This is a genomic window from Mesobacillus zeae, from assembly GCF_003570705.1.
In the GTDB taxonomy this organism is placed as follows: Bacteria; Bacillota; Bacilli; order Bacillales; family Cytobacillaceae; genus Mesobacillus_C; species Mesobacillus_C zeae.
On record NZ_QWVT01000024.1, the window covers coordinates 172551 to 230221 of the forward strand.

At 44.2% G+C, this 57671-nt stretch carries 63 protein-coding genes and 2 pseudogenes (2 of these 65 cut by a window edge); 59 read left to right on the top strand and 6 right to left on the bottom strand.

Annotated features, from left to right (window positions below; genetic code table 11):
• The 5 genes from D1970_RS14895 to D1970_RS14920 all read left to right on the top strand — a co-directional run.
• Positions 1-509 carry the final stretch of a M24 family metallopeptidase gene (locus D1970_RS14895; protein WP_119113657.1) on the top strand. The gene continues 553 nt to the left of window position 1, outside the view, so only the last 509 of its 1062 coding nucleotides appear in the window; its start codon lies beyond the left edge, outside the window; the stop codon is at positions 507-509.
• 20 nt (positions 510-529) lie between these two features.
• Positions 530-1087, top strand: coding sequence for an elongation factor P (gene efp, locus D1970_RS14900; RefSeq protein ID WP_119113658.1), 558 nt, complete (start codon positions 530-532; stop codon positions 1085-1087).
• 147 nt (positions 1088-1234) lie between these two features.
• Positions 1235-1729, top strand: a complete 495-nt coding sequence (locus D1970_RS14905; RefSeq protein WP_119113659.1) for a DUF6803 family protein — start codon at positions 1235-1237, stop codon at positions 1727-1729.
• Positions 1730-1829: 100 nt separating this feature from the next.
• Positions 1830-2282: a PCYCGC motif-containing (lipo)protein gene (locus D1970_RS23435; protein WP_374978556.1), complete on the top strand. Its 453-nt coding sequence runs from the start codon at positions 1830-1832 to the stop codon at positions 2280-2282.
• Between the two features lie 9 nt (positions 2283-2291).
• Positions 2292-3029: a c-type cytochrome gene (locus tag D1970_RS14920; RefSeq protein WP_119113662.1), complete on the top strand. Its 738-nt coding sequence runs from the start codon at positions 2292-2294 to the stop codon at positions 3027-3029.
• A gap of 26 nt (positions 3030-3055) precedes the next feature.
• On the opposite strand, the gene D1970_RS14925 is transcribed toward D1970_RS14920, so the two are convergent.
• The gene (locus tag D1970_RS14925) at positions 3056-3418 is read right to left on the bottom strand and encodes a rhodanese-like domain-containing protein (RefSeq protein ID WP_119113663.1); all 363 of its coding nucleotides are present in this window, start codon (positions 3416-3418) and stop codon (positions 3056-3058) included.
• Between the two features lie 311 nt (positions 3419-3729).
• Between D1970_RS14925 and D1970_RS14930 the strand changes: the two genes are divergently transcribed.
• The 11 genes from D1970_RS14930 to D1970_RS14980 are packed head-to-tail and all read left to right on the top strand — an operon-like array spanning position 3730 to position 12008.
• Complete coding sequence (locus tag D1970_RS14930; protein ID WP_119113664.1) at positions 3730-4758, top strand: hypothetical protein; 1029 nt, start codon at positions 3730-3732, stop codon at positions 4756-4758.
• 13 nt (positions 4759-4771) lie between these two features.
• Positions 4772-5245: a cytochrome c maturation protein CcmE gene (locus tag D1970_RS14935; protein WP_119113665.1), complete on the top strand. Its 474-nt coding sequence runs from the start codon at positions 4772-4774 to the stop codon at positions 5243-5245.
• Positions 5246-5280: 35 nt separating this feature from the next.
• On the top strand, positions 5281-7263 hold the full coding sequence (locus D1970_RS14940; protein ID WP_119113666.1) for a heme lyase CcmF/NrfE family subunit: 1983 nt from the start codon (positions 5281-5283) through the stop codon (positions 7261-7263).
• Between the two features lies 1 nt (position 7264).
• A complete protein-coding gene (locus D1970_RS14945; protein WP_119113667.1) occupies positions 7265-7780 on the top strand; it encodes a cytochrome c-type biogenesis protein in 516 nt (171 codons plus the stop codon).
• Between the two features lie 12 nt (positions 7781-7792).
• Positions 7793-8167, top strand: a complete 375-nt coding sequence (locus tag D1970_RS14950; protein WP_119113668.1) for a hypothetical protein — start codon at positions 7793-7795, stop codon at positions 8165-8167.
• A 1-nt stretch (position 8168) separates the two neighbouring features.
• Complete coding sequence (locus D1970_RS14955) at positions 8169-9161, top strand: hypothetical protein (RefSeq protein WP_119113669.1); 993 nt, start codon at positions 8169-8171, stop codon at positions 9159-9161.
• Positions 9162-9172: 11 nt separating this feature from the next.
• Positions 9173-9880, top strand: a complete 708-nt coding sequence (gene ccmA / locus D1970_RS14960; RefSeq protein ID WP_119113670.1) for a heme ABC exporter ATP-binding protein CcmA — start codon at positions 9173-9175, stop codon at positions 9878-9880.
• The gene (locus tag D1970_RS14965) at positions 9877-10560 is read left to right on the top strand and encodes a heme exporter protein CcmB (protein WP_119113671.1); all 684 of its coding nucleotides are present in this window, start codon (positions 9877-9879) and stop codon (positions 10558-10560) included. The genes ccmA and D1970_RS14965 overlap by 4 nt, the downstream gene beginning before the upstream one ends.
• Positions 10561-10563: 3 nt before the next feature.
• On the top strand, positions 10564-11310 hold the full coding sequence (locus tag D1970_RS14970; RefSeq protein ID WP_119113672.1) for a cytochrome c biogenesis protein: 747 nt from the start codon (positions 10564-10566) through the stop codon (positions 11308-11310).
• 12 nt (positions 11311-11322) lie between these two features.
• A complete protein-coding gene (locus D1970_RS14975) occupies positions 11323-11454 on the top strand; it encodes a CcmD family protein (protein ID WP_119113673.1) in 132 nt (43 codons plus the stop codon).
• A gap of 47 nt (positions 11455-11501) precedes the next feature.
• On the top strand, positions 11502-12008 hold the full coding sequence (locus tag D1970_RS14980) for a TlpA family protein disulfide reductase (RefSeq protein WP_181213209.1): 507 nt from the start codon (positions 11502-11504) through the stop codon (positions 12006-12008).
• A gap of 49 nt (positions 12009-12057) precedes the next feature.
• Here the strand turns inward: D1970_RS14980 and D1970_RS14985 are convergent, their stop codons facing one another.
• Together D1970_RS14985 and D1970_RS14990 are read right to left on the bottom strand one after the other, a co-directional pair.
• On the bottom strand, positions 12058-12693 hold the full coding sequence (locus D1970_RS14985) for an SIMPL domain-containing protein (RefSeq protein ID WP_119113675.1): 636 nt from the start codon (positions 12691-12693) through the stop codon (positions 12058-12060).
• A 72-nt stretch (positions 12694-12765) separates the two neighbouring features.
• Entirely contained in the window at positions 12766-13002 is a 237-nt protein-coding gene (locus D1970_RS14990) for a hypothetical protein (RefSeq protein WP_119113676.1), read from the bottom strand.
• Between the two features lie 102 nt (positions 13003-13104).
• On the opposite strand from D1970_RS14990, the gene spoIIIAA reads away from it, so the two are divergent.
• From spoIIIAA to D1970_RS23070, 25 genes and pseudogenes are all read left to right on the top strand, one after another.
• Positions 13105-14037 carry a stage III sporulation protein AA gene (gene spoIIIAA / locus D1970_RS14995; protein ID WP_119113677.1) on the top strand — a complete coding sequence of 311 codons (933 nt, stop codon included), beginning with the start codon at positions 13105-13107 and terminating at the stop codon, positions 14035-14037.
• Entirely contained in the window at positions 14034-14549 is a 516-nt protein-coding gene (spoIIIAB, locus tag D1970_RS15000) for a stage III sporulation protein SpoIIIAB (protein WP_119113678.1), read from the top strand. Before spoIIIAA ends, spoIIIAB begins: the two co-directional genes overlap by 4 nt.
• 19 nt (positions 14550-14568) lie before the next feature.
• Positions 14569-14775: a stage III sporulation protein AC gene (spoIIIAC, locus tag D1970_RS15005; protein WP_119113679.1), complete on the top strand. Its 207-nt coding sequence runs from the start codon at positions 14569-14571 to the stop codon at positions 14773-14775.
• Positions 14776-14798: 23 nt separating this feature from the next.
• Positions 14799-15179 (top strand): stage III sporulation protein AD, encoded by a 381-nt coding sequence (gene spoIIIAD, locus D1970_RS15010; protein WP_259339681.1) that lies wholly within the window; start codon positions 14799-14801, stop codon positions 15177-15179.
• Between the two features lie 34 nt (positions 15180-15213).
• On the top strand, positions 15214-16413 hold the full coding sequence (spoIIIAE, locus tag D1970_RS15015; protein ID WP_119113681.1) for a stage III sporulation protein AE: 1200 nt from the start codon (positions 15214-15216) through the stop codon (positions 16411-16413).
• A gap of 10 nt (positions 16414-16423) precedes the next feature.
• The gene (spoIIIAF, locus tag D1970_RS15020) at positions 16424-17053 is read left to right on the top strand and encodes a stage III sporulation protein AF (protein WP_119113682.1); all 630 of its coding nucleotides are present in this window, start codon (positions 16424-16426) and stop codon (positions 17051-17053) included.
• A complete protein-coding gene (gene spoIIIAG, locus D1970_RS15025; protein ID WP_119113683.1) occupies positions 17050-17709 on the top strand; it encodes a stage III sporulation protein AG in 660 nt (219 codons plus the stop codon). The genes spoIIIAF and spoIIIAG overlap by 4 nt, the downstream gene beginning before the upstream one ends.
• A 3-nt stretch (positions 17710-17712) precedes the next feature.
• A complete protein-coding gene (locus D1970_RS15030) occupies positions 17713-18276 on the top strand; it encodes a SpoIIIAH-like family protein (RefSeq protein ID WP_119113684.1) in 564 nt (187 codons plus the stop codon).
• A gap of 279 nt (positions 18277-18555) precedes the next feature.
• Positions 18556-19062 carry an acetyl-CoA carboxylase biotin carboxyl carrier protein gene (gene accB, locus D1970_RS15035; protein WP_119113685.1) on the top strand — a complete coding sequence of 169 codons (507 nt, stop codon included), beginning with the start codon at positions 18556-18558 and terminating at the stop codon, positions 19060-19062.
• Between the two features lie 12 nt (positions 19063-19074).
• The gene (gene accC / locus D1970_RS15040; protein WP_119113686.1) at positions 19075-20430 is read left to right on the top strand and encodes an acetyl-CoA carboxylase biotin carboxylase subunit; all 1356 of its coding nucleotides are present in this window, start codon (positions 19075-19077) and stop codon (positions 20428-20430) included.
• 15 nt (positions 20431-20445) lie between these two features.
• A complete protein-coding gene (locus D1970_RS15045) occupies positions 20446-20853 on the top strand; it encodes an Asp23/Gls24 family envelope stress response protein (protein WP_119113687.1) in 408 nt (135 codons plus the stop codon).
• 196 nt (positions 20854-21049) lie between these two features.
• On the top strand, positions 21050-21442 hold the full coding sequence (nusB, locus tag D1970_RS15050; protein ID WP_119113688.1) for a transcription antitermination factor NusB: 393 nt from the start codon (positions 21050-21052) through the stop codon (positions 21440-21442).
• Positions 21443-21490: 48 nt separating this feature from the next.
• Complete coding sequence (gene folD / locus D1970_RS15055) at positions 21491-22363, top strand: bifunctional methylenetetrahydrofolate dehydrogenase/methenyltetrahydrofolate cyclohydrolase FolD (protein WP_119113689.1); 873 nt, start codon at positions 21491-21493, stop codon at positions 22361-22363.
• Positions 22364-22535: 172 nt separating this feature from the next.
• Positions 22536-23882: an exodeoxyribonuclease VII large subunit gene (xseA, locus tag D1970_RS15060; RefSeq protein WP_119113690.1), complete on the top strand. Its 1347-nt coding sequence runs from the start codon at positions 22536-22538 to the stop codon at positions 23880-23882.
• A gap of 1 nt (position 23883) precedes the next feature.
• Complete coding sequence (locus D1970_RS15065) at positions 23884-24114, top strand: exodeoxyribonuclease VII small subunit (protein ID WP_119113691.1); 231 nt, start codon at positions 23884-23886, stop codon at positions 24112-24114.
• A 3-nt stretch (positions 24115-24117) separates the two neighbouring features.
• Positions 24118-25011: a polyprenyl synthetase family protein gene (locus tag D1970_RS15070; protein WP_259339677.1), complete on the top strand. Its 894-nt coding sequence runs from the start codon at positions 24118-24120 to the stop codon at positions 25009-25011.
• A 202-nt stretch (positions 25012-25213) separates the two neighbouring features.
• Positions 25214-27106 (top strand): 1-deoxy-D-xylulose-5-phosphate synthase, encoded by a 1893-nt coding sequence (gene dxs, locus D1970_RS15075; protein ID WP_119113692.1) that lies wholly within the window; start codon positions 25214-25216, stop codon positions 27104-27106.
• Between the two features lie 3 nt (positions 27107-27109).
• Positions 27110-27952, top strand: coding sequence for a TlyA family RNA methyltransferase (locus tag D1970_RS15080; protein ID WP_119113693.1), 843 nt, complete (start codon positions 27110-27112; stop codon positions 27950-27952).
• Positions 27953-28130: 178 nt separating this feature from the next.
• Positions 28131-28580 carry a transcriptional regulator AhrC/ArgR gene (gene ahrC, locus D1970_RS15085; protein WP_119113694.1) on the top strand — a complete coding sequence of 150 codons (450 nt, stop codon included), beginning with the start codon at positions 28131-28133 and terminating at the stop codon, positions 28578-28580.
• A 15-nt stretch (positions 28581-28595) separates the two neighbouring features.
• A complete protein-coding gene (gene recN, locus D1970_RS15090; protein WP_119113695.1) occupies positions 28596-30287 on the top strand; it encodes a DNA repair protein RecN in 1692 nt (563 codons plus the stop codon).
• 118 nt (positions 30288-30405) lie between these two features.
• Positions 30406-31704 carry a SpoIVB peptidase gene (gene spoIVB / locus D1970_RS15095; RefSeq protein ID WP_374978557.1) on the top strand — a complete coding sequence of 433 codons (1299 nt, stop codon included), beginning with the start codon at positions 30406-30408 and terminating at the stop codon, positions 31702-31704.
• Positions 31705-32097: 393 nt separating this feature from the next.
• Positions 32098-32892, top strand: a pseudogene (spo0A, locus tag D1970_RS15105) (sporulation transcription factor Spo0A).
• 155 nt (positions 32893-33047) lie between these two features.
• The gene (locus D1970_RS15110) at positions 33048-34025 is read left to right on the top strand and encodes a tyrosine-type recombinase/integrase (protein WP_119113698.1); all 978 of its coding nucleotides are present in this window, start codon (positions 33048-33050) and stop codon (positions 34023-34025) included.
• 169 nt (positions 34026-34194) lie between these two features.
• The gene (locus D1970_RS23065; protein WP_246369980.1) at positions 34195-34470 is read left to right on the top strand and encodes a hypothetical protein; all 276 of its coding nucleotides are present in this window, start codon (positions 34195-34197) and stop codon (positions 34468-34470) included.
• A 125-nt stretch (positions 34471-34595) separates the two neighbouring features.
• Positions 34596-35030 carry a hypothetical protein gene (locus D1970_RS23070; protein ID WP_246369982.1) on the top strand — a complete coding sequence of 145 codons (435 nt, stop codon included), beginning with the start codon at positions 34596-34598 and terminating at the stop codon, positions 35028-35030.
• Between the two features lie 75 nt (positions 35031-35105).
• On the opposite strand, the gene D1970_RS15120 is transcribed toward D1970_RS23070, so the two are convergent.
• The gene (locus tag D1970_RS15120; RefSeq protein ID WP_119113699.1) at positions 35106-35630 is read right to left on the bottom strand and encodes a hypothetical protein; all 525 of its coding nucleotides are present in this window, start codon (positions 35628-35630) and stop codon (positions 35106-35108) included.
• Between the two features lie 30 nt (positions 35631-35660).
• Positions 35661-35909, bottom strand: a complete 249-nt coding sequence (locus D1970_RS15125) for a hypothetical protein (RefSeq protein ID WP_119113700.1) — start codon at positions 35907-35909, stop codon at positions 35661-35663.
• Between the two features lie 883 nt (positions 35910-36792).
• Here D1970_RS15125 and D1970_RS15130 point away from each other — a divergent pair.
• From D1970_RS15130 to D1970_RS15145, 4 genes and pseudogenes are all read left to right on the top strand, one after another.
• On the top strand, positions 36793-37509 hold the full coding sequence (locus D1970_RS15130) for an Ltp family lipoprotein (protein WP_119113701.1): 717 nt from the start codon (positions 36793-36795) through the stop codon (positions 37507-37509).
• 182 nt (positions 37510-37691) lie between these two features.
• On the top strand, positions 37692-38195 hold the full coding sequence (locus D1970_RS15135) for a helix-turn-helix domain-containing protein (RefSeq protein WP_119113702.1): 504 nt from the start codon (positions 37692-37694) through the stop codon (positions 38193-38195).
• Between the two features lie 85 nt (positions 38196-38280).
• Positions 38281-38349 (top strand): annotated as a pseudogene (locus D1970_RS15140) (sporulation initiation factor Spo0A C-terminal domain-containing protein); the annotation flags it as partial.
• Between the two features lie 560 nt (positions 38350-38909).
• Positions 38910-39647 (top strand): glycerophosphodiester phosphodiesterase, encoded by a 738-nt coding sequence (locus tag D1970_RS15145; RefSeq protein WP_119113703.1) that lies wholly within the window; start codon positions 38910-38912, stop codon positions 39645-39647.
• 20 nt (positions 39648-39667) lie between these two features.
• On the opposite strand, the gene D1970_RS15150 is transcribed toward D1970_RS15145, so the two are convergent.
• Positions 39668-39928 carry a DUF2627 domain-containing protein gene (locus tag D1970_RS15150; protein WP_119113704.1) on the bottom strand — a complete coding sequence of 87 codons (261 nt, stop codon included), beginning with the start codon at positions 39926-39928 and terminating at the stop codon, positions 39668-39670.
• A gap of 160 nt (positions 39929-40088) precedes the next feature.
• On the opposite strand from D1970_RS15150, the gene D1970_RS15155 reads away from it, so the two are divergent.
• The 14 genes from D1970_RS15155 to D1970_RS15220 all read left to right on the top strand — a co-directional run.
• Positions 40089-42146, top strand: coding sequence for a sigma-54 interaction domain-containing protein (locus D1970_RS15155; protein ID WP_119113705.1), 2058 nt, complete (start codon positions 40089-40091; stop codon positions 42144-42146).
• Positions 42147-42281: 135 nt separating this feature from the next.
• On the top strand, positions 42282-43184 hold the full coding sequence (gene yqiS / locus D1970_RS15160; RefSeq protein WP_119113706.1) for a phosphate butyryltransferase: 903 nt from the start codon (positions 42282-42284) through the stop codon (positions 43182-43184).
• Between the two features lie 25 nt (positions 43185-43209).
• Complete coding sequence (gene bcd, locus D1970_RS15165; RefSeq protein ID WP_119113707.1) at positions 43210-44304, top strand: branched-chain amino acid dehydrogenase; 1095 nt, start codon at positions 43210-43212, stop codon at positions 44302-44304.
• A 113-nt stretch (positions 44305-44417) separates the two neighbouring features.
• The gene (buk, locus tag D1970_RS15170; RefSeq protein ID WP_119113708.1) at positions 44418-45506 is read left to right on the top strand and encodes a butyrate kinase; all 1089 of its coding nucleotides are present in this window, start codon (positions 44418-44420) and stop codon (positions 45504-45506) included.
• 28 nt (positions 45507-45534) lie between these two features.
• Positions 45535-46956, top strand: coding sequence for a dihydrolipoyl dehydrogenase (gene lpdA, locus D1970_RS15175; protein ID WP_119113709.1), 1422 nt, complete (start codon positions 45535-45537; stop codon positions 46954-46956).
• A gap of 44 nt (positions 46957-47000) precedes the next feature.
• A complete protein-coding gene (locus D1970_RS15180; RefSeq protein ID WP_119113710.1) occupies positions 47001-47996 on the top strand; it encodes a thiamine pyrophosphate-dependent dehydrogenase E1 component subunit alpha in 996 nt (331 codons plus the stop codon).
• Between the two features lie 12 nt (positions 47997-48008).
• Positions 48009-48992, top strand: coding sequence for an alpha-ketoacid dehydrogenase subunit beta (locus tag D1970_RS15185; RefSeq protein WP_119113711.1), 984 nt, complete (start codon positions 48009-48011; stop codon positions 48990-48992).
• 54 nt (positions 48993-49046) lie between these two features.
• Positions 49047-50375 carry a dihydrolipoamide acetyltransferase family protein gene (locus D1970_RS15190; RefSeq protein ID WP_119113712.1) on the top strand — a complete coding sequence of 443 codons (1329 nt, stop codon included), beginning with the start codon at positions 49047-49049 and terminating at the stop codon, positions 50373-50375.
• Positions 50376-50525: 150 nt separating this feature from the next.
• A complete protein-coding gene (locus D1970_RS15195) occupies positions 50526-52508 on the top strand; it encodes a methylmalonyl-CoA mutase family protein (protein WP_181213211.1) in 1983 nt (660 codons plus the stop codon).
• The gene (gene scpA, locus D1970_RS15200) at positions 52495-54687 is read left to right on the top strand and encodes a methylmalonyl-CoA mutase (RefSeq protein ID WP_119113714.1); all 2193 of its coding nucleotides are present in this window, start codon (positions 52495-52497) and stop codon (positions 54685-54687) included. The genes D1970_RS15195 and scpA overlap by 14 nt, the downstream gene beginning before the upstream one ends.
• Positions 54688-55818: a methylmalonyl Co-A mutase-associated GTPase MeaB gene (meaB, locus tag D1970_RS15205; protein ID WP_119113715.1), complete on the top strand. Its 1131-nt coding sequence runs from the start codon at positions 54688-54690 to the stop codon at positions 55816-55818.
• 218 nt (positions 55819-56036) lie between these two features.
• Positions 56037-56474 carry a BrxA/BrxB family bacilliredoxin gene (locus D1970_RS15210; protein ID WP_119113716.1) on the top strand — a complete coding sequence of 146 codons (438 nt, stop codon included), beginning with the start codon at positions 56037-56039 and terminating at the stop codon, positions 56472-56474.
• A gap of 333 nt (positions 56475-56807) precedes the next feature.
• Positions 56808-57602: a transporter substrate-binding domain-containing protein gene (locus D1970_RS15215; RefSeq protein ID WP_119113717.1), complete on the top strand. Its 795-nt coding sequence runs from the start codon at positions 56808-56810 to the stop codon at positions 57600-57602.
• A 38-nt stretch (positions 57603-57640) separates the two neighbouring features.
• A protein-coding gene (locus tag D1970_RS15220; protein WP_119113718.1) for an amino acid ABC transporter permease crosses the window boundary here: on the top strand, positions 57641-57671 show its 5' end (the start). 629 nt of this gene lie beyond the right edge of the window; only the first 31 of its 660 coding nucleotides appear in the window; the start codon lies at positions 57641-57643; the stop codon falls past the right edge of the window.

Below are 57671 nucleotides of genomic sequence, written 5' to 3' on the forward strand. Positions count from 1 at the left end.
TGGCATCCGGAATCCGTTCTGCTCTTCCACATGGCGTTGCGAGTGATAAGGTGATTGAGCATGGAGATATGGTCACCCTGGACTATGGAGCGTACTACAAAGGATATATATCGGATATGACCCGGACAGTTGCAGTGGGCCAGCCCGCAGACAAGCTGCGGGAAATTTATGACGTTGTACTTCAGGCGCAGCTTCGCGGTCTTGAAGGGATAAAGCCGGGATTGACTGGCAGGGAAGCAGATGCCCTGACAAGGGATTATATTTCCGGTAAAGGCTTCGGTGAATATTTCGGGCATTCTACAGGGCACGGCATAGGACTTGAAGTTCATGAAGGACCTAGCTTATCAATGAAATCAGATACAGTCCTAGAAGCCGGAATGGCTGTGACAGTTGAGCCGGGCATCTATATACCTGGTCTTGGCGGTGTCAGGATTGAGGATGATACTATAGTCACGAAGGATGGCAACGAGAAGCTGACTCATTCAACAAAAGAACTCATCATTCTTTAAGAGGATTTAGGAGGATTTGCATGATTTCAGTAAACGATTTCCGTACAGGACTAACCATTGAAGTTGATGGGAGCATCTGGCGCGTAATGGATTTCCAGCACGTTAAGCCGGGAAAAGGGGCCGCATTTGTCCGTTCCAAGCTTCGCAACCTTCGGACTGGTGCAATCCAGGAAAAAACATTCAGGGCTGGAGAAAAAGTAGCGAAAGCCCAAATTGACAACCGTAGAATGCAGTATCTTTATGCAAGCGGTGACCAGCATGTATTCATGGATAATGAATCATACGAACAAATTGAGCTTCCTGCAAGCTCGATTGAATATGAATTGAAATTCCTGAAAGAAAATATGGAAGTTTCCATCATGATGTTCCATGGTGAAACGCTTGGAGTAGAACTTCCAAACACAGTAGAGCTGGAAGTAGTCGAGACTGAGCCTGGAATAAAAGGCGACACAGCTTCTGGAGGCACTAAGCCGGCAACAGTGGAAACAGGGCTTACAGTAAATGTTCCATTCTTTGTAAACCAGGGAGACAGGTTGATCATCAATACAACTGACAGCTCATACGTATCCCGTGCATAAAAAATTTCCCGCCTCTTTTAAAGGGGCGGGAAATTTTTTTGTTTACCTGAAAGTAACCATATTTCCAAACTTTCTGCAAAAATTCTGCAAAGTTTTCTCTTACATTGAAATTGTATTTTACATCCAATGGAGGAGAAGTGAAGAAAAATGGATATGACACATTACATGGAACTGCTGGCAGATAATCAGCCATGGAACTTGATCCTGTTTATGGCAATACCGGTCATTCTGGCCGAAACGATTGCCATCAGTGAACTGGCTATCCTGTATACCAGAAAGTACAGCGGCGGGTTATGGAAGTTGAATAAGGTTTGCAGCATTTTGGCAGGCCTTTATTTTACTGGGGTGTTCTCTTATCTTTTTGTCAATGTTGTCATTCCATTAACCTCTGGAGGACAATGGCGCGGGGCAATCGACGTTATTGCGGTAGGCTTTTATCTCCTTGGTGTCGTGCCATTGCTGGGAATGGCCCTTTTGGATATGAATCTTATTTGGAAGAACAAATCCATTGAACAAAAATTGAAAATCCATGCATTTTTTGTAGGTTTTTTCCTGGTTGTGGCGCATGTTGCGATGATTTTTGGCATGCTTGACCCTAGACTGGGCTCAGGAACTGAAGGGCATAGCCATATGGACATGTAGCATGTGTCTTGGACATTACCGAAATGGTCAGAATGATTCCTTTTTCCACAAAGCTTTTTTTGTGGAGCAGAAGAACAATTGCAGGGGAGAGTGGAAAAATATGAAGCGATTTACAGCCGTGATGATGACTGCAGCATTGACAGCTGGCATCCTGTCCGGGTGCGGTTTTGGCAGCGAGAAGAAAGAACTGTCACTGGATTCAAAGCACAAGCCGCTGCCGGATTATGTCCTGAATGCCTCGCCGATTGTCCAGGAAACATACATGCTGGCGGCACAGTATCCTGAAGTAGTTTCTTCAGTTCCGTGCTATTGCGGATGTAATGAACAGGATGGACATGAAAGTAACCTTGATTGCTTTATAGACCAGATGGGCCCTGACAATGAAGTCCTTGAATGGGACGCCATGAGTATATCCTGAGACGTGTGTGTCGATATCGCCCGGGAGGCGGTAGATATGCATCAGGATGGAAAGGAATTAAAGGAGATTCACCGGTTGATCAAAGCAAAATATGAGGATTTTGGCACACCGACTCCTACGCCTGAACCAAAGTAAGGGATGAGCATGAAGAAATTAGCTATTGTTTTTACAGCTCTGGCAATCATCGGGTTGACCGTCTGGTTGAGCCCGGCTCCCGATTTTACGAGCAAAGAAGAAAAAGCAGTGATAGAAAATGGAAACCAACTGTATAACAAGCTTTGCCTCGCCTGCCACGGTGAAAACGGAGAAGGTGAAGGCAAGCTTGCAGGTACTGCCTTAAATAACCAGTATTTTTTAAGCACTGTAACAAACCATGACTTAGAGAACTATATAAAAACAGGACGGAAAGAAGCAAAGATGCCAGAATATGAATCTGTGCTTGAAGACAAACAAGTACATGACCTTGTATCCTTTATTCGAAGCTGGCAGACAAAGACGCTCGAGCTTGAAGCCCCATCATCCATTGATGGAGACAGAGTGAACGGTAAAAGGATGTACAATTTGTACTGCATGAGCTGCCATGGCGAAACCGGGAGCGGAATGGAAGGGATGGGGACAGCGCTGTCGCATCCGAGTTATTTAAAATATACCGCTGACAGGCAAATATGGCTTGCGACGGCTTATGGACGAGAGAACACCAGGATGGGCCCGTCCCTTAAAGGTGGAGATGGTGTCAGACAGCTAAGTAAACAGGAAATCTCTGATATCGTTTCTTATTTACGTGGAGATCTGTCAGGTCAATATAATCCGGCAGCCTATTCCCATATACAAAAAGGCGGTATTCAGCAGCTGGCAGATAATAAAAAAGGGCACTCCCATTGAGGAAGTGTCCTTTTTACATGCATAAACTATTTTTCTATTTCTCCGTTCCAATCATCCATTCCGCCAGTCATATTATAGATATTCTTGAAGTTTTCATCGTTAAGAAGGGTGCTAGCGTCAGCGGAACGGCCACCGCCTTTGCAAACAATTAAATAATTCCCTTTCCTGTCAAGTGACGTGAGTTTCTCACCTAGTTCTTTTAGAGGAATGGATTCTGCACCAGGGATATGCCCTTCTTTGAATTCAGCAGGAGTACGTACATCTATCACTTCAACCTGCCCTTCTTCTACCATGTTCTTCGCTTTATCCGCAGTAATATTTCGGTAATCGCTATCCGAACAGCCGGCTAGCATACTGGATGCAATCAGAATGGCTATCAGTCTTTTCATAAACAGATCTCCTTTTTAAAGAATGCTTTAAGGGCATTTTACAATAAAAGTTTCGGATCTTAATGTAGACATTTTGTGTCATGACACTGCTGAAAAAACAAATGGAATGTCAATCGGGTTATATAATGTGGGAAAACCGGAATTATTGACCAACATGTGTAAAATCTTTGACGAAAAGGGAAAGAATCTGTCAAGTAACAGAATGTTCAAGACTGGCTCAACTTAATAGCTAAGGCGCAATCTATAGTTAATTATATGAGGGTTATAGTATTAAAACCATTAATAGAGCTAGGTAATGAAGGAGGATCTGCATGATGAAAAAATGGGTTATTCTGGTATTTGTCATCCTGTTTGGAACCAATTTCGGGATCTGGGAGGCAAATGCCGAGGGAGGATTTAAAGCAGAAAAGTTTGAGTACAAGGAAATGCAAATCCAAATCATGCCCGAATTTGACTACCCTGAAAACTGGCCGAAGGATGAACCCTCCTTGCTCGTGGGTTATTATGGAACGGTTATCAATAAAAGCGGTACTGATTTCAACGGAACAATTGAACTGCCATTGCCGATGAAGGACAAGGACTTCAGTGTATACCTTGTTGCAGAATTTCCCGATGCGAATAAGCCTGAGGTACAAAGGCCCTATAAGCTGGACAGAAACAAAGGTGTCTTGACTTGGGACCCGGGAACAGCAATTAAGAAAGATGAAGAGTATCGCTTTGTTGTTGAATACTATGTAAATCCTTTCAGTATGAAGGGAGCAGATAAAAGCTTTAGCTTCCAATATACACCCCAGGCTGAAACGGAAAAACTCGATGTCATTATCTATAATCCGCTGAATGCCAAAGATTTCAACATTGAGCCGAAAACGCAGAATATATCAAAAAGCGAGTATGGGCAAGAGCTCTACCACTATCAATATACGAATGCGGAAAAGGGGAAACCCCTGAAATATACCGCTTCCTACAAAAAAGAAGGGAATGAGTCAAGCCTTTCTATCATCAGCAAGATGAACCCGCCAAGCGATGAAAATCATGGAGAGACCGCAACGAAGCAAGTGGCGAAAAATAATGGGGAACGGCCGCTCATTAACACCTCGGGTGCCATTATCATCGGAGTATCAATAATCATTGCCGGTATTTTTATTTTCCTAGGCTTAACCTTCGGCAGGAAAAGTGCTCCGCGAAAGTCCGTACAAAAAAAATCAGTCAAAAATCACGGAAGCAGAGAAAAGAAGGCAGCAGGCAATGCTGCCAGTGAAAAGAAAAAACTCCGCATTCAGCTTCTTAACGGGAAGATTGACCAAAAAACATATGAAGAAAAAATAAAAAAGCTAATGTAAAGAGGTGGAGAAGATGAAAAAGAACACTCTTGTCATGCTTGGTGGTTTCGTTATTGCTGGTGCAATCATATTCCTGCTTATGGCTGCAACTCCCGGTTCAAGCGGAGTTGAACTGACACTTAAGGATTTGAAGGAGAACCAGGAAAAACACAAGGATGATTTTGTCACATTTGAAGGACTTTTAGTGGAAGACACAATTGAATGGAATGCGGATAAAATCAAACTGAATTTTGATGTGAACGACAATGAAAATAACAAAATGCATGTTGTTTATAACGGCGTGAAACCTGATAACTTTTCCGATGGGGTCATCGTAATTATGCAGGGCTATTTAGGAAAAGAGGATCATTTCGAGGCGGAATCCATCAAAACAAGATGCCCGTCAAAATACGAAGGTGAAGACATGAAAAACTATGACCCCGATACGCATAAGGACAAGCTCAATAAAAAGCCCGAAGAACCAGCAGCAGGGCAGCCTTCTAAGTAATAGAAGCTGCCAATCATGATCAAGAAGGTGATGGAGTGTACTTACTAGGTAATGCCGCAATTTACATTGGATTAACTCTAGCAGTCTATTCTTTTATAAGCATTGTTGCAGGAATACTTACAAAAAAACAGACACTTGTCGACAGTGGAAAGGGAGGGGTAATTGCAGTCTTTCTGTCTGCCTCTGTTGCCGTCGCTGTACTGCTTTATGCGCTGGCCACTTCGCAGTTCCAGTTTGAGTACGTAAAGGATTACACAAGCAGTGAACTGCCGATTCTGTATAAGCTTTCTGCGTTATGGGCCGGCAATGCTGGTTCCCTGCTCTTATGGACATTTTTTTTAACAATGTATACAGCTATGATTGCTTTTTCCCGCAAAATGAGAGGGAATCCAATGATTCCTTATATTTCCGCAATCCTGCTGGTGAACTCCATCTTCTTCTTTTTCATTCTTGGTTTCGTGGCCAAGCCATTTATCCTCCTGAATGAAATACCGATGGAGGGGCGGGGATTGAACCCCATGCTACAAAATCCGGGAATGGTCATCCACCCTGTGACACTTTATCTTGGCTACGTTGGGCTTGCGGTGCCATTTGCCTTTGCGATGGCTGCTTTGATTCTTAAAAACATGGATGACTACTGGATCAAGATGACAAGAAGATGGACCATCATAGCATGGCTATTCCTGTCACTTGGAAATATCTTTGGGGGACAGTGGGCATATGTCGAACTTGGATGGGGCGGATATTGGGCATGGGACCCTGTTGAAAACGCCTCTTTCATGCCTTGGCTGACAACAACAGCATTTCTTCACTCCGTTATGATCCAGGAGAGAAAAAACATGCTGAAGGTTTGGAATATCAGCCTGATCGTCATCTCTTATGCCCTTACACTATTCGGTACCTTTCTTGTGAGAAGTGGCGTATTGACCTCAGTACACGCATTTGCCGATTCCAATCTAGGCATGTACTTCCTGATCTTTATGGGGGTTGCTGTTATTGGGGCCCTGTATATTGTCATGAGCAGGTACAGCCTGATTAAACGCAGTGCCGGGGAGTTTCAGTCTTTCGTATCCAAGGAAAGCAGTTTTTTGATTAATAATTTGCTTTTGCTGGGAGCTGCATTTGCAGTGTTCTGGGGTACAATTTTTCCTCTCGTATCAGAAGCAGTCAGAGGGACGAAAGTAACAGTCGGCATTCCTTTTTTCAATAAAGTTCAGGCGCCGATCCTTTTGTCGATGATGTTCATCATGGCGGTTTGTCCGCTGCTAGCCTGGCAGCGGTCCACAGTGAAAAACCTTAAGAAAAACTTCATCATTCCCGCCATCCTGAGCCTTGCAGGCATGATTCTCATGGTTCTACTGGGAATCCAGAAGGCATGGGCAGTCATTGGCTACGGTGTGATTATCCTTTTATTTATTACCCACTACCTTGAGTTCTACAGAGGAGTTAAAGCGAGGCGGAAAATGACAAAGGAAATGCCAATCGTTGCCTTGTACAGGCTTATGATAAAAAACCGCAGGCGCTATGGCGGCTATATCGTGCATATTGGAATTGCATTTATTGCAATGGGCATCATTGGGTCCCAGAACTATGATGTGGAAACCATGAAGACTTTGAAAGCAGGAGAGTCACTCGATATTAAAGATTACCGAATGACATATGAAAAGCTGGACCAGAGATCGGAAGGTGTCAATGACATAGTCTATGCCGATGTGACTGTCTTCAAGGATGGAAAGCTTCTTGGGAAATATGAACCAGAAAAAGTGTTTTACGGTAATTGGGAAGAACCGTCATCCGAGGTGGCTCTTCACTCCTCGATAGCCGAAGACCTTTACATTGTACTTAGCACTTGGGAAGAAGATGGGACCGCCACATTCATTGTAAAAGTCAACCCGATGATGAGTTGGCTCTGGATGGGTTCAGGCCTGGTTGTGATCGGTGCATTGTTTGCCATTTGGAATGGAAAACACAAACATATCACACCGAAATATACAGGAGCCATGAAAGAGGTGGTATAGGGTGAGAAAATTACTTTCCATCTGTTTTATTGCCATACTTTTCGTGCTCCAGGCGTTCCTCTTAAACACGCATGCAACCAGTCCGGATGGTGAATATGACTACAAGTCGGCCGAGTTTAAAGCCGTGGCAGCACAGTTTTTGTGCACATGCGGCTGCGGGCAGTCCCATTATGATTGTGATATGGCTGGGTGCAATAATACTGATGCGTTTAAAAAAGATATTCTAACCATGATGAAAAAAGGAATGGATAAGGATGAAATCCGCCATTATTATGTAAAAACGCTTGGTGAGGAAATCCTGATGGCACCGGATAGCAAAGGATTCAGCCTTGCTGCGTGGGTCATGCCTTTTGCAGCGCTTGGCGGTGCAGGAACAGGTGTCTTTGTTGTCATCAGACGTTGGGTGAAAAGGCGTGATGATACCAAAACCCTGGAAGAAGACTTGAAGGAAGCAGACGAGGTGGAAGGGGAAATCATGTCTTCCATGATAGAAAAAGAACGGAAAAAGTATCTTTAGGATGTGAATGAAATGGAAGAAATTTCAGTCATCTCGATGATTTTGACAGCGGCTCTAGCACTATCCTGCCTGTTTTTGATCCTCGCCCCGCTGTTCAAAAAGGGTGTCAGTCCGGAAAAGGACACAGGGAGAAGTGAAGGGTCTGCTACGAATAAAGAGATTCTTTTGACAACGCTGAACGAGCTGGAATTTGAATATAAGATGGATAAGCTGTCGGAGAAAGACTATCAAATAGTAAAGAAACAATATGAAATCCAGGTTGCCAAAATCATGAAAGAAGAAGAGCGTCCGGCTGTAAAAAATATAGATAAAGATCTGCTTGAAGAAGTGGAAAGGGAAATCGAAGAGGCTGCCAAGAAATACAGAAATAAAAAAGGAGCGAGATAGTATGAAAAAGCTATGCGTCCTTCTTGTCTCCATCATGCTTTTCCCCTTCGGCTTGGCTTCGGCCTCGGTCCAAGCTGATGGATTAAAGGTTGATATGCATTATGTTGTCGTTGAACCTGATGGGAACGGAAGTGTCCTTGTCAAACATATGGTCAGTTATACAAATCCGGGTGAGAAGGAATACCAGGGCAACGGCAACGGCTCCATTTCAGTTACGCTTCCAAAAGGGGCGATAAACCTGCAGGTCCAAGATGAATCGCTTGGAGCCAAGCCAAACGCCGCAGGATTTTCTGTTTCCAAGCCGGTTCCTGGGAAAGGATCAATTGTTCTACCCTATACGTATCAAATGCCTGCGGGAATTCCTATTGCGTTTTCTCTTGATTACCCGCTTGAAATCATGCAGGTTCTCGTCCCCGATGGGAAGGGCAGCATTGAGTTTATCGGGGCGGAAAGTTCATCTCCGCAACAGATTGACATTGATGGCCGGTCTTTCTGGATGTATAGCCTGGAGCATGTTGATCCAGGGAAAGAAATCAAATTTGCGTACGCGAAGGATCAGCAGCCGGCTTCCGGTGAGGACCCCGCGACGATCGATAGCAGTAAGAATCCAAGTACAGCAAGTGATGTTACGAGAAAAGCGCCGGATTTCCATAATCCGGGCCATATCAGGCTGTGGGAACAGTCAGCCCTGAAGAAATTTAATCCGCATGTGCTCCTTGTCGTACTCGGAATGATTCTCTTTTCTGGGATAAGCTACTACTCTTATTTTAGGTGGAAGAATCGGATTGAAGATGCGAAGTTTGGAGCCGATGAGGAAGAAGCGGCCTTTAAACAGCTTCTTGCACGGCAAAATGCCATCATGGACAAAATTATGGAACTGGAGGATACATACGCACAAGGAAAGGTAAGTGAAGAAGAGTATTCAGTAAAGCTGGATGCCTATAAAGAACACCTTGTCCAAGTGAAAATGAACCTGCGCCAATTTGTCGAATAGGAGGGCCGCAGATGATTGTAGCCAGAAAACTGACCAAGCAGGCCGATGACAAATTCATCCTCCGCGGAATCGATCTTGAAATAAACAAAGGGGAGACGGTGGCTATCCTTGGCCCGAATGGTGCCGGGAAAAGTACTTTATTAAAGGTGCTGGCAACCTTGATCAAGCCGACATCGGGACTAGTATCCATTAAGGGGCTTGAAATGAAGAAGAGCCAGCATGAAATAAGGAAATTGCTCGGATACCTCCCTCATTCCAGCTTCCTTTATGACCATTTCACCCCGCTTGAGAACCTAGTATTTTATGGGGCGGCGTACGGGATGGATCATATCGAGGAAAAAGCGGTCTCCTTGATCAGCTCGGTTGGGTTATCCTTCTTTCTCAACGAACCAGTTAAGAATTTCTCGAGGGGAATGGTCCAAAGAGTGGCCATTGCGAGGGCTATCATTCATGATCCTGAAGTCCTGCTGCTTGATGAACCTCATACAGGCCTTGACCAGGGGGCTGCCGATACCCTGAATTCAGTCATTTTGACAATGAAAGAAAAAGGGACCACAACACTTATGGTGACACATGACTTCAAGCAGGCCGCGGAAATTTGCGAGCGTGCTGTCGTCATAAAAAACGGAAAGCTTATTGCCAATTTCTGTTTGAATGGAAAGGATGTCAATTTTCTTCATAGTAAGTATACGGAACTTGTGGAGGGAGGTGCCTCATGAGCGGTTTTTTCAAAAACGCCTTCCTGATCGCAAAAAAAGATTTATACTCAGAACTCAGGACCCGCCAGGTACTTGGGACAATGATTATCTTTTCCGGTCTTGTCATCCTTGTATTCAGCTTTGCGTTTGACCCGGCCCAGAATACGACGAAGGCAGTCATTCCAGGGGTTATTTGGGTGATTATTGTGTTCTCGGGCATTTTGGGGCTCAATCGGTCGTTTATCTCCGAACAGAGGAATGACACGATGCAGGCCTTGCTCATTTCTCCGATGGACCCAAGCAGCATTTACTTTGGAAAGCTTCTGGCAAACTTTACAATGATCCTGATTGTTGAACTGGTTTCAGTCCCTTTTCTATTCCTGCTGTTCGATTTCCATTCCATAGGAAGTGTGGGCTATTTCCTTCTCGTACTGTTCCTGGGGAGCTTTGGTTTCATTAGTATCGGTACATTCCTTGCAGCCCTTGCAGCTAATTCCAAAAGCAGTGAAATGCTGCTGCCGCTCCTTTTGTTTCCGGTGACAAGCCCAATCCTCATTGGGGCAGTCCAGGCGACGAAAATCATCCTCAGCAATATTGAAAAGCTGCCGGATGCTGTCGCCTGGATGCAGCTGATTGGCGCATATGATGTTATTTTCTTTGTGCTTTGTCTCATTCTCGTCGAATATGTCATGGAGGTGTAACTCATGGAAGCCTGTGCAGAAAAAGAAAAAGTGCCTGTTTTTTTCGAGAGGAAATCAAGTCTTGAAAAAGCTCTTTTTATTGGAGCAGCAGCAGGGTTGCTGATCTCATTTTATTTAATCTTCATATGGTCGCCAATTGAAAAAACAATGGGACTTGTACAAAAGATCTTTTATATTCATGTTGCTTCCGCTTCAACTGCTTTCATTGCGTTTTTTATCGTTTTCGTATTCAGTCTCTTGTTTATCATCAAAAGAAAGAGAATTTTTGACACCTATGCAAAGGTTTCAGCCGAAATAGGCCTCGTGCTGACAACAATTGTCCTTACGACGGGGCCAATCTGGGCTAAGTCCTCCTGGAATACATGGTGGGCATGGGAACCGCGCCTGACAACTACCTTGATATTATGGTTCATTTACATGGCGTACTTTATGATCAGGCAGATGGATGGTGTTTGGGAAAAGAAGGCCCGTCTAGCTGCTGTTTTCGGGATGATTGGGTTCATAGACGTTCCAATCGTGTTCTTTTCCATTCGCTGGTGGCAGTCGAAATTCCATCCTATCGTGTTCGGAGCCGGCCCATCCCAGCAAGGAGGGGGAGTTGACGAAAGGATGCTTGTGACATTGCTTGTAACAATATTTGCAGTACTTCTTCTATATGGTTATCTGCTGCTGAAGGGCGTTGCCCTTGAAGGAATGAAAATAACGTTGAACCATCGCAAGGAAAAAATCAGGGAAAGACTGATCCAATAGGAGGAAATCAGGATGACTTATTTAGTTGTAGCTTATTCCATCGTCTGGCTGATTATGTTCGGCTATATTTATAGCCTTGGGAAAAAACAAACAAAGCTATTGAAAGAAATCGAGTTCCTGAAGGAAATGGAAAACGAACATTAAGAATGTGAAGCCATCTCATGCAGAGATGGGGCCGGGAGGAATACCTTATGGACAAAAGAGCAATTCGAATGCTTGTCCTGCTAATGGCCATTGGAGCATTTTTGTATTTTGCGCTCAGCATGAACAAAGGTGAAACCTCCACTGGAGTCGGAGAGAAGATGGTGGATTTTAATCTTGAGGACATCAATGGAAAGAATGTAAGACTGTCTGATTTTAAAGGGAAGATTGTTGTCCTGAACTTCTTTGCCACATGGTGCGGTCCTTGTGTGGATGAAGCTCCAGAGCTGGAAGCTTTCGAGCAGGAATACGGGAAAGACACGAAGCTATTGATTATAGATTTGGGTGAGACAAGGGATCGAGTGAAAAAATTTGTGAAAGAGCATAATACGACATCGGCTTATCTATTTGATTACAACATGGAGGTCAAAGAACAGTACCGGGTTACAGGCCAGCCGGAAACCTTTGTGATCGACCAGAAAGGGATTGTACGTGAACATTATAGCGGCCCTTTGACAAAAGAGGATTTATACTCAATGGTGAAAAAATATGAATAGAGTAGAGAAAAAACAAAGCCTGGCTATGTAGCCAGGCCTTGTTTTTTCTCTACTTCAGGATTTCAAACCTGGCAGTTACAATAGCTTTTACTTGTACCATCCCGGGTTCCGGCACTGTGCTGCTGGCGCCGCTTTTCGCAAGAAACGGAACTGGCGGCGGAGAGGATGATGCTTCTGTTATCTCAACAGGGATAGGAGAAACCTTCACTCCCATTGTATTTCCGATAAGTACGGCTTTCTCCCATGCATTCCTGACTGCTGATGAAAGGGCACTGAGGTAAAGTGCATCTGCATTTGCCAAAGAGAACTGTACTCCGAAAATTTCATTTGCCCCATTTTCCACACTTTTGTCTATCAGTGTACCAGCTTGATTAATGTCTCTGATTTTTATTGCCAAAAGATGTGTGACCCTATAGCCCTGGAACAGTTGCTTTCCTTCTTCATAGCTGTATATGGATTCGATTCTGTACTGGGTTGTCTGTATATCTTCCTGTTTTACTCCCAGATTTAAGAGTGCGGCTGTTACATTGGCTGTATCGCGCGCATTTCTTTCCTGGGCATCCTTTAGCTTCATGCTTTCCGTTCTAACCCCCAAAATGGCAGAAGCAGTGTCCGGTTCTGTTTGACGAATCCCCTCACCCTGAACATTGATTAGCGTTTGCGTCGTTCCATTACGATCAAACATGTCCTCACCACATTCTTTTTTTTCTATATAATATGGCAAGATCTACAGGACCATTCCAATACCGCTAATTCATCATTCTCGCCCTGCTGCTCCCGGTGATTTATCAGTGTTTTCCTGTGAATTGTACGCCGGGTCGGAATGCGGCTTCCGGGTATTTCCTTTCACATCTCCAATATAGCTGTTCACATGCCTTTGCGCTTTCTGAAACTTATCGTGATTTTCGTTGACCATGTTATCTACTCCTTTCTTTAACATTGTTTTCAAAAGGGCTAAGAAATATGAGGGTTTGTCTGTTCCTAAACCGTCCATAATTTCCTCCAGCTGCAATCATTGCTTTGTCCGGAGTCATAAAGTGTCCAAGAGCGCATACATTTTAATATGTGATGCGCTTGTCCCCTGGGAGGAATAGATATGAAAGAAGTCATCTCTTTTTTGCCAAAACAGATCGCGGCCGAGCTTAAAAAGCTCCCTCCAACTAAGTCACAGCTGGCGGAGGAAATCCGTGTCAGGATCAATCGCCCGCTAGAGGTAACAGCGGAAGGATCCCCAATTTTCCTACCTTATATTGTTAAGCCGGAGGATGGGTTCCATCTTTTGAATAAGCTTGGGAATTTCTCGATGTATACACTGGAAGAAGAATTAAAAAGAGGTTACATTACCATCGCCGGAGGCCACCGAGTAGGATTGGCTGGAAAAGTTATTCTCGAGAACGGAAGGGTAAAATCCATTAGGGATGTTGCTTCCTTCAATATCCGGATCGCCCGGGAGAAGATCGGGATTGCCACCCCGCTTCTTCCCTATATTTATAATGGTTTGTGGCTTCATACAATGATTATTGGGCCTCCACAGACAGGAAAAACAACTCTTCTGCGCGATTTGGCCCGCTGCATTTCAGACGGGAAGCGGGAAAAAGGGATTCTCCCTCTGAAAGTGGGAATCGTCGATGAAAGGTCTGAAATTGCCGGGTGTGTAAATGGCATTCCACAACTGACATTCGGCCCAAGGGTTGATGTGCTTGATTCGTGTCCAAAAGCAGAAGGAATGATGATGATGGTCCGCTCGATGAGCCCGGATGTGCTCGTTGTCGACGAAATAGGCCGTGATGAGGATGCGGTTGCGATACTGGAAGCTGTAAATGCAGGAATCACCCTGTTGATGACCACACATGGACATTCGCTTGCTGACATCATGAGACGGCCAGTTATGAAACCGATAATCGAGCAAGGAATTTTTACCCGCTACATTGAACTGTCGCGTTCCTCCGGCCCTGGAACCGTTGCCAGCATCAAAGACAGCAGCGGCCGGGATATAAGCAAGCATAAAGTGAGTGTGAATATGTCATGATCAAAATCATGGGTGCTGCCTTGATTATTGCTGCATCAACATGGATGGGCATTGAGGCTTCAAGGCATTTCAGCGAACGTCCAAAACAGCTTCGATTATTGAAATCTGCACTTCAATCTCTTGAAGCGGAAATCATGTATGGCCATACCCCTCTCCACGAAGCGTCAAGAAGGCTTTCAGCACAGCTGCCAAAGCCTTTATCCGTACTGTTCGCTGACTTTTCAGCCAGGCTGACAAATTCCGAAACAACCGTAAGCGCTGCCTGGAGAGAAAGCCTGGAAGAAGTATGGAAAGAAACAGCCTTAAGGCAGGGAGAGTTTGAAATCATGAAGCAGTTCGGAGAGACGCTTGGGCGCCATGACAAGATGTCGCAGCAAAAACAAATCCAACTGGCCATTTCCCATCTTCAAAGGGAAGAAGGGGACGCGTTCGAAAAACAAACGAAATACGAGAAAATGGTGAAAAGTCTTGGATTTTTATCAGGATTATTACTAATTATCCTACTGATGTAGTGTATAGGGGGAAGTCAGGATGGGCATGGACGTTGACATTATTTTTAAAATTGCCGGGGTTGGAATCGTGGTGGCTTTTTTGCATACCATCCTTGATCAGGTAGGAAAAAAAGAATACGCGCAATGGGTAACACTTTTTGGATTCATCTATATACTCTTCATGGTCGCTTCCATTATTGATGATCTGTTTGAAAAAATTAAGTCGGTGTTTCTGTTTCAGGGATAAGGGAGGGGTTTGCGATAGAAATCATCCAAATCATCGGCGTTGCGCTGGTTGCAACTTTCCTTGCCCTGATTCTGAAAGAACAGAAGCCGAATTTTGCCTTTTTGCTCGTTGTTTTTACTGGATGTATGATTTTTCTGTTCCTTGTCGACAAAATCTACCTCATCGTCAGCATGGTTGAGAAACTTGCGGCGGATGCCAAAATCAATATCGTCTATGTCGAAACCATTCTTAAAATAATTGGAATTGCCTATATCGCCGAGTTTGCAGCACAAATCACAAAGGATGCAGGTCAGGGGGCAATCGCTTCTAAAATTGAACTTGGCGGAAAAGTGCTCATCCTGGCAATGGCCGTTCCAATTCTTACAGTATTGATTGAAACCATTATTAAGCTGGTTCCTGGATAATAGGAGGTTCAGCTTTAACAGGCGAGGTGAAAAAATGAAACATCGGCTGCATTCCATAATCTTAGTCGTTCTCCTGCTTTCCCTATTCCCTTTTTCGGGTGTACAAGCTGCCGGAGAAGAAGAGAAAAAGGCACAGCCAGTAGATGTCCAAAAAATGGCTGAAGAACAGCTGGACGAATTAAAGCTGGATGAGCTGAAAGTCTTCTGGGAAGACATCACGGCAGAGTACGGCGGGTATTTGCCTGAAAGCCAGAAGGGAAGCTTGTATGAATTTATCAAAGGCGAGAAGAGTTTTTCCCTGAAGGAGTGGTCCACCGGTATACTCAAGTTTGCGTTTTATGAATTAACCGCAAACGGAAAGCTTTTGGGAACCCTTGTTTTGCTGACGGTTTTCAGCATGTTTCTGCAGACTCTCCAAAATTCTTTTGAACAAAGTACGGTCTCAAAGGTTGCATACTCTATTGTTTTTATGGTGCTGATCATCATCGCACTCAACAGCTTTCATATTGTTCTGGACTATACAAACAAAGCGATCGAAACAATGATCCAATTTATCCTCGCCCTAGTGCCACTGCTTCTTGCCTTGATAGCTTCATCTGGCGGCCTTGTTTCGGCGGCTTTCTTCCATCCCATCATCTTGTTTCTCATGAACACCAGCGGCATATTCATTCAATATGTTGTTCTGCCCCTTCTGCTCCTGTCGGCACTTCTCGGGATTGTAAGCATTCTTACTGAACACTACAAAGTGACTCAGCTTGCAGGAATGCTCCGGAATTGGAGCATTGGCTTACTTGGCTTGTTTCTGACAGTATTCCTCGGTGTAATCTCTGTCCAGGGCGCTGCCGCAGCAGTGACAGACGGGGTGACGGTGAAAACGGCCAAATTTATCTCCGGGAATTTTATTCCGGTCATTGGAAGGGCCTTTACAGATGCAGCGGAAACCGTAATTAGCGCTTCCGTCCTTCTTAAGAATACGGTCGGGATTGCAGGAGTTGCCATCCTGCTCCTCATTGCAGCTTTTCCAGCAGTCAAAATCCTTCTGATTGCTTTTATTTATAAATTCGCGGCTGCTATCCTGCAGCCGCTTGGCGGAGGGCCCGTCATAGCCTGCCTTGATGTAATCAGTAAAAGTATCATCTATGTTTTTGCCGCACTTGCCATTGTCTCTCTGATGTTTTTCCTGACAATCACGGTCATCGTGGCAGCCGGGAATCTATCTATGATGGTCAGATAGGAGTAGGATCATGGATTTTTTAAAAGAATGGGTTGCGAATATTATTTTCTTCATTCTCCTGGCAACGGTCCTTGACATGCTTCTTCCAAATTCGGCGATGCAGAAATATGTCAAAATTGTCACTGGACTGCTTTTGATTGCGATCATCCTTTCCCCTGTTCTGAAAATTTTTTCAGGGGATTTCGATAAAATGCTGGAAAATATTACTTCAGAAAGCAGAGGCGAAGAGAACCATCAAATGGAAAGTTTAATAGAAATGAAGAAAACAGAAATACAAGCCTCCCAGCATGCATATATTTTAGAACAAATGGCTGTCCAACTGAAAGCGGACGCGGAGGAGGAGTTGATGGAACAGCACGGAATGGCGATAGCTGCGGTAGATATTAAAGTTAATGAGCGAGACAAGCGTTCATTCCCTGAAAACCTGGAATTGATTACCGTACACCTTAAAGAAGCAAGCGGTAATAAGGATGGAGCAGTTCCCGCAGTACAAGAAGTAAAAATTGACACAGAACAACCCCTTCCATCAAGCAAAAGGTCAAAGAGGAATGAAGAGGCAGCTTCTCTTCTGGCGGAAAAATGGAATGTTCCTGAAAATTCAATTCAAATTGTGTCAGAAGGGAGGCTCCTAAAGCAATGAAGGGCAATGAAAAAGGCCCGCTTACCTGGATAAGGGACCGCTTTTTCCAGAGAAGCAGCCCGGCAGAAAAAAAAACTGGGAAATATCCATACTTCCTCTTGGTTGTTCTCGTGGGCATAGCAGCTATGCTAGTGGGTAATATTTTCGATAAAAATCAGCCTAACAGCACTCCGGCCATGAGCCAGAAAGAAAGCGAAAAGACTGTTCCGGCATTTGGGCCCAGGAAATCAGGGCGGAGCGATACGATCAGTAAATATGAGGAAGCCTGTGAAGCACAGCTAAAGGATGCATTAGAGGGGATTGCCGGCGTAAGAGATGTTTCAGTCATGGTTAATGTTGATGCAACCGAGAAGAAGGTACTTGAAAAAAATACGGTGACCCAGTCGCAGACAACGGATGAAACTGACCGGGATGGCGGGAGCAGGAAGGTGGAAGACCTTTCAAAGGATGAACAGCTCGTTATTGTCCGCAGCGGGGAGAAAGAAACACCGATTGTGTTAGAGACGAAGAAACCTGAAATCAGAGGGGTGCTCGTTGTGGCAAGAGGAGCAGAAAATATCCAGGTGAAAAAGTGGATCCTGGAGGCTGTTACCAGATCGCTCGATGTGCCAAGCCATCGTGTGTCGGTCTTGCCGAAAAAATCTAAGGGGGATTAATGAATGTTATTAAAAAAACAAACTGTATGGTTATTGACAATGCTGAGCCTTGTGGTGGTGCTATCCGTCTATTATATTACCTCACCGGAGCAGAACATGTCAGACATGGCGACATTGGAAGAAAAGAAGGAAGAGAGTGCGAAAACGGTTGAAAACAAAAAGGAGGCTGCCACTGAAGCAAAGGATGGAAAAACGGTTATTTCAACAGCAGCTTCCGATGAAGCGTTCGAATCCCTTCGCCTCCAGCTGACTGACCAGCGCAACCAAATGAAAGAAGAGCTTCAGGAAATTGTTGCTTCAACCGACTTACCGCCTGAACAGCGCAATGATGCCTATGAAAAAATGAAAGAACTTGATGATATCTCACAAAAGGAAGGCGTACTGGAAACGCTGATCAAATCAATGGACTATGAGGATGTCCTTGTCAGGGCAGATGGAGAAAAAGTAAGGATTACCGTTAAAGCTGACAAACATTCACGGTCGAAAGCAAATGAAATCATCCAGATGGTTAGAACAGAACTTGGTGCGGTCCAGCCTGTAGTCGTTGATTTTCAGCCTGGAAAATAACACACAGAACATGATTGGGATATGAAGCCAGCGGCCTGGCAAAGTGCCTGACACTTTGCCAGGCCGCTCTTATTTTTAACCAGGTGAAGACAAAAAAGAAGAAACGGCCATTTGCAATGAATTAAAAATTCACTTTTAATTCAGAAAAGATTAGAATAGAATAGGACTATCGTTTTCGTTCTTTACGTAATGTATTGAACTATAACATGGTATTATCGTATAGTATTAGTAGTTAGTCATAATTACTATTTTAGAAAATTAGGACAAGGGGTGCCCATAATGTTGAAAGTGCAAGAAATCCGTGAACTGATTAAACTAGTCGATCAATCAAGCATCGATGAGTTTGTTTATGAGTATGAAGGTTCAAAAATTAAAATGAAGAAAAGCCAAGCTGCTCACAAGGCTGTTGAGATGATTGCCATGCCAGCGGCAATGGAAGCAGTGCAGCAAGTACAAGCTCCAGTCCATGTGCAGCCGGCAGTGGCGGTTGCAGTCGCAGAGCCAGTACAGGAACCGAAGAAAGAAGAGATTAAGGAAACAGCGAACCTACATAAAATCACTTCTCCAATGGTTGGAACTTTTTATCAATCTCCAACTCCGGATGCAGATTCCTATGTAATAGCCGGCTCAAAAGTTACAAAGGATTCAGTTGTCTGTATCGTTGAGGCAATGAAGCTGTTCAATGAAATAGAAGCGGAAGTAAACGGGGAAATCGTAGAAGTGCTTGTTAAAGACGGGCAGCTTGTTGAATATGGCCAGCCTTTGTTCCTGGTAAAGCCAGAGTAAGGAGAGTTTGTGATGATAAAAAAATTATTGATTGCCAACCGGGGAGAAATAGCGGTTCGCATCATCCGCGCATGCCGTGAGCTTGGCGTTGAATCTGTAGCTGTATTTTCCGATGCAGACAGAGAATCGCTCCATGTTCAGCTTGCAGATGAAGCTTACTGTATCGGCCCTAAAGCATCGAAGGACAGCTATTTGAATTTCACCAATATTATCAGCGTTGCAAAACTTACCGGGTGTGATGCTTTACATCCAGGCTATGGTTTTCTTGCTGAAAATGCCGATTTTGCCGAACTGTGCAGGGAGTGCAACATCATCTTTGTCGGTCCGACTCCAGAAGCAATTCAAAAAATGGGGACAAAAGATGTTGCCAGGGAAACAATGAAGAAAGCGAATGTTCCGATTGTTCCTGGTTCAAAGGGCATAATCAACAGCAACGAAGAGGCTGTTGAACTTGCAGGGGAAATTGGCTATCCTGTCATCATTAAGGCGACTGCCGGAGGCGGCGGAAAAGGAATCCGGGTTGCCAGGACAGAGGAAGAAATGCTGAAAGGAATCAGCATTACCCAGCAGGAAGCAATGACTGCTTTTGGCCATCCCGGAGTTTATATTGAGAAATATATCGAGGATTTCCGCCACGTGGAAATCCAGGTGCTTGCTGACCAGCATGGCAACACCATTCACCTTGGGGAGCGTGATTGTTCCATCCAAAGACGTCTGCAAAAGCTGCTCGAAGAGACGCCATCACCTGCCCTTGACGGAGAAATCCGCAAAGAAATGGGAGATGCCGCAGTCAAAGCGGCAAAAGCAGTTGCCTATACGGGTGCCGGCACGGTAGAATTTATTTATGATTACCGTAACCGCAAGTTTTATTTTATGGAAATGAATACGCGTATCCAGGTGGAACACCCAGTGACGGAAATGGTGACAGGGGTCGATTTGATCAAGGCGCAGATCAAGGTGGCTTCAGGAGAAAAGCTTGGGCTTACACAGGAAGAAGTTAGTTTCAATGGTTGGGCAATTGAGTGCAGGATCAATGCTGAAAATCCTGCAAAGAACTTTATGCCTTCACCGGGAAAAATTAACATGTACCTGCCTCCTGGTGGGCTTGGAGTCAGGATTGACTCTGCCGCCTATCCCGGCTATTCGATTCCGCCTTATTACGACTCCATGATTGCGAAGGTGATCACGTACGGGAGCAGCAGGGAAGAAGCAATCAGCCGTATGAAGAGGGCTTTGGCCGAATTCGTGGTTGAAGGGGTCCATACGACCATTCCTTTCCATTTAAAATTACTTAGCCATGAAAAATTCGTGGAGGGCAATTTTAATACGAAGTTCCTGGAAATATACGATATAATGGCAGAAGAATAACAGGAGGTGCAAGCAATGAGTGAACAGCGTGTACTTGAAATGAGCAATGGAGACAATGGCTTGGGCAAGGTTGAAATCGCACCGGAAGTCATCGAAGTCATTGGCGGCATTGCCGCATCGGAAGTCGAGGGCGTTACACAGATGAGAGGCAGTTTTGCTGCCGGCGTTGTTGAACGGCTCGGAAAAAAGAACCATGGTAAAGGTGTCAAGGTTGAGCTTTCTGACGAAGGTATCATAGTGGACGTATTTTGTGTAATGAAGTTTGGTGTTTCCATTCCTTCAGTTGCGCAAAAAATCCAGGATAACATCCGCCAGGCGCTGCTCAACATGACCGCGCTTGAAGCAGCAGAAGTCAACATTCATGTTGTGGGCATCCAATTCGAAAACCAAAAGCCTGAAAGCGATTTCGAACAGGAGCTATAAGCAAGAGGAAAAACCAAAGCCATCAAAGGTCTTTGGTTTTTTCTTTGAAAATTTATTGTGAATATGCGGCAACCATATATAAATGTCTTTTGAAAAGCTAAAAATAACATGGAAGGCATGCGAAAACATAATTGTTGTGCTATTATCATGTTAGGAAAGAGACAGGCTTACAGCCGCAAAGGAGCCAAGAAACTGAATGAAAAGAAGAACAGCAAGAGAAAAGGCGTTACAGGCCTTATTCCAGATCGATATAAGCAAAGCAGAGCCGGAGGATGCTATTTCCCATGTGCTCGATGATGAGCAGGGAGATGCTTACTTGACAAGGCTAGTTGAAGGTTTTGTCGAAAACAAGGACAAGATCGATGACGAAATCAAACTCCATCTTGAAAAATGGACAATTGACAGGCTGGCAAACGTTGACAGGAATTTGCTTCGCCTTGGTGTTTTTGAACTTATGTTTTGCAATGAAGAAGTACCGGGTAACGTCGTTTTAGATGAAGCGATAGAAATAGCCAAAATATACGGGGATGACCAATCAAGCCGGTTTATAAACGGAGTGCTTTCAAAAGTAATGCAGCGCCACTCATAAAATGCGGATATGGTAATGGTTATCTCCAAGGAAGCGGGGGGAGTATTGGTGACAGCACAGATCATTGACGGTAAACAAATAGCAAAGAAGAAACGCGGGGAAATTGCTGCTGAAGTGGAAGAGCTAAAGTCTGAAGGAGTCACTCCAGGGCTTGCAGTTGTTCTTGTTGGCAGCAACCAAGCTTCAAAGGTATATGTGGGAAGCAAACAAAAAGCATGCAGTGAGCTTGGCATGCACTCCGAACTTGCGGAATATCCCGAAACCCTCAGCGAAGAAGAATTGCTGGAGAAAATTGAACAGCTGAACAATGATGAAGCAATCCATGGAATCCTTGTCCAGCTGCCGCTGCCTAAGCATATCAGCGAAAAACGGGTCATTGAAGCGATCTCTCCTGAAAAGGACGTCGATGGTTTCCATCCTGTTAATGTAGGCAGAATGATGACTGGACAGGATGCGTTCCTGCCTTGCACCCCTTTTGGGATTATGGTAATGCTTCAGGAAACCGGGATTGAATTGGCTGGCAAGCATGCGGTTGTTATTGGCCGCAGCAACATTGTCGGCAAACCAGCCGGACAGCTTTTACTGAATGAAAATGCGACTGTCACATATTGCCATTCAAAGACGAAGGATTTGAAAAAGTTTACGTTAGATGCGGATATTATTGTTTCTGCAGTTGGCAGAAACCGTATGGTTACCGCAGAGCATGTGAAAAAAGGCGCCGTGGTTATCGATGTGGGAATGAACCGCGATGAGGCAGGAAAATTATGCGGAGACGTGGCTTTCGATGAAGTTAAAGAAATAGCCGGATACATCACCCCTGTACCGGGCGGGGTTGGCCCGATGACCATTACGATGCTTATGTTCAATACATTGAAGTCTGCGAGAAAACAGCTGGAAAAGCTGCAACACTGCAACGCCTAATTGCTGGCTGCCTGTATCCTGATAAATCAGGAATTCGAATCTGTCCACTAGCGGCGGAGGGGAATTCCTGAATTTAAATGGGTATGGGCAGTTTTGTTAGAATGGCAAAATAAATCAGGCGGAAACAGAAACCCGGCCAGCAAAGTTCCTTTGCGCAGAAAAGAGGTGGGCCATGCAAGAACAGCATTTTTTGACGATAAATGCGTTGACTAAATACATAAAAAGAAAGTTCGATGCTGATCCGCATTTGCAGGATGTTTATGTGAAAGGTGAAATATCGAATTTCAAACAGCACTCGAGCGGCCATATGTATTTCACCCTGAAAGATGAAAGAGCCAGGATTTTGGCAGTGATGTTCTCTAGCTTTAACAAGTCTGTTAAATTCCGGCCGGAGAACGGGATGAAGGTTCTGATCAGGGGAGACATTACGGTGTATGAGCCAAGTGGGCAGTACCAGGTGTATGTAAAGGAAATGAGACCTGACGGAATCGGTGATTTGTTTTTAGCATATGAACAGCTGAAAGAGCGTCTGGAGAAAGAAGGATTGTTTTCCCCTCAACATAAAAAGGAGCTCCCCAAATACCCGCAAAAGGTCGGTGTTGTTACATCCCCTACGGGCGCAGCCATCCGCGATATTATTACAACAATCAACCGCAGATACCCAATTGCCGATATTTTGATCTTTCCAGCTCTTGTTCAGGGAGAGCAGGGTGCCCGTTCGATTGTCAAGGCGATTGAAAAAGCGAACGAAATGGGAGGGCTGGATGTTCTGATTATCGGCCGTGGCGGAGGGTCGATCGAAGAACTATGGTCATTCAATGAAGAGGCTGTAGCAAGGGCTATTTTCTCATCAAAAATTCCTATCATTTCGGCTGTGGGGCATGAAACAGATTTTACTATTGCCGACTTTGTTGCAGACATGAGGGCGCCTACCCCAACAGGAGCAGCTGAAATTGCTGTTCCCCATATCGACGAATTGATGGAGAGGGTAATGGACCGGCAGGCCAGGCTCCTCAGGGCAATGAAGGAAAAAGTGGGAATCCAGCATGAACGGTACAAGAGATTGCGCCAATCGTATGCATTTCGTTATCCGCGCCGTTTGTACGAGCAAAAGCTTGAACAGGTTGACCGGCTGACCGAATCACTTTCCCGGGCTTCAAAGCAGATGTTCTCCATGAAGGAGGATTCACTCAACCATCTGGGAAAAAGGCTTTTTCGCAGTAACCCTGCAGAACTTGCAAAAATTTCGGTGGAAAACCATCTCCGGTTGACGAAAAACCTGAACAGGGCAATGATATCCATTGTAAATGGTAAGCGAAGAGAGCTAAATGCCGCGGTGCAGACATTGGATGCGCTTAGCCCCTTAAAGATTATGGACAGAGGATACAGCCTTGCTTATACAGATGGAGGCAAGCTGATAAAAGCCGTATCACAAGTTAAGAAAGACGACCATATAACTGTAAAACTTCCTGATGGAAAATTGGATTGCGTTGTAACAAATGTGGAAGAGGGGGATTAAGATGGCTGAAGAGAAATTGACGTTTGAACAGGCTATGGAAAAGCTGGAAACTATTGTTGAAAAGCTTGAAGAAGGAGATGTTCCTTTAGAGGAAGCCATTTCTTATTATAAACAAGGTGTGGAACTGTCAAAATTATGCCATGATAAATTAAAAAGTGTAGAAACGCAGCTTACGCAGGTGCTAACAGAAGATGGACAGGTGGCAAGCTTTTCTGTCAATGAGGAGGAGTAAAACGTGGAATCCAATTTGTTAGATCGCTTTTTCGCCCAGTATAAACTTCTTGTTGAACAGAGGCTATCTGAAGCAGTGTCAAACCTTAACGCCCCCGTAATTCTGAAAGAATCGATGCTTTATTCCCTGGAGGCAGGAGGAAAGAGGATACGCCCGCTTCTGCTGTTTGCAACACTTGAGGCATTCGGAAAAGACCCAGCAAGCGGTGCGGAAGCGGCAGCTGCCATTGAAATGGTTCATACTTATTCATTGATCCATGACGATCTTCCCAGCATGGATGACGATGCCCTTCGGAGGGGAAAACCGACAAACCATATCGTTTATGGAGAGGCCACTGCTATCCTTGCAGGCGATGCACTTCTTACACACAGTTTCAGGCTTTTAGCCGATATTCCTGAACAAGTGGCTGATGCCAGCGTTAAGCTTGGACTTATCGCAGGCCTGTCAGATGCAGCTGGTGCAGAAGGGATGGTCGGAGGCCAGACCGCCGATATGCAGGGAGAAGGCAAGGAGCTGTCCCTCGGGGAGCTGGAGTACATTCATCTGAACAAGACGGGAAGGCTCCTTGCATACAGTGTGCTGGCAGGTGCCTTGCTTGCCGGAGCGGATGCCCACACAAGGGAAAAATTATCAAAATTCGCATACCATCTTGGTCTTGCTTTTCAGATCAGGGATGACATTCTGGATCTTGAGGGTACGGAGGAACAAATTGGCAAACCAGTTGGAAGCGACGAAGGAAACAAGAAAAGCACATATCCATCCCTTCTCAGTCTGGACGGAGCAAGGGAAGCTCTCCTCGAGCATCTTGCAAAGGCTAAAGAAGCTTTAGCGGGATCCGGCCTGGAGACAAGCCTTCTTGAAGGCATAACGGATCTAATCGGGTTCCGTAATTCTTGAAACTTCCCCACGATTGAGGCGCCATTTTGTTTATGATATAATTGAACTGTTTTATAGGCTGTGTTCTATGATGGTTAAATAAAGATTCTGCTATATAACGGTGCCGTTATCACGATCGTGTTAGCGGCCCTTTTTTCCGAAAAAGGGGCAGGCTCCTTAAAGGCACGGATAATAAGTCACAAATGAAAGTGAGTGGTCCGATATGGATCTATTGTCAATAAAAGACCCTTCCTTCCTGAAAAAACTTTCAAACAAAGAGCTGGAAGCACTTAGCGGGGATATTAGGCAATTTCTTATAGAAAATTTATCAAGGACTGGAGGCCATATCGGACCTAACCTTGGAGTAGTTGAACTAACAATCGCACTCCATAAATGTTTCGATAGCCCAAAAGACAAAATCATCTGGGATGTCGGGCATCAATCCTATGTCCATAAAATCCTTACTGGACGCGCTTGCCAGTTTGAAACACTTCGTCAGTTTAAAGGGCTGTGCGGGTTTCCGAAAATGATTGAAAGCGAACATGATGTATGGGAAACAGGACATAGCTCCACTTCTCTTTCCGCAGCAATGGGAATGGCGGTAGCACGGGACCTGAAAAATGAAGACGCGCACATCATACCAGTGATTGGCGACGGTGCTCTTACTGGGGGGATGGCGCTTGAAGCGCTAAACCATATAGGCCATAAAAAAGAAAAAATGATTGTTATCCTTAATGACAATGAGATGTCAATCGCCCCGAATGTCGGTGCCCTCCATAATGTCCTTGGAAGGCTAAGGTCGGCAGGGAAGTATAACAGGGCGAAAGATGAGCTCGAAATGCTGTTGAAGAAAGTGCCTGCTGTTGGCCAGCAGCTTGCAGTAACTGCAGAAAGAATTAAAGACAGCCTTAAATATTTGTTTGTTTCAGGTATGTTCTTTGAGGAACTTGGCTTTACGTATCTTGGCCCGGTAGACGGCCACAATTTTGACGATTTGTTCGAAAACCTGACATATGCGAAAAAATTGGATGGCCCTGTCATGCTTCATGTCATTACTAAAAAAGGCAAAGGCTACCGTCCTGCAGAAAATGACAAGATTGGTACATGGCACGGGACAGGCCCTTACAAAATGGATACCGGAGACTTCCTGAAGCCTGCCGCTACTCCACCCGCCTGGAGCAAGCTGATCAGTGAAACTGTCCGGAAGATCGCAAGAACTGATAAACGGGTCGTGGCCGTTACACCTGCGATGCCTGTCGGTTCTAAGCTTGAAGGTTTTGCTAGTGAGTTCCCTGACAGGATGTTCGATGTTGGAATTGCGGAACAGCATGCCACAACGTTTTCAGCGGGTCTTGCTACGCAAGGCATGAAGCCGTTCCTGGCTATCTATTCAACATTCCTCCAGCGTGCGTACGATCAGGTTGTACACGATATTTGCAGGCAAAACCTGAATGTTTTTATCGGAATTGACCGGGCAGGGCTTGTGGGTGCCGACGGAGAGACTCATCAGGGAGTATTCGATATCGCTTTCTTGAGGCATCTACCGAATATCGTGTTAATGATGCCGAAAGATGAAAACGAAGGACAGCACATGGTGTGTACGGCACTCTCCTATGATGACGGGCCAATTGCTTTGCGTTTTCCGCGCGGCAACGGTTTAGGTGTTCCGATGGATGAAGTGCTTAAACCAATTCCAATCGGCACATGGGAAGTGCTTAAAGATGGGGATGATGCTGCCATTCTGACTTTCGGCACTACCATTCCGATGGCATTTGAGGCAGCCGAAGAACTTGAAAAACAGGGAATTAGCGTAAGGATTGTCAATGCAAGATTCCTTAAGCCGCTCGACATAGACATGCTTACAGAAATACTCAGCCAAAATATACCGATCCTTACCATTGAAGAAGCTATTCTTCAAGGCGGTTTTGGAAGCTTCGTTATGGAAACAGCACAGGAATTGGGCTTTGAAAATGCTGTGATTGATCGGATGGGCATTCCTGATCAATTCATTGAGCATGGAAGTGTGGATGATCTCCTGAAAGAGATCAGGCTTACATCTGAGGAAGCAGTCCTAAGGACGAAGAAACTTGCAAAGCAAAAAGAAAAAAGGGCGTAGGTAATGAAAACAAGAAAAGAGAGACTTGACGTTCTTCTAGTGGAACGGGGCCTTGCAGAGACAAGGGAAAAAGCAAAAAGGTCCGTTATGGCGGGCCTTGTATATACAAATGAAGAGAGGCTGGACAAGCCTGGTGAAAAAGTGAACGCAGATATCCCTCTCACTATTAAAGGCAACGCAATGCCTTATGTGAGCAGGGGAGGGTTGAAGCTAGAAAAAGCCCTGAACGCTTTTGGGATTGATGTGAATGGAAAAACAATGCTGGATATCGGAGCTTCCACCGGAGGGTTTACGGATTGCGCGCTCCAGCATGGTGCTAAAACGTCATATGCTCTTGATGTAGGCTATAACCAGCTAGCGTGGAAGCTAAGACAGGATGACAGGGTGACGGTGATGGAAAGAACGAACTTCCGCTATGTCACACCTGCTGACTTGGCGAAAGGTATGCCAGACTTTGCCACTATTGATGTTTCTTTTATTTCTTTGAAACTTATTTTTCCTGTTTTAAAGACCTTGCTTGTCCCAGGCAGCGAAGTAGTCGCATTGGTGAAACCCCAATTTGAGGCCGGCCGGGATCAAGTTGGCAAGAAGGGTATCGTTAGAGATCGAAAAGTACACGAGGCGGTAGTGGCGAAAATCATTGATTTAGTGATCGGGCTTGGTTTTGATGTGAAGAATCTTTCCTTCTCTCCAATTACAGGAGGGGACGGTAATATTGAATTCCTGCTGCATCTGATTTGGAACGGCACTGATGATGAGGGGAAACTGCTTATATCATCAAGCCCGGCAGAGGTCGTTGCTGAAGCCCACAGTGTATTAAAATCGAAATCCATGGATGGAGAATAGGCATTGCCTGTTCTTTTTTCATCTTATGTTTTGCTGAAATTGTCGGAATTTTGTCGGTAATAAAGAAAGCTGCTAGGAGAATGGCTCCTTGAGATTGTACAATGGAATAAAATCGGCTAACATATGAAGGGAGACAGACATTTGGAAAATGTTTTGATTGTTTACAGGGGTGATATAAGTGAATAAAGGACAACGCCATATAAAAATTCGCGAACTAATTACAAATAATGATATAGAGACACAGGATGAACTTGTCGAAAGGCTGAAAAGCTCCGGGTTCAATGTGACGCAGGCAACTGTTTCTAGAGACATCAAGGAACTTCATCTTGTAAAGGTTCCCTTGATTGATGGAAGATATAAATACAGCCTTCCTGCCGACCAGCGGTTTAATCCTCTCCAGAAGCTAAAGAGGGCTTTAATGGACGCTTTTGTCCGGCTGGACCATGCAGGACATTTGCTCGTGATTAAAACTATGCCGGGGAATGCGAATGCAATCGGAGCATTGATTGATAATCTTGACTGGGAAGAAATCCTTGGAACGATTTGTGGGGACGATACCATCCTCATTATTTGCCGTAATGACCAAGATACCCAAACGATATCGGCCCGTTTTCTTGAAATGCTGTAAAAGAGGTGACGGTTATTGCTTAGTGAATTATCCATCAGGAATTTCGCCATTATTGAAGCCTTATCTGTATCTTTTCAAAAGGGCCTGACTGTACTGACTGGGGAAACAGGAGCCGGAAAATCGATTATTATCGATGCGGTTCATCTTCTTGTTGGCGGGCGTGGCTCTGCGGAGTTTGTGCGTCATGGAGAGGAAAAGGCCGAAATAGAAGGTCTGTTTTTCTTGGAAGGCAGCAAGCATCCTTGCTATGCGAAGGCAAAAGCCTTTGGGATAGAAATTGAGGATGGCATGGTTGTGCTTCGTCGGGATATCTCAAAAAACGGAAAAAGCGTCTGCCGGGTAAATGGCAAATTGGTCACCATTGCCGTGCTCAGGGAAATCGGTTCCACTTTAATAGATATTCATGGTCAGCATGAGCACCAGGAGCTGATGGATGAATCGAGGCATATCAACCTGCTTGATCAATTTGGCTCCGTTGAAATCATTCCTGCGCTTGATGAGTATCAAAGAGTGTACAGGTCGTATGAACAGACGCTGAAAAAATTAAAGGGCCTTAGCGAGAATGAGCAGCAAATGGCGCATAGGCTTGATTTGATTCAGTTCCAGTTTGAAGAAATCCAGACAGCCGAGCTTCAAATTGGGGAAGATGAAGAGCTTGCAGAGGAAAAACGCAAACTGAATAATTTTGAACGAGTGTTTGACTCCATTCAAACAAGCTATAATGCCTTGCAGGGAGACCAAAGGGGCCTTGACTGGATAGGAATGGTTATGGACAGCCTAGAAAGTGCCGCGGAGCTTGATCCTGCGTATAAAGAGCTGCATGAGGTTGTATCGAATTGTTTCTACCAGCTCGAGGATTCTGCAAGTTCGCTTCGAAACGAGCTTGATCATCTTGAGTACAATCCTGAACGTCTGAATGAGATTGAAACCCGCTTGAACGAAATCAACCAATTGAAGCGCAAATATGGGCGGACGATTGAAGAAATATTGGAATATTTTTCCGCTATCGAAGAAGAGATTGAAACCATCCAAAATAAAGAAGTTCATATTGAGCATATTGAACGGGAGCTTGCTTCACTGAAGAAAGATTTGAAAGTGGAGGCGGGTAATCTTGGGAAAGCCAGGAGAAAATGGGCCAAAAAACTTACTGGCCTGATTCACCGGGAACTCAAGGAACTTTATATGGAGAAAACCGTGTTTGAAGTCAGGTTTGCAGCCGAGGAAGATGTTTTCCAAAGAAACGGGATAGATCATGTTGAATTTTATCTGTCAACCAATCCTGGCGAGCCGCTAAAACCGCTTTCGAGGATTGCTTCAGGTGGTGAACTTTCAAGGATCATGCTTGCCTTAAAAAGCATTTTCTCAAGGCATCAGGGTGTTACGTCCATTATTTTTGATGAAGTGGACACGGGTGTAAGCGGCAGGGTGGCACAGGCGATTGCCGAAAAAATCTTTAAAGTAGCTGCTAGTTCACAAGTGCTATGCATTTCCCATTTGCCGCAGGTTGCCGCAATGGCTGATATGCATTTGTATATCGCCAAGAAAATTAAGAACGGCCGTACAAAAACTTCGGTTGCCCCTCTTTCCGATAACGAAAAAATAAAAGAAATTGGGCGCATGATTTCTGGCGTCGAAATTACCGACTTGACAAAGCAGCACGCAGAAGAGCTTCTCCAGCTTGCTCAGGCCATCAAAACCGAAACTTGAAAAGCTATCCTACTTGGGTAGCTTTTTTATTTTTATACGGGTTATAAATGGCTTTCATCAAGGCAAAATTATAGTTGTAGCCATTTTTAAATGTGTGTGTGGACTAGAAGCGAGGAGAGTGAAAAGATTGAAATTGGAATTTCTCAGACGTTTGATTGGTGGAATTCTCCTTGTTTCATTAATTTTAGCGGGATTCTGCGGACCGATGCAGGAGTACCTTGCAATTCCCAAGAATATTACATTGTTTGAAGGACAGAAACTTGAATTAGAAAACAGCGTCGCTGCCAATGCCGGAATAAACGGCGGGGAAGGCAACGTTAAAATAGCCCAGGCAAGGCATGCCATGAAGCTTGAAGGAAAGTGGCAAGGTAATGATGAAATGGTACTTGACCTCGCAGGCTTTCCAATTAAGAAAGTAGACGTTAATGTGCTTAAAGACTTTAAAGTAGTACCGGGAGGGCAGTCGATTGGTGTAAAACTGAATACAGTCGGTGTACTGGTGGTAGGGCATCACCAGGTGGATGCATCGGAAGGAAAGGTTTCACCGGGAGAAACCGCAGGAATCAAGGTCGGTGACATCATTACGGAAATTAACGGGACACAAATTGATAAAATGGCGGATGTAGCACCGTTTGTTCAACAAGCTGGAGAAGGCGGAAAGCCGATGGATATTGTCATAAAACGGGAAAGCGGAAAGTTCAACACAAAGCTGCAGCCGAAAAAAGACAAGCAAGACAGCACCTATAAGCTTGGGTTATATATAAGAGACTCAGCAGCAGGAATTGGTACGATGACATTTTTCCACCCTCAATCGAAAAAATACGGGGCCCTGGGGCATGTCATTTCAGATATGGACACAAAAAAGCCGATCGTAGTTGAAGATGGACAAATTGTCCGGTCAACAGTCACTTCAATTGAAAAAGGGGCCAATGGAAATCCAGGAGAAAAGCTTGCCCGTTTTTCTTCTGACAGGGAAGTCATTGGAAATATTAAACGTAACAGTCCATTTGGCATTTTTGGCGCACTGAACAGGAATATGGAGAATGGCATTTATGACAAACCTATGCCAATTGCCTTATCTCATCAGGTGAAAGAGGGGCCGGCAAAGATTCTTACGGTAGTCGACAACGATGAAGTAAAACTGTTTGATATTCAAATCGTCAGCACGATTCCTCAGAAATTTCCGGCAACAAAAGGAATGGTCATTAAGGTAACGGACCCTAAACTTCTTGAAAAAACAGGGGGAATCGTACAGGGAATGAGCGGAAGTCCAATCATTCAGAACGGGAAATTAATCGGGGCAGTGACTCATGTTTTTGTTAATGACCCAACCAGCGGCTATGGTGTCCATATTGAATGGATGCTGAATGAAGCAGAAATAAACATTTATGAAAAACCTAAACAGCAGGCGAGTTAAACGAGACAATCCCATCAAGAAGGCTGCTCAGCATGTGGGGAAATTGGAAAGATGAAACGTGGAAAAACTCTATTAAGAACAAGCCGGCAGCCTTTTGCTGCTGGTTTTGTTTTTGGTCCATCATCGCCACAGAGATACATAAACCGGTCTTCAATTCCAACAAATTCAGGCGTGCAGCTCGAATGAAGTTTTTTCGACAAATTCCTTTGTGGGATTTTGTCAAATTGCAAAATTAGTCGAATTAAAGAGATAATTAAAGCAAAATAGAGATTTTGTGCTATTTTTAAGAAAAATTAAAATATAAAAGGATTTTCTGTTGCATTGTCGAATTTGTCATTTAGAATAGAAAGTGACAAGAAATACGAGGAAAACGGGATGAGGAGGAACAAATAAGTGAATCAAATAAAAGTATGCATCGTTGACGATAACAGGGAATTGGTGGGACTGCTTGAGGAATATATATCATCACAGTAAGACATGGAGGTTGCAGGCATTGCGCACAATGGCCAGGACTGTCTTGAAATGCTGCAGGAAGCACAACCGGATGTCTTGCTTTTAGATATAATCATGCCCCATCTTGATGGGCTTGCTGTTCTGGAAAAGCTGAGGGAGCCTGGACGCGGGGCGATTCCCAATGTTATTATGCTCACAGCTTTTGGCCAGGAGGATGTTACAAAAAAGGCTGTTGAACTCGGCGCATCTTATTTTATTCTGAAACCATTTGACATGGATAATCTCGGCAGCCATATCCGCCAGGTAAGCGGTAAAGCAAAAATGTCTGCCAGGAAACCGCTTTCGCCAGGATACCGATCATCATCATTGGACCAAAAGCCAAAGAATCTTGATGCAAGTATTACGAGCATTATCCATGAAATCGGCGTTCCTGCCCATATTAAAGGGTATCAGTATCTCCGTGAAGCAATTTCGATGGTGTATTCCGACATAGAGCTTCTGGGTTCGATCACAAAAGTTCTTTATCCTGATATTGCAAAAAAATTTAATACAACCGCAAGCCGTGTGGAGCGTGCAATCAGGCATGCGATTGAGGTTGCTTGGAGCCGGGGAAACATCGATTCCATTTCCTCTTTGTTTGGATATACCGTTTCAATGACAAAAGCAAAACCCACAAATTCCGAATTTATCGCAATGGTTGCTGATAAGCTTCGTCTGGAGCATAAGGCATCTTGAAAAGAATAATATCAAGGGTTTGTGGCATGTGCTAAGCCAACGAATTCTTAATACTTATACTGAAAATCAATTTCTAAACCGATAAACTTTTTAGCAAATGACCCGTGAATTATTTAATTCATTGGTCTTTTTATTTTGCTTTGGAGGGGAAGAAATTGAAGCTTACTGAGCTCGAATTTTACTTGGAAGACTTTATTGTCTACTGTCAGACAAAGAATTTATCCAAAAAGACTACCTCGTCTTACGAACAATCATTAAAGCTGTTCATTTTGTATTTGAAAGATGTACATGAAATTGAGGACCCAAATGATGTTAGAGCTGGACATATAAGGCAGTATGTCAAGTACGTTCAAGAGCGCGGCAAGTACACCGTAGTTGGAAGCGAAAAGAGCCGGAAGATAAATCATCCTCAGAACAGAACGGACTTTAAGAAGACGGTCAGCAGTGTTACAATCAATAACTACATTCGAAACATCAAAGTGTTCTTTAATTGGCTGCACAGTGAAAATGAGATAAGGAAGAATCCGGTTGATAAGATTGAGCAGATTAAAACAGAACGGAGACAAAAGACAGAGATTACTGAATCGGAGTTTAGAGCATTGTTAGAGGAGTTTGATTATACGAAATTTCATGGGTACCGAAACAAAGTGATCGTAATGCTGCTGCAAGACACAGGCATGAGGATTGGTGAATGTTTGGCTTTAGAAGAAGATAATATCGATTTTAAGCATCGTATGATTCTTGTGACCCGTACAAAAGGAAGAAAAGAAAGATACGTGTACTTTAGTCAGCAAATGTCAAGAGAACTAAGGCACTACATCAAATTTAAAGAAAGGTATTCATCTTCAAATTTACTCTTTCCAACTACAAGGAACTCTGAAATGGCTGTTCAATCATTCGAAAAGCAGTTAAAGCAAGCTGGAGCTCGAATTAATTTAGCTGTCCATCCACATCAATTAAGAAACAACTTTGCAAGGCAGTATCTAATGAATGGAGGAGACCTTTATACATTGAGCAGGATTTTAGGTCATAGCTCTGTAACTGTGACTGAAAAAGCATACTTAGACTTAACGAGAGAGGAAATTGCGAAGAAGTATCAGAATCACAGTCCATTGTCGAAGTGGAGAATTTAAACTCCTGCTAATATGTACAGAACTTATGTTCGGTATTATAATAAAATAAAAGAGAGTGGTTAAGCTTGAGACCCTTTCCACTCTCTTAATAAAACCAAATGCAGAAGATTAAACTTCTACATATAACATTGTAGCAAATCTTCTCTTCTGTGTCAAAAGGAGAAAGAAAATGAAGTTAATATCAATTCTAAGTGGAAAAGGTTTCGTGATGTACAACAAAGAACTGGCTCATAAGGTGTCAGTTAATGGAGCGATCATCTTTGGTCAGTTATGTTCAAGTTATGAGAGTTTTGGAAGTAAAGGCATGTTAACGATTAGAGACAACAATGAATACTTCTTTTTAACAAGCGAAACAATACAAGAAGAAACAGCTCTTACATATAAGCAGCAAATGAAAGCAATAAAAGAGTTATGGGAGTCCCATCTAAGAAATACTTCCACATAACTGACAAGATTGTTAATGAGTTACTTCCTAGCTCTGACAAAAGGGAAGACCTGGACACCTCTGCAAATTCTATCCCAATGCAGTCTGAGGAAACTCCTAGCCTTGACAAAAGGTCAATCCTACCGTTGACCAAAGATACACGCAAGCCTGTACAAAAGGGTTCAACTATTAAAAAGAAAAATAAAAAAGAACAAAATAAAGATAACAAAGAAAATATTGATAATTATCAAGAAACAATTACCAAATCATTAGGACCAAATCAATTTAAGTCTTTAATGATTAATGCTGCTAATGAATTCTATACTCAATTTTCTGTTGGAAGATATTCTATAAAGCAATGGAACACTTTAATTGAAAAATTTGTGAATGAAACAATTGAAAGTAGCCGATACAAAAATATTCCTGAAGCCAAGATTAAAGGATATGCATATAAATCCCTTGAGAACATTGTTGACCATACTGATTACAAGCGTTCAGATGAATTTGCTGAGTATCAAGAAATAATGGTGGGAATCGCTAAAAGAAAAGAGCAAGACGACGATGAAGAGTTACCTTATTAGTCATTAACTAGAATAGCTCTCAGAAGCTCCAGGGTGATCCAGATTGAATAGAAATATAAGGGATAATATAATTTATTATCCCTTATCATATGGGTCTATATGAGCAAAACGATAATCCTTCGCATTAGGATAAATATTTTTATGTTTAAATGTTGGATAAATATTTTCTTTTACGGTTTTTCCTACCCAACCTACACTCATTATTCGATTAATAGCAGCATATGTATAAGCTTCTTGAGCCGTACAAAACTTTGCAACGATTTTTTCTTCTCCATTATTTTGTTTCTGGTACAGCACAATCCTCGGTTTTCGTTCAGGTCGTTCAGGTCTAGGCGGATTTTTTACAATGAATAATTCTTCTGGATACTTTTTCTTATCAGCATATTTAAATCGGTATTGACTCGCATTAGGGTATTTCCTTGTATTAAAAGTTTCAGAGTAATCATTTATTAGTAAGCTTTTTTGGGCACTATGTTGACTCATAATTCCGTTTGAAATAGCCCAATTTTTAGCTTCGGTATTACTTCTAAATAAACCAATTTGAACCTCTGAACCATCTACTAATTTTTTATAACAGATTACCGGAAAACCTACTCCCATTAATTAATCTCCTTTTTAAAAATAGCCTCACTATCTGTAGTCACATATTTTTTCAAAACGATATTTGTTTGCATTTGGGTATTTTCGCCAGTTAACATAATGTAGTTCTGGATAAATATTATCTTTTATACTTTTATGTACCCATCCGACTCCCATTATTTTGTTTTCAGTTGACCATTTGCAAGCTTCTGCTAGAGTATTGAACTCACGTACAAATACCTCAGAGCCATCCTCTAATTTTTTAAAACAGGCTACTTTCATACTCTGTCCCACTGGCATAACAATGCTCCTTTTACCTTTTGTCCTTTATTCTTTCCAAGCCTTTTATAATATATGGTTAATATTATAAAATCAATATTTTATAATAACTTTTGGAGGTTAACATGGCAGAAAAATTTCAATACAACGAAGCGCAGTCAAATTTTCTATAACGCTCAATGGCATTTTCATTGAATAAACTGAACCCGAATTTATTGTAAGACCAGTTGAAAAAGTTGGACCAGCATTAGTTAGTTCCAGTTTTCCTAAAAAAACACCAGACACAACTTTGGAAGAAAGTTATGAAGGTGTAGTTACAACATTGCAAAGGCTTTAATTACTTTATCGGAAAGAGGATTTTTAAATGGTAAAAAGAACTGAAATACTTTGTCCTAATTGCTTTAAGGGAAAGGTCCTTGAAGACAAAAATGATGGCCAAGTTTGGTGCAATCGTCGTGGAACAGAATTTAAAAATACCTTAAAATATAAGTAGTTTACTTCTTTTGGAAGAAGTATAATAAATTGTTCGCTAATTGCGACAACAGATAAAAACAGGGGGAAAATACAACATGAATGGACAGCAAGTTATCCATTGTAAATAATGTGGTAGCAATAAAGTTAAAGATTTGGGAAGTTCAAAAACTGCAGCAATCGTTGGTGGATTAATCACTTTCAGTATTGTTATATGGATTCCGGTTATTGGTTTGTTATTCATGATGCCGATAGGATTAATTTTCTTTATTGGAGGTCTTATATCTCTATTCGGAAAAACAAAAAAACGCAGATTTAAATGCCAGGAGTGCAACCATTCTTTTGATGTTGCAATTGAGACATTTAAAGAATACCAAACTGCGATTATATAAATATAAAAAAACTCATAAAAAAAATCGGGGGAAATTCAAGCATGAAGTCAAAGTTCGCTACAATTCTATTCTTAATCATTTTCTTTCCAGTAGGTCTGTTTTTAATGTGGAAGAACCGACATTTTTCTAAGAAAGCTCGAATCATTATTTCATCAATTTTTGGTCTGTTGATTCTAATAAATATGGCAACTGGAAATGACGATAAAGCAAGTACAGAAGCTTCATCTAAACCGGCACAAGTTGAAAAGAAAAAAGCTCCTGAACAAACTGCTCAAGAGAAAGCTGAAGCAGAAGCAAAGGCCGAGAAAGAAGCAGCTGATAAAGTACAAGCTGAAAAAGAAGCAAAGGCTAAAGCAGATGCCGAAGCTAAAGCAAAGGCAGAAGAAGAAGCTAAAAAGAAAGCTGAAGAAGAGGCTGCTGCCAAAGCAGAGGAAGAAGCTGCTGCTGCTGAAGCTGCTAAACCACAATTGACTCTTGCCCAGGAAAATGCAATTTCAAAAGCACAAGATTATATTGATATGACTGCTTTTTCTCGTAAAGGACTTATTGAGCAAGTAGAGTTTGACGGGTTCAGTAATGCAGATGCAACATTTGCAGTCGATCAACTTACAGTTGATTGGAACGAACAAGCCTTCAACAAAGGTAAAGATTATCTTGATATGACTTCATTTTCAAGAAGTGGATTGATTGAACAATTAGAATTTGATGGATTTACTCCACAACAAGCGACATATGCAGTAAATAAAATTGGATTATAATATAAATGAGAGGGAGCAGAAATGCTTCCCTTTTTATTTAGATAGACAGTACCGTTGAAGAAGTAAATAAAATTCCTCATTTTATAACTTATAACAACTTTTTTCTCCGTTTGATTTACGTTTTTCATGAACGGTATATAAATACATTGTGAGAGAAATAAAACAAACGGGGGAATTCAACTATGGCGGAAAAAATGAAGTTTAGATTTAGAAGAATTGACAAGCTAGACAGTAACTTTACTCAAATTTCAAACAATGTGTTCTATATTTTAAAAGGAAAAGCAACTGCTTATATGGTTTATAGTTATTTAAACCATCGGTATAATACGACTAAATGTTATGCTTTCCCATCTATTAGTACCGTACAAAAAGATTTAGGAATCGGGAGTAATAAAACTGTTGTTTCAGCGATTGAACTATTAGAAGAAAAAAGACTTGTTAAAGTCATTCGAGAAAAACAATCAAATGACAGAAACGCTGAAAAGTTCGTTCGAAGATTTAGAAGCTCCAATGAAGCAGGAAGATATGCAGCTCAAAATAACGTTTGCTCCTATGGTTGGGTTGGCAGAAGTTTGAAAAGTGGAGAAGTTACAAAAAGTACCCGACATTTTCCAATTGGTGGCTTCCTATTTGTATATGAAGATGGTAAAATGAGTTTAAAGAAGGCTGATGAATTAAATATGTAAGCCTATAAACTTTTGGTCATTTAGCTGAAAATCATCGAATTAGATATTGATAAATCAACTTTCAAGGTTCCCTATTTGCTGTTGTAAAGCAACTAGTTCCGAATTCATTGCAATGGTGGCAGACAAGCTACGCCTTGAGCATAAGGCTTCTTGAAGGGGATAGGGCTGCCAGGACAGCATAGATAAAACATTTTAAAATACAGCACTTAATTTATATGAAATTAAAACCATCTTTCTTACATTTGATTAATGCAATCAAATGTAAGGAAGGTGGTTTTTTTAAAAGATGACTTCTGTAAAAAGAAATTTTTGTCGCGTAGTGTGAATAATGTGAATATGTACCTATCCAAACATAAAGGGTAATTTATGAAAAAGATTAATGGTGTTATGTGTACTTTTTTTGCTGGAATTGCGTCAAGCTGTGTCAAAATGCATGGAAGGCTTGAAGTTAGATGACTTATGGAGTTAAAAAGACGGTTTACAAAATGGATGATAGTATTGAAAGAACAAATGTGCAAAAGCCTATTATATAAGAATGCTGAATCCCCATTGTTGTTTATATAAGGGTATTTTTCAACCATTCATTAGTGCGGCAGCAGTGTTGCAAGTGTAAGATTAGGGCATGGGGGAAGAAGGAACGGAATAGGATTACAAAGGATAACTTTATTTATGTATAACATGAAAATATAAAAATTTATGTCGGGAAGTGATTGCATGACATTGATATTTGCTCATCGGGGCTTTGCGGCTTCTTTTCCAGAGAACACGATGAAGTCATTTACGGAAGCCCAAAAGGCGGGAGCAGACGGAATTGAATTGGATGTACAGATGACAAAAGATGGTGAGCTTGTTGTAATCCATGATGAGAAAGTGGACAGGACAACTGACGGAAAAGGATATGTGCGGGAGTACACTGCAAGCGACTTGAGAAAGCTAGATGCACGTTATAAATTTCAAGAGTTACATAAGAAGGAGCAGATTCCGTTTCTTGAAGAAGTGCTTAATTGGCTAAAGGGCAATTCAATGGTATGTAACATCGAGCTGAAAAATGGAGTCTTTCCTTACAAAGGAATGGAAGAGAAAGTTATTTCGCTTATCAGGAGGAACAGGCTTGAGAACCGGATCATCCTTTCTTCCTTTAATCATTATAGTCTTGTCCACGCATTTCGGCTTTCGCCGGAAATTGAAATAGCTCCGCTCCTGACTGATGGGATATACATGCCATGGATCTATGCCGAGTCTATCCGTGCTAAAGGATTCCATCCGCACCACCGGACGCTTCATGATTCGATTATCAGCTTATCCCTGAAGCATGGCATAGAGGTAAGGCCTTATACTGTCAATAACGAACATGCAATGGAACGTTTCATCAAATTGAGAACATCAGCAATTATTACAGATGACCCAGCGAAGGGTCTTGCAATCCGAAAAGCATGTATGCAGGAAAATTAAGCAAAAGGCCGGGACTACCGTCACGGCCTTTTGCTGTCTTTTCCGGAAGGAATACGAAAACGTGCCTGCACTTTATTTTTTTTTCGGTCACGATACAATATAAAGCCGGCCACAAAACCGAGGCCCCCGAGAAAAAGGATGAGACCGGCTAGGAACTGAAGCAAAAGATGTGGAAACGGCGGCTGAAGAATTCCGAATACCATGTCACGCATAAGCTTGATTCCATAGGCGGCAAGCGCGCCAGGTATAAGCATGATGGCAAGTGCGATTATCCTGGTCATGAATTTATCCCTTCAAATAAAAATATTACTTTCACGAGTATGATAAAACATTCGTGAAATTTGTCAAGGAAAACAAAACCGGATACAATGAACCTGAAGAATATTGCAGACCTCATGATTTTTGTGTGAAAAAATTTTCCTGATAGCAGGGAGGGAATCCATGCAGAGAATAATGATTATCGGTGCCGGCAAAGGCGGCTGTCTGATTCTTGAAATGTTGAAAGAGACGGCCAAGGTAGCTGTCATAATTGATATTGATCCTGAGGCACCAGGCCTGGCTCTTGCTGAAAAATACGGAATTCAAACAGGCGCAGACTGGCGGACTTTCAATACTGAGTATTTTGATTTTATTATCGAGGTCACTGGTGATGATAAAGTCTTTCAGGAGTTGAGGGCCGCGCGCGGCCAGGACACGGCTATTATACCCGGCGGTGTTGCATTTTTAATGGCGAGCCTTATGGGCGAAAAAGAAGCCTTAATCAAGGCACTGCGAAATGAAACTTACAAACTTGATTTGATATTCAACTCCACTGGCGACGGTATGATCGTTGTCAACATCGACTCCGAAGTGATCCTTTTTAACAAGGCAGCCGAAAAGATTATCGGCATTCCAAGAAGTGAAGCAATCGGCAGGAATATTCTTGATGTAATTCCTGCAAGCAGGCTGCCGCTGGTAATAGCTACAGGCAGGACAGAAACGAACCAGGAGCTTGTCCTTGCTGATGGTTCCAAAATTATCGCTACCCGTATTCCGATGGTTGACGGAAGCAATCACCTCATAGGCGCTTTCTCGGTGTTCAAGGATATTACTGAAGTAGTTAACCTCGCCGAGGAAATCACCAACCTAAACGAAATACAAACATTGCTCCAGGCAATCATCCAGTCAAGTGATGAAGCCGTATCCGTTGTGGACGAGCATGGCAGGGGAATATTGATCAACAGGGCTTATACTAGAATAACAGGCCTTCCTGAAGAAAAAGTGATCGGGCTGCCGGCTACCACTGATATTTATGAAGGGGAAAGCATGCATATGAAAGTCCTTCAGACAAGGCGGGCAGTCCGCGGAGCTGCAATGAGGGTCGGTCCCAACAAGAAAGAAGTGATCGTCAATGTCGCTCCCATTATCGTTGACGGAAAGCTGAAAGGTAGCGTAGGCATCATACATGATATGTCGGAAATCAAAAGCCTTAACCGGGAGTTGAACCGCGCCAGGCAAATTATTCGGACGCTCGAGGCCAAATACAGCTTCGAGGATATCATTGGACAATCAGAAGAGATGACCATTGCTGTTGAACAGGCAAAGCTGGGTGCCAAAACACCTGCTACAATCCTTCTCAGGGGCGAATCGGGCACAGGAAAAGAGTTATTTGCCCATGCCATACATAATGCTAGTGACAGGAAGTACAACAAATTTATCAGGGTTAACTGTGCTGCGATATCTGAGTCGCTGCTTGAAAGCGAATTGTTTGGGTATGAAGAAGGAGCATTTTCAGGCGCCAAAAGAGGCGGGAAACGGGGTTTCTTCGAAGAAGCTAACAACGGCAGTATTTTTCTCGATGAAATTGGTGAGCTCCCGCCAAATACGCAGGCAAAGCTCCTTCGCGTACTTCAGGAGCATGAAATTCTCCGGGTTGGCGGGACAAAGCCCGTACCAATCAACGTCAGGGTGATTGCGGCTACCAATGTAAACCTTGAAAAAGGGATCGCAAACGGATCTTTCCGGGAAGATTTATACTACCGGCTGAACCGAATGCCAATCCATATTCCTCCGCTTAGGAGAAGGAAAGAAGATATTCCCTCGCTGTGTGAAAGGCTTATTCAGAAAATCAATCAGGATTATGGAAGAAACATAGAGGGAGTATCAGCAGATGCTGCAAAAAAATTAATGATGCATGATTGGCCGGGAAATGTAAGGGAACTCGAAAATGTCCTAAGCAGGGCCATCATCTTCATGAATTATACAGAAACAGCCATTACAGAATCCCGCTTGCCTGACCTTGGAGTGGAAAGCAAGCTTCATCCTGCAGAGCCTGAAATTCATGAAAGCAGTATGCCTCTTTCGGAACAGCTTGACCTGCATGAGGCTAAAATTATCAGGAAAACACTGCAGAAGTTGAACGGCAATAAAACTTCGACTGCCAAATCGCTTGGTATTTCGGTGAGGAGTCTGTACTATAAACTTGAAAAATACAACATTGAACTAAATAGCATGCAATAATTTGCATGCTATGCAGATTATTGCAGAATACTTTACGAATAAAGTAAACGTTTACAAGGCTTTTGCTTTGGCACGCTTCTTGCAATATTAAGTATATGTATCCGGCAATTTTAGGAGAAGGGGTTGGGACGTTACATGAAACTGGAATCACTCATAGAAAAAGCAACCCAAATGAGGAAAAAGAAAGTTGCTGTTGCAGCAGCTGAAGATGCTGAAGTGCTGGAAGCAGCAGCATCTGCGGCAGAAAAGGGTATGGCAGAGTTCCAGCTGTACGGCGACGAAAGTGAGATCAGCAGGATTCTGAAAGAAAACCATCCGGAGCTTTCTGAGGGAAACAGGATGAAAATCATCCATACTGACACTAAAGCGAAAGCAGCGGAAGAGGCTGTAAAAGCTGTCAGGTCTAAAGAAGCGGAAGTCCTGATGAAAGGGAATATCCCGACAGCAGCCCTGCTTAAGGCTGTTCTGAATAAGGAGTATGGTTTGAGGACGGGGAATGTCCTCTCACATGCAGCTGTCTTTGAAGTTCCCGGTTTTGACCGGCTGATCATCGTGACAGACGCAGCGATGAACATTAATCCCGACCTACAGCAGAAAGCTCAAATCATCCAAAATACGGTTGGTGTGGCAAAGGCAGCAGGGATTTCTAATCCAAAAGTTGCACCACTGGCAGCAGTGGAAGTAATCAATCCTGCCATGCAGGCGACTCTTGATGCGGCCGCCTTGACACAAATGAACCGACGCGGACAGATTAAAGGCTGTATCGTTGACGGTCCCCTCGCACTCGACAATGCTGTATCCGCTTTGGCGGCTGAGCATAAAGGGGTTGAGGGCGATGTTGCCGGAGCTGCGGATATTCTGCTTGTGCCAGACATTGAAGCAGGAAATATTTTGTACAAATCACTGATGTATTTCGCAGGAGCTAAGGTAGGGGCTGTCATCGCAGGAGCGTCTGCACCAATCGTGCTGACGTCCAGGGCTGATTCTGCCGAAAGCAAAGTAACCTCGCTTGCACTAGCGCTATGCTCAGCTGAATAAAAAACATTTTGGGGAGGAAACAAACATGGAAATTTTCAAATATCTTGAGAAGTATGATTACGAGCAGGTAGTATTTTGCCAGGACAAACAATCGGGGCTAAAGGCGATCATCGCCATCCATGATACAACACTGGGACCAGCACTAGGAGGTACCCGCATGTGGACATACGCGTCCGAAGAAGCAGCTATTGAAGACGCTCTTCGCCTCGCAAAAGGAATGACATACAAAAACGCTGCAGCAGGACTAAACCTTGGCGGCGGCAAAACGGTCATCATCGGAGACCCGCGTAAAGATAAAAATGAGGAGATGTTCCGCGCATTCGGAAGGTACATTCAAGGGCTGAACGGGCGTTACATTACTGCGGAAGATGTTGGGACAACTGTTGCTGACATGGATTTAATTCATGAAGAAACAGATTATGTTACAGGCATTTCCCCTGCATTTGGATCTTCCGGGAACCCTTCACCAGTTACTGCATACGGAGTCTATCGCGGAATGAAGGCAGCCGCGAAAGCAGCATTCGGAACCGACTCCCTTGAAGGAAAAGTAATTGCTGTGCAGGGTGTGGGCAATGTTGCTTACAATCTTTGCCGCCATCTTCATGAAGAAGGAGCGTCCCTGATTGTTACTGACATTAATAAAGAGGCTGTGCAGCGTGCGGTAGAAGACTTCGGGGCAAAAGCAGTCGATCCTAATGAAATCTACAGCGTAGAATGCGATATTTATGCACCTTGCGCACTTGGTGCGGTCATCAATGATGACACGATTCCACAAATCAAAGCAAAAGTGATTGCCGGTGCAGCTAACAACCAGCTGAAAGAAACAACTCATGGAGACCAAATCCATGAAATGGGCATCGTCTATGCGCCTGACTATGTTATCAACGCTGGCGGAGTCATCAATGTTGCAGACGAGCTTTATGGATACAACCGTGAGCGCGCGCTGAAAAAAGTGGAGCTAATTTATGCAAACATTGAGAAAGTCATTGAAATTGCCAAGCGTGACGGCATTCCTACTTACAAGGCAGCTGACCGTATGGTTGAGGAGCGTATCGAAAGAATGCACAATTCTCGCAGCCAGTTCCTTCAAAACGGACACCATATTTTAAGCAGACGTTAATTTTTACATCTGGAGCGCTGAATGACTTATTCGGCGCCCCTGCTTTTTCAATAGAAGATTAGTTAAGTAGAAGTTATATTGGAGTTTTTTACAATTAACTGGAGGTTGGGCCTTTGCAGCAAACGGAATATCGGATTTTAGTAATCAATCCAGGGTCGACATCTACCAAGATTGGAGTATTTGACAACGAATTTTCTGTTTTCGAAAAAACGATCAGGCACGATGCCGGTACAATCAATTCATATGAAAAAATTATTGACCAATACGAGTTCCGCAAAAAGACCATTCTTGAAACCCTCGATGAAGAAGGCATCAATATATCCAGGCTTAGCGCAGTGTGTGGCCGCGGCGGACTTTTGCATCCGATAGAAGGCGGAACATACGATGTCAACGCAAACATGCTCGATGACTTGCAGGCAGGCTTTGCCGGGCAGCATGCTTCCAACCTTGGTGGTATACTGGCCTATGAAATTGCAGCAGGCCTTAATATACCAGCATTTATCGTTGATCCTGTTGTTGTGGATGAGCTTGAGCCGATTGCCCGCATATCAGGCTTTTCCCTGATCGAAAGAAAAAGTATTTTCCACGCTTTAAACCAAAAGGCTGTTGCACGGAGGGTTTCAAAGGAACTCGGCAAAAAATATGAAGAACTGAATCTGATTGTTGCGCACCTTGGCGGAGGGATTACTGTTGGGGCCCACAGGAAGGGAAGAGTCGTTGACGTAAACAATGGACTGCATGGCGATGGTCCTTTCAGCCCTGAACGTGCAGGCACTGTACCAGCAGGCGACCTTGTCGGCCTATGTTATTCCGGAGAATATTATCGTGATGAAATTATGAAGAAACTTGTCGGCAAGGGAGGCCTTGTTGGCTACCTTGGTACAAACGATGCAATCCAAGTGGAACAAATGATTGAAAACGGGGATGAGAAAGCGAGTCTTGTCTATTCAGCAATGGCTTACCAGACCGCTAAAGAAATCAGTTCCTCCAGTGCTGTCCTGTTCGGGAAAGTGGATGCCATTATCCTTACAGGCGGCCTAGCTTATGGAAAAGGTTTTGTTAACGATATCTCGGAAAGAGTGAACTGGATAGCGGATGTCATCGTCCACCCGGGGGAAAATGAATTACAGGCACTTGCGGAAGGAAGCTTACGGGTTTTGCGTGGGGAAGAAGAAGTGAAAATATACCCTGGGAAAAACTGATCTGCAATTTATTTGAGGAGGAAGCATCATGGCTCAGGAATATGATTTGGTGGTCCTTGGCGGCGGCACAGGGGGATATGTTGCAGCCATTCGAGCTTCACAGCTTGGTTTAAAAACAGCGATCGTTGAAAAAGGAAAACTGGGAGGAACCTGCCTCCATAAAGGATGCATTCCGAGCAAGGCGCTTTTAAGGAGTGCGGAAGTATACGCTACTGCTAAACGCGGCGAGGAATTTGGCGTTGTAACAGGAGAAGTTGGCCTCGATTTTTCCAAGGTTCAGCAGCGGAAGGAAAAAATCGTCGATCAGCTCCACAAAGGCGTACAGCATTTAATGAAGCAAGGGAAAATCGATGTTTATGAAGGCTTGGGCAGAATACTGGGACCTTCCATCTTTTCGCCAATGCCTGGCACTATCTCTGTTGAAATGAACAATGGAAGCGATAATGAAATGCTCATTCCTAAGAATGTCGTGTTAGCCACGGGATCAAGGCCAAGATCATTGCCTGGACTGGAAATTGATGGAGAATTTGTGATGACATCAGACGAGGCATTACAGATGGAGGCACTGCCAAAATCAATCATCATTGTCGGTGGCGGGGTTATTGGAATCGAATGGGCCTCCATGCTGTCGGATTTCGGCACAGAAGTCACAGTAATCGAATACGCAGACAGAATCATTCCGACTGAAGATAAGGAAATCTCCCGTGAAATGCAGCGCCTTATGAAGAAAAAAGGCGTTAAAATCATCACCGGTGCAAAGGTGCTCCCGGAAACCCTTAAAAAGGGTGAAGTTGCAGCCATAAGTGCTGAGGTAAAGGGAGAACAAAAAGAATTCCAAGCTGAGAAAATACTTGTTTCTGTAGGACGTCAGGCAAATGTAGAAGGAATCGGCATTGAAAACACAGAAATTCAAACAGAAAAAGGCTATATAGTAACAAATGAATACTTCCAGACAAAAGAATCCCACATTTATGCGATTGGCGACTGCATCGGGGGCTTGCAGCTTGCGCATGTTGCCTCACACGAAGGGATTTCTGCTGTTGAGCATATTGCAGGAAAAGACGTTTTACCGATGGATTACACGCTTGTATCGAAGTGTATCTACAGTTCGCCTGAAGCTGCGAGTGTAGGCCTCACTGAAGATGAAGCCAAGGAAAAAGGCTTTGAGGTTAAAACAGGCAAATTTTCGTTCCGTGCAATCGGAAAAGCGCTTGTTTACGGTGAATCAGATGGTTTTGTCAAAATCATTGCCGATAAGGATACTAATGATGTTCTCGGCGTCCATATGATCGGCCCGCATGTTACGGATATGATTTCAGAAGCGGGATTGGCGAAGGTGCTTGATGCAACCCCTTGGGAGATTGCCCACACCATCCATCCGCACCCGACCCTGTCCGAAGCAATCGGGGAAGCTGCCTTGGCAGTCGATGGACTCGCAATCCATTCATGATGATAACAGAAGTAAGCCAAACATGTTAACGGGAGGTAAAAAGAATGGCAGATAACCGCCACGCTAAGCTTGGCCTGAGTGATGACCAAGTCCTAGAAATTTATGAAACAATGCTCCGCGCCCGCAGGATTGATGAGCGCATGTGGCTCTTGAACCGTGCAGGGAAAATTCCTTTCGTCATTTCATGCCAAGGCCAGGAAGCAGCACAGGTTGGAGCAGCTTATGCTCTCGATAAGGAAAAAGATTATGTTCTTCCATATTACCGCGATATGGGTGTCGTCCTTTCATTCGGCATGACCGCGCGCGAGTTGATGCTGTCTGCTTTTGCAAAAGCGGAAGATCCGAACTCCGGCGGCCGGCAAATGCCAGGCCACTTTGGTCAGAAGAAGAATCGGATTGTCACAGGCTCTTCCCCTGTTACAACCCAGGTTCCTCATGCAGTCGGCATTGCGCTGGCAGGCCGTATGGACGGCAAAGATCTTGTGACCTTCACAACATTCGGTGAAGGATCATCCAACCAGGGCGACTTCCACGAAGGAGCCAACTTTGCAGGTGTCCATAAGCTTCCAGTCATTTTTATGTGTGAGAACAATAAATATGCGATTTCTGTTCCAATTGAGAAGCAGCTGGCCTGCGAAAATGTTTCAGACCGAGCTGTCGGCTACGGTATGCCAGGTGTAACAATTGATGGAAATGACCCTCTAGAAGTTTACAGGGCTGTAAAGGAAGCAGCAGAAAGAGGAAGACGCGGAGAAGGCCCGACGTTGATTGAGGCTGTTTCCTACCGCTTAACGCCGCATTCATCGGATGACGATGACCGTAGCTACCGCGCACCTGATGAAGTGGCACAGGCGAAAACAAAAGATCCAATCATTACATTTGGCGCATACCTGAAAGAAACAGGGGTCATGGATGATGCCAAGGAAAAAGAGATTAATGACCGAGTGATGGAAGAAGTAAATGATGCAACTGATTACGCGGAAAACGCACCGTACGCTGATGCGGAGCACGCGCTAAAATACGTATATGCTGAAAAGTAAGGGGGAACGGACATGGCGGTAATTTCTTATATAGATGCGGTGACAATGGCGATCCGCGAGGAAATGGAAAGAGATCCGAGAGTGTTTGTCCTCGGTGAAGATGTAGGGCGAAAAGGCGGGGTTTTCAAAGCGACCCACGGATTATATGAAAAATTTGGCGAGGACCGTGTCATTGACACTCCGCTTGCTGAATCTGCTATTGCTGGTGTTGGCATCGGTGCTGCAATGTATGGAATGCGTCCGATTGCAGAAATGCAGTTTGCTGATTTCATCATGCCTGCAGTCAATCAAATCGTTTCTGAAGCTGCAAAAATCAGGTATCGTTCCAACAACGACTGGAATTGTCCAATGGTCATCCGGGCACCTTACGGCGGCGGAGTCCATGGTGCTCTTTACCACTCACAGTCTGTTGAGGCAGTGTTCGCAAACCAGCCAGGTCTAAAAATCGTCATGCCTTCGACTCCGTATGATGTCAAAGGGCTTCTCAAAGCAGCAATTCGTGATGAAGATCCGGTTTTATTCTTTGAACACAAACGTGCTTATCGTCTCATCAAAGGCGAGGTTCCTGATGACGATTACGTACTTCCAATAGGAAAAGCCGATGTAAAGCGGGAAGGTGAAGACATCACTGTCATTACATACGGCCTTTGTGTCCATTTCGCCCTCCAGGCGGCTGAAAGGCTTGCAAAGGACGGGATTTCCGCCCATATTCTGGATCTTCGGACAGTTTATCCTCTTGACAAAGAAGCAATTATCGAAGCAGCATCTAAGACAGGAAAGGTCCTGCTTCTTACTGAAGACAACAAAGAAGGAAGCATCATGGGAGAAGTGGCTGCCATCATTGCTGAAAACTGCCTCTTTGATCTTGACGCACCAATCAAGCGCCTTGCAGGCCCTGATATTCCGGCTATGCCGTATGCGCCGACGATGGAAAAATTCTTTATGGTCAACCCGGACAAAGTGGAAAAGGAAATGCGGGAGCTTGCAGAGTATTAAAATTTGAAAATATGAGCATGAAAGCGGGATAACAGGAGAAGGAGGGTCCATACATTGGCACTACAACAAATTACCATGCCCCAGCTTGGTGAAAGTGTTACAGAGGGCACAATCAGTAAATGGCTCGTATCCCCGGGGGATAAAGTCAATAAATACGATCCGTTGGCAGAAGTAATGACCGATAAAGTAAATGCGGAGGTACCGTCTTCCTTTTCAGGCACCATTAAGGAACTGATTGCGAATGAGGGTAACACGCTTGCTGTTGGAGAAGTCATTTTAACAATCGAAACAGAAGGCGGACAACAAGAAGCATTTGCTGGAGAACAGGCGAAATCAGAAGAGCCTTCAGAGAAGAAGGATGTAAAAGTTCCTTCCGAAGCTGCCGGGCTTGGAGCCAGCAGCGCACCGTCCCCTGCAAAAGAAAGAGGAAAAGGGAGGTATTCACCAGCAGTCCTAAAGCTTTCCCAGGAACACGGGATCGACCTGTCCCTTGTTTCAGGTAGTGGAGCGGAAGGTCGGATAACACGTAAAGATTTGCAGAAAATCATTGAGTCTGGAAACATTCCGCAAGCAGCTCCTGCTCCGCAAGTGTCTGAAGAACCTAAAGCAGCAGCGACAGAACAGGCAGCACGGCAAGCAGCTCCATCACCGTCGCCGTCCCCTGCTGTCCAGGCTTCGGCAGGCGATATCGAAATCCCTGTTACCGGAATCAGGAAAGCAATTGCTGCCAATATGCTTCGGAGCAAGCACGAAGCTCCGCATGCATGGACAATGGTAGAGGTAGATGCGACAAATCTTGTGGAATATAGAAACAGCCTGAAGGGAGAATTTAAAAAGAAAGAAGGCTTCAATCTTACTTTCTTCGCTTTCTTCGTAAAAGCTGTAGCCCAGGCCCTTAAAGAATTCCCTGAAATCAACAGCATGTGGGCAGGCGACAAGATCATCCAGAAAAAAGATATCAATATTTCCATTGCGGTAGCTACGGATGATGCGTTATTTGTTCCGGTCATCAAGCAGGCTGATGAAAAAACAATCAAAGGCATTGCCCGCGAAATTACCGATCTTGCCGGCAAAGTCCGTACCGGAAAGCTGCGTTCAGAAGATATGCAAGGCGGCACATTCACTGTCAACAATACTGGTTCCTTCGGGTCGGTACAATCTATGGGAATCATTAATTATCCTCAGGCCGCCATTCTTCAGGTTGAGTCCATTGTGAAACGCCCTGTAGTGATGGATAACGGTATGATTGCCGTAAGGGATATGGTAAACCTTTGCCTCTCCCTTGACCACAGAGTACTTGATGGCCTCGTTTGCGGCCGTTTCCTGAAAAGGATCAAAGAGATTGTGGAGAACATCTCAAAAGAAAGCACTTCGATTTATTAAAAGAGAACCGGGCCGTTGTACCAAGGTGCAGCGGCTTGATTTCTCTTTTTTTGAACGGATTGGCGCCCGTTGCCAGTTTTCCGCTATTGTACTAAAATAAAGATGGTCGGAAAAATTTGAATTTTAATGCAATTTGTTGAGGGGAGGGGAATGCTGTCCCGTCAGGACAGCTTAAAAATGACAGTTGATAACATGAAAAATGCAACATTTCTAGATTTGTCAATCGCTGACTGGGAAAAGGCAGCAGCGGCTTCTTTAAAAGGAAAACCGCTTGAAAGCCTATATACGGATACATACGAAAACATCCAACTAAAGCCTCTTTACACCGGTGATGATGCAAAAGGCTCCGAAGCCCTTGAATTCCACCGCGGAATAGCACCATTCGGTTATGCAGAAGAAGGGTGGCATGGGGCAAACCCTGTTGCCTACGAGAATGCAGCCGACTTGGAAGAGAATCTTGTGCGGGCATTTTCGAGAGGGCAGACGGCCATATCGTTTGAAGTGAGGCCGGGCTTATTCTCCGACCCAGAAAAATTAGCCGAAATGCTGAAAACTGCTGGAACGGAAAAACCATTCAGCCTCAGGCCAAGAGGCCTTCATAAGCTGATGCTTGCCGCAGTTATTCAGGCTTTGAACGAAACAGAAAACGGAAAAACTGCAAATGGTTTTATTGCAGCGGATCCTGTTGCGGAAGTAGCCGTTTCCGGCCGTATTCCAAGCGATGAAGAAGCTTTCTTCAAGGATTGGGAACATACACTGAAAGTTGCGCATAAACACCTTCCATCAGTGAGGACAGTTCTTGCCGATACATCACCTTACCATAACGCTGGGGCGAATGCCGTTCAGGAACTTGGGATTGCAGTCTCAACCGGTGTCTTTTTCGCCGAGAAGCTGCTTGAGCGTGGATGGGATCTTGAGACCGCTCTTTCAAAAATAGTGTTTCACTTTTCATCCGGATCCAACTTTTTTATGGAAACCGCGAAATTCAGGGCGGCCCGGCTGCTGTGGTCAAAAGCAGCAGAAGCTTTCGGAGCAGGCAAAGACAGCCGGAGGATGGTCATTTCCGCTGAGACGTCACGCTTTACAAAAACAGTCTATGATCCTTATGTCAATCTCCTCCGGGCAGGAAATGAAGCATTCTCAGCCGTTCTTGGCGGTGTGCAGTACCTGGAAACAGGGACGCTCGATGAAGCCGCTGGCGCATCCTCTCCTTTTTCAGAGCGGATTGCCGGAAATACTCATATGATTTTGAGGGAAGAAGCGCATCTTGAAAAAGTGGCAGACCCTTCAGGCGGATCCTGGTATATTGAATCACTTACCCGGACGCTTGCAGAACAAGGATGGAATCTTTTCCTTGAAATCGAGGAGTCCGGCGGCATTTTTGAAGCCATGAAATCGGGAATGCTTCAGGAAAAAATAGCCCAGACTAGAGCTGCAAGAGATAAGGACATCGATACCCGCAGGCAAAGCATCATTGGTACAAATGTCTATGCAAACGCTGAAGAGCAGCCGGAAAAGCGCAGAGGATCAGAACCTGTCGAAAAATATAATGCAGAGGGGTCGATTGAAGACTTCCTTGCTATGATGGTTAGTAGGAAGAAACTGGAAGGTGTGTTGAAAAAGCAGGATGGCGCAGCGACGTTCACGCCCCTGCCACAGCAAAGACTGGCAGAACCTTTCGAATCTTTGAAAGAAAGATCAGGTGAGATTAAAAGGCGGACCGAAAAAAGGCCAGCTGTTGGTCTCCTTTGCCTTGGAGAAGTGTTCAGGCACAAGGCAAGAGCGGATTTTGTCTCAGGCTTTCTCGCAGCAGGCGGAATCTGTGCTGTCCGCAGCCAGGGCATACAGGATGCAAAAGAAGCTGTTGAATGGATAAAATCTACAGGGCTGCAGCATTTTTGCCTTTGCGGAAATGACGCCCAGTATAGCGAAATCGGACTTGATATCGCAAGGGGAATTGCTTCCGTATATCCGGATGCAAAAATCTTCCTTGCGGGGCTTCCTCCAAAGGACGAGAGGCAAAGCTGGTCCGAAGCAGGTATACAGGAATTTATCAATATGCGGAGCAGCAGCCTTACGCTGTTGTCACAATTGTTGAATGAAATGGAGGTGGTCATCGATGAGAAAGCCTGATTTTAAATCGGTTCATCTTTTTCCGGATACCGGGTCAGTTACCGGAGAAGAGCGGAAAGACATGGCAGAGGCTGAAGCCGTGCGTTCATTCGAAGACCTGCTCTTTGAAACAAATGAAGGCATCAGTCTGAAGCCTGTTTACACAGAAGAAGATGTAAAGGATCTTTCCCTTGACGGGAACTTCCCGGGGCTTCCACCATATACAAGGGGCCCTTATCCGGCGATGTATGTTAACCGTCCATGGACGGTCAGGCAGTACGCAGGTTTTTCAACAGCCGAGGAAAGCAATGCGTTTTACAGGCGTAATCTCGCGATGGGACAAAAGGGCCTTTCAGTCGCTTTTGACCTTGCAACGCACAGAGGGTATGATTCCGACCATCCCAGGGTAGTCGGCGATGTTGGAAAAGCCGGGGTGGCGATCGATTCCATCCTGGATATGAAAATACTTTTTGATGGTATTCCGCTTGACCAAATGTCGGTGTCAATGACAATGAATGGTGCGGTCCTTCCCGTTCTGGCCTTCTTTATCGTGACGGCTGAAGAGCAGGGGGTTACACAGGACAAGCTGTCCGGCACAATCCAGAACGATATTTTAAAAGAATATATGGTTAGGAATACATATATTTATCCACCTGAAATGTCGATGAAAATCATTGCCGACATTTTTGAATATACATCGAAATATATGCCGAAGTTCAACAGCATAAGCATTTCAGGCTACCACATGCAGGAAGCTGGTGCGCCTGCTGATATTGAACTTGCCTACACGCTCGCAGATGGCTTGGAATATGTAAGGACTGGTCAGAAGGCAGGGATTGGCATCGATTCTTTTGCCCCAAGGCTTTCGTTCTTTTGGGCAATCGGAATGAATTACTTTATGGAAGTTGCCAAGATGAGGGCGGCAAGGCAGATTTGGGCTAAGATCATGAAGTCATTCAATCCTGAAAATCCTAAGTCCATGGCTCTTCGGACGCATTCACAAACTTCAGGTTGGAGCCTTACCGAACAGGACCCTTACAACAATGTAATCAGGACGCTTGTAGAAGCGCATGCTGCAGCTATGGGGCATACGCAATCGCTCCATACGAATGCACTTGATGAAGCGATTGCACTCCCAACTGATTTTTCAGCGCGGATTGCCCGGAATACCCAGCTTTATCTCCAGGAAGAGACCGGGGTTACTAAGGTCATTGATCCTTGGGCCGGAAGCTATTACGTTGAAAAACTGACAGCACAGCTTGCAGAACGTGCGTGGGAGCATATTGAAGAAATCGAAGGGCTTGGCGGGATGGCCAAAGCGATCGAAACAGGTTTACCGAAAATGAGGATAGAAGAAGCTGCTGCCCGGCGCCAGGCGCAAATCGACTCCGGAAAGGAAACCATTATTGGAGTCAATCGTTACCGCCTGGAGAAGGAAGAGCCGCTTGATATTCTTGATATTGACAATACAGCAGTACGTCAGAAGCAAATTGAAAGGCTTGAAAAGCTGAAGGCAGAACGAGATGCCGGAAACGTGGCTGAAGCCCTTGAGAATCTGGAAGAAGCGGCAAAAAGTGGAAGGGGAAATCTCTTGGAGCTTGCTGTCAAGGCCGCCAGGGCAAGGGCGACGCTCGGTGAGATTTCCGATGCAATCGAAACGGCTGCAGGCAGGCATAAAGCTGTAATCAGGTCCATTAGCGGCGTATACAGCTCTGCATTTTCGAACGAAGAAGAAATTCTGGAAATAAAAGCAATGACTGCAGAGTTTCTAGAGAATGAGGGGAGAAGGCCGCGGATTTTGATTGCGAAAATGGGTCAGGATGGACATGACAGAGGCGCTAAAGTTATTGCGACAGCCTTTGCTGACGTAGGTTTTGATGTCGATATCGGCCCGCTTTTCCAAACGCCGGAGGAAACGGCACTGCAGGCCGTCGAAAATGATGTCCATGCCATCGGATTTAGTTCTCTCGCAGCAGGGCATAAGACACTCCTGCCGCAGCTTGTGGACGAGTTGAAGAAGCTTGGCCGCGAGGATATCGTTGTCTTCATCGGCGGAGTTATTCCCGCACAGGATTATCAGTACTTGCTCGACCATGGCGCAGCAGCCATATTCGGCCCGGGAACGGTGATTCCGGTTGCTGCACAGAAGGTGATCAAGTCTATCTACAAACGGCTCGGCTATGAGGAAGTGGCAGAATAAATGGCTGATGACAGAAAACCTGAATGGTTTGAGCCTAAACAGGCCAGCAGCTTTGCGGGTGAAATACGCAAAGGGGTCACTGCTTCCCAGGATCACGGGATCGCTTTTAGCAGGCCGGGCAGATTTGTTAAAAAGGCAGGCATTCCCGGTCTAGAACCAAAGACGCTTGCTGCAGATATTCTTAAGGGGAACAGGGTAGCGCTTGCACGTGCGATTACACTTGTTGAAAGCAATGCGGAACGCCATTTTGAACAGGCCCAGCAACTCCTTAAGCTTCTTTTGCCGAAAGCCGGCCGCTCTATCAGAATTGGCATCACAGGAGTACCGGGAGCCGGGAAAAGTACCTTTATCGAGGCCTTTGGATCATATCTTTGCAGCCAAGGCCACAGAGTCGCTGTGCTCGCTGTTGATCCGACTTCATCCCTGACTGGAGGAAGCATTCTTGGTGACAAGACGAGGATGGAGAAGCTGGCAGGAAACCCGCATGCATTTATCCGTCCTTCTCCATCAGGGGGAAAGCTAGGAGGCGTGCACAGAAAGACAAGGGAAACAATGCTGTTGTGCGAAGCTGCTGGTTTTGACGTTATTCTCGTTGAAACTGTCGGTGTAGGCCAAAGTGAGATTCTCGTAAGGGGCATGGTGGACTTTTTTATGCTGCTGGCGCTGACAGGGGCTGGAGACGAACTGCAGGGAATGAAAAAAGGAATCATGGAGATTGCGGATATGGTCCTGATTAATAAAGCAGATGGGCCTAATGAAGCTGCTGCCAGAAAGACGACAGAAGAGTACAGACGGATTCTCCATTTTCTACAGCCGTCAACCAAAGGCTGGGAATCCCGCGCACTTTCCTGCTCTTCCGTCACTGGTTCCGGCATTTCGGATGTATGGAACACTGTGGAGGAATTTGAAAAAGTTTCGAAACAGTCGGGCGTCTTCGCTGAGAGAAGGCGGATACAGTCCCGGGAATGGATACATGCATTGATATCAGACCAGCTCGAATTCAGCTTTTATAATCATCCGGAAGTAAAAGCGCTTCTTCCCAAGGTTGAAAATGAAGTGATCGCGGGAACAAAACCTGTAGCTTCAGGAGTTGAGGAATTGTTCCAGGCATTTTTCAAAGCGAGGCCATAAGCATTTAAGATAAAAGCAAAAAAGAAGGACAGCATATTTGCGCTGTCCTTTCATCTAGGGAGTTTAGGGGTATGGTTCTAGCTGTATTGTTTCTATTCCCCATACTGAAGTGTTTAAACATTACTGGGGAGAAAATTGTCTTGTTTGAAAAGAAGCCCCACATATTGTTATATTAGAGGCATGCATAGCTTATTAGTGCACACCAAGGAGTGATTAGAATGAATATGGATTTTAATTTGTTTATGAATGATGTGGTCCGCCAGGCGCGCCAGGAAATCGTTGCAGCTGGCTATAGCGAGCTTACAACTTCTGAAGAAGTGGATGAGGTCCTAAAGTCAAAAGGAACGACCCTTGTCATGGTCAATTCCGTTTGCGGCTGTGCTGGAGGCATCGCCCGCCCTGCAGCTGCTCATGCAGTTCACTATGACCGCCGCCCCGACCAGCTTGTGACCGTTTTTGCCGGGCAGGATAAAGATGCAACTGAAAAAGCAAGAAGCTATTTTACGGGTTTCCCGCCATCATCTCCATCTTTCGCTCTGTTAAAAGACGGCGAAATTTGTGCAATGGTGGAACGCCATGATATCGAAGGCCACGACCCAATGGCAGTTGTCCAAAAGCTGCAGGCAGCATTTGATAAATATTGCGAAGAAGTATGATGCAGAAAAAAAATCCCTGATTTCAGGGTTTTTTTTTGCCCGAAATTGGCTAACCGTTTGCTGATTAGGTAAGAAGTATTGACGTTGAGAGAGCCCCGCAATCGCTGGTCGGGAAAATAAAACTATAAAATTCGTGGGAGTCACTGAATCATAATTTTCCGTCCTCTCTACTCAAACAACAGCAAAATAAATCCTCCATGACTAGTTTCCCAGAAGGAATAGACTAGTTAGGAATGTATATTTAAAAATTTGTTTGCATAATTATTAATTTGTGTTAAAATTCATTCTATCGAATATTTATTAATCAAGAAAACTATAGGGGGAAAATAAAAGATGAAGAAACTAGTTATGATCTTGCTGGCAAGTGTGCTTACAGCCATGCTGGCAGCTTGCGGGACAAGCGGAGAAGATGGTAAGAAAACTGCGGCTTCCGGTAGTGCTGATGAAAAAAAGACGCTCACTATGGGGACCTCTTCCGATTACCCTCCGTTTGAGTTTGTTGATACTGCAAAAAGTGATGAAATTATTGGCTTTGACGTTGACCTTGCGAATTTGATTGCAGGGGAGCTGGGATATGAAGTGAAGGTTACGGATATCGAGTTTAACGGGCTGATTCCCGCGATTCAGGCAAATCAGATAGATTTCGTTATGGCTGGAATGACGCCAACGGAAGATCGGAAGAAAAGCGTGGACTTTAGTGATGTATATTATACAGCGAAGCATATGATTGTATCCTCGAAGAATAGCAAAATAAAAACGGTCGAGGACTTAAAAGGCAAGACGGTTGGAGTTCAGCTTGCATCTATCCAGGAAGACAAGGCGAAGGATATCGCCAAGACAGTGGATATTAAAATTGAAAAGCGGAACCGCATCCCTGAATTGATCCAGGAAATCAAGGCAGGCCGCATTGATGCCGCCATTATTGAAGATACGGTCGCGAATGGCTATTTTAAAAATAATCCGGACATTAAAGGTGTCACAATGAACGGAAATGATGAAGATGCCGGTTCAGCCATTGCTTTCCCGAAAGACAGTAAATTGACGAAGGACTTCAATAAAGTCCTCAATGAAAAACTAAAGAATGGTGAAGTGGATAAGCTTGTCGTTAAATGGTTTGGCGGTGAATAATGCCATAATACTATCAAAAGAGGGGAATTGACTTTTGAATGAATCTGGATTTTACGGCAATTGTACCAT

Coding starts and splice junctions, on each gene's coding strand:
- D1970_RS15210 (WP_119113716.1), top strand. CDS start 56,037: ATGAATATGGATTTTAATTTGTTTATGAATGATGTGGTCCGCCAGGCG.
- D1970_RS14955 (WP_119113669.1), top strand. CDS start 8,169: ATGAAAAAGCTATGCGTCCTTCTTGTCTCCATCATGCTTTTCCCCTTC.
- D1970_RS15065 (WP_119113691.1), top strand. CDS start 23,884: ATGGCTGAAGAGAAATTGACGTTTGAACAGGCTATGGAAAAGCTGGAA.
- D1970_RS14950 (WP_119113668.1), top strand. CDS start 7,793: ATGGAAGAAATTTCAGTCATCTCGATGATTTTGACAGCGGCTCTAGCA.
- ccmA (WP_119113670.1), top strand. CDS start 9,173: ATGATTGTAGCCAGAAAACTGACCAAGCAGGCCGATGACAAATTCATC.
- spoIIIAB (WP_119113678.1), top strand. CDS start 14,034: ATGATCAAAATCATGGGTGCTGCCTTGATTATTGCTGCATCAACATGG.
- D1970_RS14975 (WP_119113673.1), top strand. CDS start 11,323: ATGACTTATTTAGTTGTAGCTTATTCCATCGTCTGGCTGATTATGTTC.
- D1970_RS14970 (WP_119113672.1), top strand. CDS start 10,564: ATGGAAGCCTGTGCAGAAAAAGAAAAAGTGCCTGTTTTTTTCGAGAGG.
- D1970_RS14935 (WP_119113665.1), top strand. CDS start 4,772: ATGAAAAAGAACACTCTTGTCATGCTTGGTGGTTTCGTTATTGCTGGT.
- accB (WP_119113685.1), top strand. CDS start 18,556: ATGTTGAAAGTGCAAGAAATCCGTGAACTGATTAAACTAGTCGATCAA.
- D1970_RS14965 (WP_119113671.1), top strand. CDS start 9,877: ATGAGCGGTTTTTTCAAAAACGCCTTCCTGATCGCAAAAAAAGATTTA.
- D1970_RS15195 (WP_181213211.1), top strand. CDS start 50,526: ATGCTGTCCCGTCAGGACAGCTTAAAAATGACAGTTGATAACATGAAA.
- spoIIIAG (WP_119113683.1), top strand. CDS start 17,050: ATGAAGGGCAATGAAAAAGGCCCGCTTACCTGGATAAGGGACCGCTTT.
- spoIIIAC (WP_119113679.1), top strand. CDS start 14,569: ATGGGCATGGACGTTGACATTATTTTTAAAATTGCCGGGGTTGGAATC.
- D1970_RS15045 (WP_119113687.1), top strand. CDS start 20,446: ATGAGTGAACAGCGTGTACTTGAAATGAGCAATGGAGACAATGGCTTG.
- D1970_RS15145 (WP_119113703.1), top strand. CDS start 38,910: ATGACATTGATATTTGCTCATCGGGGCTTTGCGGCTTCTTTTCCAGAG.
- D1970_RS15180 (WP_119113710.1), top strand. CDS start 47,001: ATGGCAGATAACCGCCACGCTAAGCTTGGCCTGAGTGATGACCAAGTC.
- D1970_RS15130 (WP_119113701.1), top strand. CDS start 36,793: ATGAAGTCAAAGTTCGCTACAATTCTATTCTTAATCATTTTCTTTCCA.
- efp (WP_119113658.1), top strand. CDS start 530: ATGATTTCAGTAAACGATTTCCGTACAGGACTAACCATTGAAGTTGAT.
- spoIIIAF (WP_119113682.1), top strand. CDS start 16,424: ATGGATTTTTTAAAAGAATGGGTTGCGAATATTATTTTCTTCATTCTC.
- accC (WP_119113686.1), top strand. CDS start 19,075: ATGATAAAAAAATTATTGATTGCCAACCGGGGAGAAATAGCGGTTCGC.
- D1970_RS15215 (WP_119113717.1), top strand. CDS start 56,808: ATGAAGAAACTAGTTATGATCTTGCTGGCAAGTGTGCTTACAGCCATG.
- D1970_RS23065 (WP_246369980.1), top strand. CDS start 34,195: ATGAAGTTAATATCAATTCTAAGTGGAAAAGGTTTCGTGATGTACAAC.
- xseA (WP_119113690.1), top strand. CDS start 22,536: ATGCAAGAACAGCATTTTTTGACGATAAATGCGTTGACTAAATACATA.
- D1970_RS15120 (WP_119113699.1), bottom strand. CDS start 35,630: ATGGGAGTAGGTTTTCCGGTAATCTGTTATAAAAAATTAGTAGATGGT.
- spoIIIAA (WP_119113677.1), top strand. CDS start 13,105: ATGAAAGAAGTCATCTCTTTTTTGCCAAAACAGATCGCGGCCGAGCTT.
- meaB (WP_119113715.1), top strand. CDS start 54,688: ATGGCTGATGACAGAAAACCTGAATGGTTTGAGCCTAAACAGGCCAGC.
- nusB (WP_119113688.1), top strand. CDS start 21,050: ATGAAAAGAAGAACAGCAAGAGAAAAGGCGTTACAGGCCTTATTCCAG.
- D1970_RS14905 (WP_119113659.1), top strand. CDS start 1,235: ATGGATATGACACATTACATGGAACTGCTGGCAGATAATCAGCCATGG.
- D1970_RS15125 (WP_119113700.1), bottom strand. CDS start 35,909: ATGCCAGTGGGACAGAGTATGAAAGTAGCCTGTTTTAAAAAATTAGAG.
- D1970_RS15135 (WP_119113702.1), top strand. CDS start 37,692: ATGGCGGAAAAAATGAAGTTTAGATTTAGAAGAATTGACAAGCTAGAC.
- bcd (WP_119113707.1), top strand. CDS start 43,210: ATGGAAATTTTCAAATATCTTGAGAAGTATGATTACGAGCAGGTAGTA.
- spoIIIAE (WP_119113681.1), top strand. CDS start 15,214: ATGAAACATCGGCTGCATTCCATAATCTTAGTCGTTCTCCTGCTTTCC.
- dxs (WP_119113692.1), top strand. CDS start 25,214: ATGGATCTATTGTCAATAAAAGACCCTTCCTTCCTGAAAAAACTTTCA.
- D1970_RS15155 (WP_119113705.1), top strand. CDS start 40,089: ATGCAGAGAATAATGATTATCGGTGCCGGCAAAGGCGGCTGTCTGATT.
- D1970_RS14930 (WP_119113664.1), top strand. CDS start 3,730: ATGATGAAAAAATGGGTTATTCTGGTATTTGTCATCCTGTTTGGAACC.
- D1970_RS15080 (WP_119113693.1), top strand. CDS start 27,110: ATGAAAACAAGAAAAGAGAGACTTGACGTTCTTCTAGTGGAACGGGGC.
- scpA (WP_119113714.1), top strand. CDS start 52,495: ATGAGAAAGCCTGATTTTAAATCGGTTCATCTTTTTCCGGATACCGGG.
- D1970_RS15185 (WP_119113711.1), top strand. CDS start 48,009: ATGGCGGTAATTTCTTATATAGATGCGGTGACAATGGCGATCCGCGAG.
- D1970_RS15150 (WP_119113704.1), bottom strand. CDS start 39,928: ATGACCAGGATAATCGCACTTGCCATCATGCTTATACCTGGCGCGCTT.
- D1970_RS14920 (WP_119113662.1), top strand. CDS start 2,292: ATGAAGAAATTAGCTATTGTTTTTACAGCTCTGGCAATCATCGGGTTG.
- D1970_RS14925 (WP_119113663.1), bottom strand. CDS start 3,418: ATGAAAAGACTGATAGCCATTCTGATTGCATCCAGTATGCTAGCCGGC.
- D1970_RS14985 (WP_119113675.1), bottom strand. CDS start 12,693: ATGTTTGATCGTAATGGAACGACGCAAACGCTAATCAATGTTCAGGGT.
- D1970_RS14990 (WP_119113676.1), bottom strand. CDS start 13,002: ATGGACGGTTTAGGAACAGACAAACCCTCATATTTCTTAGCCCTTTTG.
- D1970_RS15030 (WP_119113684.1), top strand. CDS start 17,713: ATGTTATTAAAAAAACAAACTGTATGGTTATTGACAATGCTGAGCCTT.
- yqiS (WP_119113706.1), top strand. CDS start 42,282: ATGAAACTGGAATCACTCATAGAAAAAGCAACCCAAATGAGGAAAAAG.
- D1970_RS14980 (WP_181213209.1), top strand. CDS start 11,502: ATGGACAAAAGAGCAATTCGAATGCTTGTCCTGCTAATGGCCATTGGA.
- lpdA (WP_119113709.1), top strand. CDS start 45,535: ATGGCTCAGGAATATGATTTGGTGGTCCTTGGCGGCGGCACAGGGGGA.